45 protein-coding genes and 3 tRNA genes (2 of these 48 cut by a window edge) are annotated in these 57,671 nt (G+C 63.3%); 20 read left to right on the top strand and 28 right to left on the bottom strand.

Annotated features, from left to right (window positions below):
• On the top strand, positions 1 to 86 hold the final stretch of the coding sequence (locus tag JNB89_RS09625) for an oxidoreductase (RefSeq protein ID WP_220362113.1). Its footprint begins 811 nt before the window's first position; only the last 86 of its 897 coding nucleotides appear in the window; its start codon lies beyond the left edge, outside the window; it ends in the stop codon at positions 84 to 86.
• Between the two features lie 207 nt (positions 87 to 293).
• Here JNB89_RS09625 and JNB89_RS09630 read toward each other — a convergent pair whose 3' ends face one another.
• Positions 294 to 1,670: a DUF1214 domain-containing protein gene (locus tag JNB89_RS09630; protein WP_220362044.1), complete on the bottom strand. Its 1,377-nt coding sequence runs from the start codon at positions 1,668 to 1,670 to the stop codon at positions 294 to 296.
• A 714-nt stretch (positions 1,671 to 2,384) separates the two neighbouring features.
• Positions 2,385 to 3,071 (bottom strand): ABC transporter ATP-binding protein, encoded by a 687-nt coding sequence (locus JNB89_RS09635; protein ID WP_220362045.1) that lies wholly within the window; start codon positions 3,069 to 3,071, stop codon positions 2,385 to 2,387.
• On the opposite strand from JNB89_RS09635, the gene JNB89_RS09640 reads away from it, so the two are divergent.
• Together JNB89_RS09640 and JNB89_RS09645 are read left to right on the top strand one after the other, a co-directional pair.
• A complete protein-coding gene (locus JNB89_RS09640) occupies positions 3,070 to 3,825 on the top strand; it encodes an arylesterase (protein WP_431026585.1) in 756 nt (251 codons plus the stop codon). The two genes, JNB89_RS09635 and JNB89_RS09640, sit on opposite strands and share 2 nt — an antisense overlap.
• A 118-nt stretch (positions 3,826 to 3,943) precedes the next feature.
• Positions 3,944 to 4,285, top strand: a complete 342-nt coding sequence (locus JNB89_RS09645) for a hypothetical protein (RefSeq protein ID WP_013339201.1) — start codon at positions 3,944 to 3,946, stop codon at positions 4,283 to 4,285.
• Positions 4,286 to 4,622: 337 nt separating this feature from the next.
• Here the strand turns inward: JNB89_RS09645 and JNB89_RS09650 are convergent, their stop codons facing one another.
• The 4 genes from JNB89_RS09650 to JNB89_RS09665 all read right to left on the bottom strand — a co-directional run bounded on the left by JNB89_RS09650 (position 4,623) and on the right by JNB89_RS09665 (position 8,919).
• A complete protein-coding gene (locus JNB89_RS09650; RefSeq protein WP_220362046.1) occupies positions 4,623 to 6,563 on the bottom strand; it encodes a SurA N-terminal domain-containing protein in 1,941 nt (646 codons plus the stop codon).
• Positions 6,564 to 6,646: 83 nt separating this feature from the next.
• A tRNA-Asp gene (locus JNB89_RS09655) sits at positions 6,647 to 6,723 on the bottom strand.
• Positions 6,724 to 6,875: 152 nt separating this feature from the next.
• On the bottom strand, positions 6,876 to 8,075 hold the full coding sequence (locus tag JNB89_RS09660; protein ID WP_220362047.1) for an MFS transporter: 1,200 nt from the start codon (positions 8,073 to 8,075) through the stop codon (positions 6,876 to 6,878).
• Positions 8,076 to 8,187: 112 nt separating this feature from the next.
• The gene (locus tag JNB89_RS09665) at positions 8,188 to 8,919 is read right to left on the bottom strand and encodes an SDR family oxidoreductase (RefSeq protein WP_013339198.1); all 732 of its coding nucleotides are present in this window, start codon (positions 8,917 to 8,919) and stop codon (positions 8,188 to 8,190) included.
• A 123-nt stretch (positions 8,920 to 9,042) separates the two neighbouring features.
• Between JNB89_RS09665 and JNB89_RS09670 the strand changes: the two genes are divergently transcribed.
• Entirely contained in the window at positions 9,043 to 9,954 is a 912-nt protein-coding gene (locus tag JNB89_RS09670) for a LysR family transcriptional regulator (protein WP_220362048.1), read from the top strand.
• Between the two features lie 304 nt (positions 9,955 to 10,258).
• Here JNB89_RS09670 and JNB89_RS09675 read toward each other — a convergent pair whose 3' ends face one another.
• The 7 genes from JNB89_RS09675 to tig form a co-directional block, all read right to left on the bottom strand.
• Positions 10,259 to 11,116, bottom strand: a complete 858-nt coding sequence (locus JNB89_RS09675) for an oxidoreductase (RefSeq protein ID WP_220362049.1) — start codon at positions 11,114 to 11,116, stop codon at positions 10,259 to 10,261.
• 338 nt (positions 11,117 to 11,454) lie between these two features.
• Positions 11,455 to 11,530: transfer RNA gene (locus JNB89_RS09680), tRNA-Val, on the bottom strand.
• A gap of 76 nt (positions 11,531 to 11,606) precedes the next feature.
• A complete protein-coding gene (locus JNB89_RS09685; RefSeq protein WP_013339181.1) occupies positions 11,607 to 11,879 on the bottom strand; it encodes an HU family DNA-binding protein in 273 nt (90 codons plus the stop codon).
• 329 nt (positions 11,880 to 12,208) lie between these two features.
• Positions 12,209 to 14,632, bottom strand: coding sequence for an endopeptidase La (gene lon, locus JNB89_RS09690; protein ID WP_013339180.1), 2,424 nt, complete (start codon positions 14,630 to 14,632; stop codon positions 12,209 to 12,211).
• Between the two features lie 199 nt (positions 14,633 to 14,831).
• Entirely contained in the window at positions 14,832 to 16,103 is a 1,272-nt protein-coding gene (clpX, locus tag JNB89_RS09695) for an ATP-dependent Clp protease ATP-binding subunit ClpX (protein ID WP_220362050.1), read from the bottom strand.
• A gap of 180 nt (positions 16,104 to 16,283) precedes the next feature.
• Entirely contained in the window at positions 16,284 to 16,937 is a 654-nt protein-coding gene (gene clpP / locus JNB89_RS09700) for an ATP-dependent Clp endopeptidase proteolytic subunit ClpP (protein ID WP_006048927.1), read from the bottom strand.
• Positions 16,938 to 17,120: 183 nt separating this feature from the next.
• Entirely contained in the window at positions 17,121 to 18,467 is a 1,347-nt protein-coding gene (gene tig, locus JNB89_RS09705) for a trigger factor (RefSeq protein ID WP_013339178.1), read from the bottom strand.
• A gap of 704 nt (positions 18,468 to 19,171) precedes the next feature.
• Between tig and JNB89_RS09710 the strand changes: the two genes are divergently transcribed.
• Together JNB89_RS09710 and JNB89_RS09715 are read left to right on the top strand one after the other, a co-directional pair.
• Positions 19,172 to 20,317: a glycerate kinase gene (locus tag JNB89_RS09710; RefSeq protein ID WP_220362051.1), complete on the top strand. Its 1,146-nt coding sequence runs from the start codon at positions 19,172 to 19,174 to the stop codon at positions 20,315 to 20,317.
• A 64-nt stretch (positions 20,318 to 20,381) separates the two neighbouring features.
• Positions 20,382 to 20,834, top strand: coding sequence for a MarR family winged helix-turn-helix transcriptional regulator (locus JNB89_RS09715; protein WP_013339176.1), 453 nt, complete (start codon positions 20,382 to 20,384; stop codon positions 20,832 to 20,834).
• A gap of 65 nt (positions 20,835 to 20,899) precedes the next feature.
• Here JNB89_RS09715 and JNB89_RS09720 read toward each other — a convergent pair whose 3' ends face one another.
• On the bottom strand, positions 20,900 to 22,501 hold the full coding sequence (locus JNB89_RS09720) for a DUF3999 domain-containing protein (protein WP_220362052.1): 1,602 nt from the start codon (positions 22,499 to 22,501) through the stop codon (positions 20,900 to 20,902).
• A complete protein-coding gene (locus JNB89_RS09725; protein ID WP_220362053.1) occupies positions 22,498 to 25,464 on the bottom strand; it encodes a DUF2339 domain-containing protein in 2,967 nt (988 codons plus the stop codon). Before JNB89_RS09725 ends, JNB89_RS09720 begins: the two co-directional genes overlap by 4 nt.
• A gap of 544 nt (positions 25,465 to 26,008) precedes the next feature.
• Between JNB89_RS09725 and JNB89_RS09730 the strand changes: the two genes are divergently transcribed.
• Complete coding sequence (locus JNB89_RS09730; protein ID WP_135893609.1) at positions 26,009 to 26,293, top strand: hypothetical protein; 285 nt, start codon at positions 26,009 to 26,011, stop codon at positions 26,291 to 26,293.
• Between the two features lie 94 nt (positions 26,294 to 26,387).
• On the opposite strand, the gene JNB89_RS09735 is transcribed toward JNB89_RS09730, so the two are convergent.
• Positions 26,388 to 26,474 (bottom strand) — tRNA-Leu (locus JNB89_RS09735).
• Between the two features lie 240 nt (positions 26,475 to 26,714).
• On the opposite strand from JNB89_RS09735, the gene JNB89_RS09740 reads away from it, so the two are divergent.
• Positions 26,715 to 27,548, top strand: coding sequence for a squalene/phytoene synthase family protein (locus JNB89_RS09740; protein ID WP_220362054.1), 834 nt, complete (start codon positions 26,715 to 26,717; stop codon positions 27,546 to 27,548).
• Positions 27,549 to 27,585: 37 nt separating this feature from the next.
• On the opposite strand, the gene JNB89_RS09745 is transcribed toward JNB89_RS09740, so the two are convergent.
• Both JNB89_RS09745 and JNB89_RS31020 read right to left on the bottom strand, forming a co-directional pair.
• Entirely contained in the window at positions 27,586 to 28,866 is a 1,281-nt protein-coding gene (locus JNB89_RS09745) for a DUF1501 domain-containing protein (RefSeq protein ID WP_220362055.1), read from the bottom strand.
• A 166-nt stretch (positions 28,867 to 29,032) separates the two neighbouring features.
• Positions 29,033 to 29,359, bottom strand: a complete 327-nt coding sequence (locus JNB89_RS31020) for a hypothetical protein (RefSeq protein ID WP_013339170.1) — start codon at positions 29,357 to 29,359, stop codon at positions 29,033 to 29,035.
• A 229-nt stretch (positions 29,360 to 29,588) separates the two neighbouring features.
• Between JNB89_RS31020 and ompR the strand changes: the two genes are divergently transcribed.
• The 4 genes from ompR to JNB89_RS09765 all read left to right on the top strand — a co-directional run bounded on the left by ompR (position 29,589) and on the right by JNB89_RS09765 (position 33,078).
• Entirely contained in the window at positions 29,589 to 30,323 is a 735-nt protein-coding gene (gene ompR, locus JNB89_RS09750) for an osmolarity response regulator transcription factor OmpR (RefSeq protein ID WP_006048917.1), read from the top strand.
• A gap of 44 nt (positions 30,324 to 30,367) precedes the next feature.
• The gene (locus tag JNB89_RS09755) at positions 30,368 to 31,717 is read left to right on the top strand and encodes an ATP-binding protein (protein WP_013339169.1); all 1,350 of its coding nucleotides are present in this window, start codon (positions 30,368 to 30,370) and stop codon (positions 31,715 to 31,717) included.
• Positions 31,718 to 31,923: 206 nt separating this feature from the next.
• Entirely contained in the window at positions 31,924 to 32,472 is a 549-nt protein-coding gene (locus JNB89_RS09760) for a peroxiredoxin (RefSeq protein ID WP_006048915.1), read from the top strand.
• A 75-nt stretch (positions 32,473 to 32,547) separates the two neighbouring features.
• On the top strand, positions 32,548 to 33,078 hold the full coding sequence (locus tag JNB89_RS09765; RefSeq protein WP_135893606.1) for a carboxymuconolactone decarboxylase family protein: 531 nt from the start codon (positions 32,548 to 32,550) through the stop codon (positions 33,076 to 33,078).
• Between the two features lie 174 nt (positions 33,079 to 33,252).
• Here JNB89_RS09765 and ispF read toward each other — a convergent pair whose 3' ends face one another.
• Entirely contained in the window at positions 33,253 to 33,738 is a 486-nt protein-coding gene (gene ispF, locus JNB89_RS09770) for a 2-C-methyl-D-erythritol 2,4-cyclodiphosphate synthase (protein WP_220362056.1), read from the bottom strand.
• Positions 33,739 to 33,791: 53 nt separating this feature from the next.
• Complete coding sequence (gene ispD, locus JNB89_RS09775; protein ID WP_220362057.1) at positions 33,792 to 34,505, bottom strand: 2-C-methyl-D-erythritol 4-phosphate cytidylyltransferase; 714 nt, start codon at positions 34,503 to 34,505, stop codon at positions 33,792 to 33,794.
• A gap of 120 nt (positions 34,506 to 34,625) precedes the next feature.
• On the opposite strand from ispD, the gene mfd reads away from it, so the two are divergent.
• The 4 genes from mfd (at position 34,626) to mscL (ending at position 41,145) form a co-directional block, all read left to right on the top strand.
• Complete coding sequence (gene mfd, locus JNB89_RS09780) at positions 34,626 to 38,111, top strand: transcription-repair coupling factor (protein ID WP_220362058.1); 3,486 nt, start codon at positions 34,626 to 34,628, stop codon at positions 38,109 to 38,111.
• A gap of 144 nt (positions 38,112 to 38,255) precedes the next feature.
• The gene (gene argE, locus JNB89_RS09785; RefSeq protein ID WP_220362059.1) at positions 38,256 to 39,515 is read left to right on the top strand and encodes an acetylornithine deacetylase; all 1,260 of its coding nucleotides are present in this window, start codon (positions 38,256 to 38,258) and stop codon (positions 39,513 to 39,515) included.
• Between the two features lie 46 nt (positions 39,516 to 39,561).
• A complete protein-coding gene (locus tag JNB89_RS09790) occupies positions 39,562 to 40,596 on the top strand; it encodes a threonine/serine dehydratase (protein ID WP_135893601.1) in 1,035 nt (344 codons plus the stop codon).
• A 102-nt stretch (positions 40,597 to 40,698) separates the two neighbouring features.
• Positions 40,699 to 41,145, top strand: coding sequence for a large conductance mechanosensitive channel protein MscL (gene mscL, locus JNB89_RS09795; RefSeq protein ID WP_013339162.1), 447 nt, complete (start codon positions 40,699 to 40,701; stop codon positions 41,143 to 41,145).
• A 144-nt stretch (positions 41,146 to 41,289) separates the two neighbouring features.
• Here the strand turns inward: mscL and JNB89_RS09800 are convergent, their stop codons facing one another.
• From JNB89_RS09800 to JNB89_RS09810, 3 genes are all read right to left on the bottom strand, one after another.
• A complete protein-coding gene (locus JNB89_RS09800) occupies positions 41,290 to 43,263 on the bottom strand; it encodes a hybrid sensor histidine kinase/response regulator (RefSeq protein ID WP_135893600.1) in 1,974 nt (657 codons plus the stop codon).
• A gap of 51 nt (positions 43,264 to 43,314) precedes the next feature.
• A complete protein-coding gene (locus JNB89_RS09805; protein ID WP_135893599.1) occupies positions 43,315 to 43,800 on the bottom strand; it encodes a response regulator in 486 nt (161 codons plus the stop codon).
• Positions 43,801 to 44,054: 254 nt separating this feature from the next.
• Positions 44,055 to 45,665, bottom strand: a complete 1,611-nt coding sequence (locus tag JNB89_RS09810; RefSeq protein WP_135893598.1) for a sensor histidine kinase — start codon at positions 45,663 to 45,665, stop codon at positions 44,055 to 44,057.
• A 334-nt stretch (positions 45,666 to 45,999) separates the two neighbouring features.
• Between JNB89_RS09810 and JNB89_RS09815 the strand changes: the two genes are divergently transcribed.
• On the top strand, positions 46,000 to 46,491 hold the full coding sequence (locus JNB89_RS09815; RefSeq protein ID WP_013339158.1) for a hypothetical protein: 492 nt from the start codon (positions 46,000 to 46,002) through the stop codon (positions 46,489 to 46,491).
• Positions 46,492 to 46,833: 342 nt separating this feature from the next.
• On the opposite strand, the gene JNB89_RS09820 is transcribed toward JNB89_RS09815, so the two are convergent.
• Positions 46,834 to 49,407, bottom strand: a complete 2,574-nt coding sequence (locus JNB89_RS09820) for an AsmA family protein (protein ID WP_220362060.1) — start codon at positions 49,405 to 49,407, stop codon at positions 46,834 to 46,836.
• A 132-nt stretch (positions 49,408 to 49,539) separates the two neighbouring features.
• Here JNB89_RS09820 and JNB89_RS09825 point away from each other — a divergent pair, with 132 nt between their 5' ends.
• Both JNB89_RS09825 and JNB89_RS09830 read left to right on the top strand, forming a co-directional pair.
• The gene (locus tag JNB89_RS09825) at positions 49,540 to 50,250 is read left to right on the top strand and encodes an ABC transporter ATP-binding protein (RefSeq protein ID WP_220362061.1); all 711 of its coding nucleotides are present in this window, start codon (positions 49,540 to 49,542) and stop codon (positions 50,248 to 50,250) included.
• Positions 50,247 to 51,053, top strand: a complete 807-nt coding sequence (locus JNB89_RS09830) for an ABC transporter permease (protein ID WP_220362062.1) — start codon at positions 50,247 to 50,249, stop codon at positions 51,051 to 51,053. Before JNB89_RS09825 ends, JNB89_RS09830 begins: the two co-directional genes overlap by 4 nt.
• Positions 51,054 to 51,194: 141 nt before the next feature.
• Here the strand turns inward: JNB89_RS09830 and JNB89_RS09835 are convergent, their stop codons facing one another.
• Both JNB89_RS09835 and JNB89_RS09840 read right to left on the bottom strand, forming a co-directional pair.
• Positions 51,195 to 51,758 (bottom strand): DUF6013 family protein, encoded by a 564-nt coding sequence (locus tag JNB89_RS09835; RefSeq protein WP_220362063.1) that lies wholly within the window; start codon positions 51,756 to 51,758, stop codon positions 51,195 to 51,197.
• Positions 51,759 to 51,958: 200 nt separating this feature from the next.
• On the bottom strand, positions 51,959 to 52,975 hold the full coding sequence (locus JNB89_RS09840; RefSeq protein ID WP_135893594.1) for a zinc-binding alcohol dehydrogenase family protein: 1,017 nt from the start codon (positions 52,973 to 52,975) through the stop codon (positions 51,959 to 51,961).
• 194 nt (positions 52,976 to 53,169) lie between these two features.
• On the opposite strand from JNB89_RS09840, the gene JNB89_RS09845 reads away from it, so the two are divergent.
• Positions 53,170 to 54,132: a LysR family transcriptional regulator gene (locus JNB89_RS09845; protein WP_220362064.1), complete on the top strand. Its 963-nt coding sequence runs from the start codon at positions 53,170 to 53,172 to the stop codon at positions 54,130 to 54,132.
• Between the two features lie 174 nt (positions 54,133 to 54,306).
• Here JNB89_RS09845 and JNB89_RS09850 read toward each other — a convergent pair whose 3' ends face one another.
• Positions 54,307 to 54,609: a hypothetical protein gene (locus JNB89_RS09850; protein ID WP_041728021.1), complete on the bottom strand. Its 303-nt coding sequence runs from the start codon at positions 54,607 to 54,609 to the stop codon at positions 54,307 to 54,309.
• Positions 54,610 to 54,794: 185 nt separating this feature from the next.
• On the bottom strand, positions 54,795 to 57,671 hold the 3' portion of the coding sequence (gene ligD, locus JNB89_RS09855; RefSeq protein WP_220362065.1) for a DNA ligase D. Its footprint extends 48 nt past the window's final position; 2,877 of the gene's 2,925 nt are visible here — the last part of the coding sequence; its start codon lies off the right edge, out of view; the stop codon is at positions 54,795 to 54,797.

Consider the following 57,671-nt stretch of genomic DNA (forward strand, 5'->3'; position numbering starts at 1 on the left):
GATGCGGCCGGGCTCACGGTATTCCTACGCCGATAAGCGACCTGGTCGTGCCGCTGCTGGCCGCTGCAAGCGACGGCCCGGGTTGATACGCGTAGCTGTTGCAACGGCTGCCAGGTTCGGTCGGGCGCTTAGGGACCGGAGCGGTCGCACAAACCAGGCACGTAGGTGCGACCTCCTCTAGCAGCGCTCCGGACCTTGGAGAGAGCTTGTCTCCAGGGCTCGTCTCCAGGACACGCTTGGGCGCCGCCAATCCATCGACGGTATCGGCGGACAATCCCGCACTGGCGCCCCGTCTACTGCACCTTCATCAGCGCCGGCGGGTAGTAGGTGCCGTTTGCCACTCCCTCAAGTGGGCCATAGTAGCGGAAGGTCAACCGGTATTTGGCGCCTCGCGGTGTCGGCAGCCAATTTCCCTCCGGCGCGTTTGCGGGCTTCTCGGCAGCGAAATAGAGCGTTAGAGATCCGTCCGGCCCGTAGGTCAGGCCCGACTGTTCGTTGATCAAGTACTTTTTCAGCGGGTTGGGCAACACCCGGAAACGCGTGCTGTCCACCGCAATGACCGACCAGAAATATTTCGCAAAGCGTGCAGGCAACGCGTCTTTGGGAAACGTCAAGGTGTACACATTGTCGCCGTTGAGTTCGGCGCCGGTCGAGTCGGCGGCACCCCGATAATAGAGTACCTCCGGCTTGATATTGGCCCAGATGCCCCGGTAATTGACCAGAGTGCGCGTGAGATAGTCGATACCGTACTCGCCCACTACGCCCGGCCGAGCCCAGCCGTCCTGCACCGTTCCATGTCCGATCAGCTTGCCCGCCTCCCCAAGGTCGCGGAACGCCTTCGTGCGTATGACTTTGTCGATGCGTTCGCGCTGCGCGGGGATTTTCGCTTCGGCTGCTACGCGGCGGGCCAACGCCTGCATGGGCTCGAGGCCCGCGTTCCGGTCCGGATCACTGTCGAGTGCGAGGTTGGCTGCGTCGAATGCCTCGACTCCTGGAAACGCTTCGAGCCCGAAGATAGGCGTCCTGGGAACGGACGGCAGCCCGGGCGTTCCAGTGACTGTCAGCTTGAACTGATGCTGTAGCGCCACCGCCGCGTCCGGATCGGCACCCAGCGCAACGCGTGTTAACAGCCGTGCGTACTTGACGGGCAAATCGATCCGCATGGCACCGGCAGGCAGAGTGACCTTCGCCCCTTTCAGACAGACGGCAAAGTCGCCGGACGCCTTTTGCGGGAACACGCGTTCGTTGATGTTGGCGAGTGTCTCTCCCCACCCGCTCAATATCTGGACCGTGTAATAGCGCCCATTGATTTGCGGCACACTGACAATCGTGCAGCTGTTCTCGTCTACCGCAAGCCAGGACTCGGAGTACGCAACGTCGAGATTCGGATTCGGCCAGTCCACAGCGCCGGGCTTACGATGAACCAGTTGATTCCATTTAAATCCCTCCTGGAAATCCAGTTGCTGTTGACGTGTCACTAACAGCCGGCCAAGAAGGTAGATATACGCCTGGCTTATTTCTTCGTCGCTCAGGTGAGCCGAGGCGCTCGGCTCACCTGCCCGGTCTACGGCTACGACACCCGCAGCCTGTTGCTGGGCCGCTGCCGGACAAGCGGCGAGAATTGTCGCAGCAGTCGCGCTCGCGAACATGAATCGACAAAAGAGTTTCATGCGCCTCCTCGGCTTGTTCAATCGTTGCATTTATATGGCGACTCCCGGCTTGAATGCCCGCGGCGGAGCGCGTTGCGATGAGGAACATGCGCAGTTTTGGCAACGGGCGACACCGCGCTGCGAACGACCCGCCTCACCACTTTAAGCCATGAGTTCACGCATTGCCCCCCTCCAGGATAGGGGGTATTCGCCGTCGAGGACTCACACAGAGGCAGATTGCAAACACAGAAATGCGGGGTGTTGCTGGTCCGTCTCCGACTCCCTTCCGTCGATCGACATCAGCTCATTGGGGCCTTGCGCGAACTGTTCGGCGAAAGGTAACGGTTAATTGATGAAATGGCAATGAAACCTGCGAGCCGGCCCGACGGGGGCCGGAAATCTCCGTCGTCAGGCGCCGGAGCAAGTCGTAGCGGCGACAGTTTCTTGTAGGTTTCTCGGGGATCTGGCGTGCGATCGAATCGTCGGCAAGCCCATGATTTAGAAAGAGGCCGCGTCAATTCATTGTGCGCGGTTGCACGTGTGGCCTGTGGGTTGGGGGCTGTGCGTTGAGGGGCTGTGCGTTGGTGAGCCTGGCATTCGTCGCCTGACTGCTTTTTCGCCTGGTGTGCCGGCAGTGCACGCTGACGCTGCCCCGGCGCGTATGCTGCGCCGCAGCGCTCGCCGACCATGCCAACCATGCCGATCAGCGCCGTCTCCCCCACGCGTCAGCGTCGTTCAGGCGAGACGTCCCGCCTCGATCGTCACCGTGGTGTCGCAGCGGCGCGCCAGTTCGACGTCGTGCGTGACGAGAATCAGCGTCGCGCCGTTCGCGCGGTTCATCTCGAACATCAGGTCGATCACCGCGTGGCCCGTGGCAGCGTCAAGACTGCCGGTGGGTTCGTCGGCAAAGAGTATCGCCGGGTGAGTCACGAAGGCGCGCGCAAGCGCAACGCGTTGCTGCTCGCCGCCCGACAGCAGCTTCGGATAATGACTGGTGCGCTGCCCGAGTCCAACCTGCTCGAGCAGCCGGCGTGCGCGCGCTGCGGCTTCCCGTGTGCCGATGCCGCCTTGCAGTTCGAGCGGCAACGTAACGTTCTCGAGCGCCGTCAAATGCGGCATCAACTGGAACGACTGGAACACAAAGCCGACCGAGCCGCTGCGCAACGCCGCACGCTGGTCTTCGTTCAAGGTGGTGAGCTCGCGGCCGAGCAGACGAACGGAGCCGGAGCTTGCGCTGTCCAACCCCGCGAGCAGGCCAAGCAGCGTAGACTTGCCCGACCCGGACGCGCCCACTATCGCGACACTGCTGCCGGCTTCTATAGCCAGGTCGATGTTGTCCAGGATGGTCAGTTCGCCGGTTGCATCCTTAACCTTCTTGCACAAACCCCGCACTTCAATGACTGGATCAGTTCTGTTTAGCATGGTGAAGCGTAGGTTGAAAGTGCGCGCCATCAAGCATCGCGCCAAGGCATTCATTCGGACAACGAACCCGGCGACCGCTATCGCAATGGGCTTCATGCGCCCGGCTCTATCGGTTATATCGGCCATGCTGGCCGCGGCGCTTTTTGCGGCGAGTTTCACCGCGCAAGCCGCCAACACGCCGGATGCGGCCAAACCCGTGATCGTCGTATTGGGCGACAGTATCTCCGCCGAGTACGGCTTGCCGCGCGACACGGGCTGGGTTGCGTTACTGCGCCAGCGCCTTGCGCAAGAGCGAATCGATTATAGCGTTGCCAATGCCAGCATCAGCGGCGACACGACGAGCGGCGGACGAGCCCGCTTGCCTGCGCTCATGCAACGGCTGAAGCCGAGCATTGTGATTGTCGAACTGGGTGGGAACGACGCGTTGCGCGGCGTGCCGCTCTCCACCACGGAGGACAACCTGCGCACGATCATCGAACAGGCGCAGCAAGGTCACGCGAAGGTGGTGCTGGTTGGCATGTACGTGCCGCCTAACTACGGCCCCGAGTACACGCAAAAGTTCCACGGCATGTATGGCCAGCTTGCAAAGGAACTGCGTGTGCCGCTCGTGCCGTTTCTGCTCGCCGGCATTGCCGACAAGCCTGACATGTTCCAGGCGGATCAGATTCATCCGGCGCAGCAGGCACAGGCAGTGCTACTGGACAACGTGTGGCCTGCTGTGAAGCCACTCCTTCGCACGGGTTCGCCGCGCTGAAAGCGGCTTGTCAACCCGTTTCCGAAACATCGGAAACACGGATCGGCGAGCTTCGTCCGACGCTTGCGCAATCCCGTGTGACCGGCTCGATTTTTGAGCGACTTCTAGAGGAGATAACGTGAAATACCTACCGTTAATCGCTTTGACCGTGGCAATTTCTGCCTGCGCCGCTCAACCGCCGGCTGGCGTCCAATCCGTCGGACAGAGCCAGCAACCGCCGAAGGCCGTGGCCTCGTGCATCGCGCAAAAATGGGCAGACAGCTCGCAAAAGCAGGTCGTGTCGCAAGACACGCTGGCTAACGATCAGGCCGTCGACGTGTATGTGCCCGGCCAGCAGCCGCCGAACGGTGCGGCCGCCGTGGTGCGTCCGGCGTACTCTGGCAAGGGCTCGTGGGTCGGCTTCCGGGCCAACGGCGCAGCCGGTAGCGACGCCACCAGCGCGATCAGTTCGTGCCTGTAATCGTGTGACGCTGATCGATGCCAGTTCGATGAGCGTCCGGTCTGGAGGACGACGAGCCTCCAAAATGAAAAGCCCCGCATTTGCGGGGCTTTTTCGTTGATGCGCAGTGCGCGCTTGGCCAATCTCGCGGCGCCAGGCTGGCAGACCGGCGTCGCGCAGCTGAGCGGTCAAGCGGCCGTGGACTGCGCGGTGCGTGGCTAACAGAGCGTTGACTACCTAAAACTGAGCGTTGACTACGTGGCTGCTGAGCCTGGACTGCATCGCTCACCGCAAGCGCTTGACTGCGCGACCAGCCGAACAGCAAGCTGCGCCATTAACCGCTCTGCCGCCGTGCAGCTTACTCGCCGCCTTCCTGCGCATTCGCGCCGCTCTCGAGGGATCCATACAGCTTGACCTTCGAACGGGCGCGCAGCGCGTCGATATATGCTTGCGTTTCCGACTGCGATTGCACTTGCGCGATCTGCTGCTGGGCCGCGGCGAGCCGCTGCGGATCGACCGGCCCGCCCGCCACCACCGCATTGACGCGGTAGATCGCGTAGCCGGCGTCGCCCAGATCCACGCCTACATACGCGGGCAACTTCTGCGCATCGGCCTTGTAGATCGCGCTCAATGCAGCGGCCGGCACGCCCTGCGCATCGTTACGCGAGACCTTCAGCGGCGACGAGAAGCCGGTAGTCGCCTTCGACTTCTCGAACTCGGCCAGCTTCGCGATGCCGTCTTTATGCGCGGCTTCGTTCGACTGCGCGGCGATCACTTTCTCGCGCACGGCATCTTTGATAGCGTCGAGCGCCGGCACCGCCGCAGCCTTGTAATCAGTGACGCGCGCAGCGATCAGCGTGTTGCTGCCCACGTCGATTGCCTGCGTGTTGTTGCGTGCATTGACCGAGTCGTTGGCGAACACAGCGGCGAGGAACTTCGCGTTGTTCAGCGGGCTGTCGGGCGGCAGCTTCGGGTCGGGCTGCGGCGTGACTGTGGCCGTCTGCACTTGCAGCTTGTACTTGTCGGCAGCTGGCTGCAGGCTCTTTGCCTTCTCGTAGACGATGGACGTGAAGCCTTCGGAGTCGTCGCTAAATGCCTTGCTTGCCAGTTGCGTCTTCAAATCGCGGGCAATCTGGTCCTTCACTTCGTCAAACGGACGGGTGACGGCCGGCTTGACGTCAGTCGCCTTGATGATGTGATAACCAAAGTCCGTTTGGACGATGCCGCTCACTTCGTCTTTCTTGAGCGCGAACACGGCGTCGTCGAATGCCTGGCCGCCCGCGATCATGCCGCGCCCAAAGTAGCCGAGGTCGCCGCCCTTCGAAGCCGAGCCGGGGTCCTGCGAGTTCTGTTGCGCGATCTGAGCAAACTGATCAGGATGCGCCTTGATCTGTGCGAGCAACTCTTCGGCCTTCTGCTTCGCCTTGGCCTTGTCGGCCGCGCTCGCGTCTTTGGGCGCGGCGATCAGAATGTGGCTCGCGCGGACCTGGCCTTCGGTCCGGTAGTGTGCGATGTTCTCGTCGTAGTATTTTTTCAGGTCCGCCTCGCTCGGCTGCACGGACGCCGCGAGCGTGGCCGGCGACATGACCAGATACTGGATCGTGGCCGTGGCCGGCGTCGCGAAGTCGTTGCGATGCGCGTCGTAATACGCCTGCAACTGCGCGTCGGTCGGCTGAATTTTGGCGGCATAATCGCGCGGATGAAAGGCAATGCCTTGCACTTCACGCTGCTGCTCGGCGAGTTCGGTCAGATGCTGGGCGAGCGTTTTCGACGTGAAGGCGCTGCCCTGTATGCTGGCCGGCAATTCCTGAGTGGCGATGCTGTAGCGCACGCGCTCGTCATACTGGTCGGGCGTCATGCCCTGCATGGCGAGAAGTTGCTTGTAGCGTTCGACGTCGATCGAGCCGTCCGGCTTTTTCAGCGACGAGATGACCGGATCGTTCAGCAGCACGCGACGCACCGCGTCGTCGGACGCGGTCAGGTGCAGGCGCTGCGTTTCATCGGCCAGCACGCGCTGTTCGATCAGGCCGTCGAGCATCTGGCTGCGGCGCTCGGGCGTGTCGAACGCCTTGATGTCGAACTGTGCGCCGAGCATCTGACGGGCGCGGTCAAGCTGCTGACGCATCGCGTTGTCGTACTCTACCCGCGTGATCTTGTGACCGTTGACGCTCGCGACGTTTGCGCTTTCGTCAAAGAAGCCGCGAAAGCCCTGAATTCCCACGAAACCCAGCCCCGGCACAATGACGAGGATGAGCATGAACATCATCAGGCGTTTGTGATTGCGGAAAAAATCGAGCATGCGTAAGTGCCAAAAACAGAACGCCCGATCTTACAACAGCGGGCAATAAAAAAGGCGAACCGGAGTTCGCCTTTCGAGGATACTGGCGGAGTGGACGGGACTCGAACCCGCGACCCCCGGCGTGACAGGCCGGTATTCTAACCGACTGAACTACCACTCCTTGTGCTGCGTTGCATGTACTGCTCACTGCTTTCACTGCTTTTACTACACACCGCGGCTGCTATAAAACACACGGCGAACAGCAATTGTAGCTGATACGCGCGCGTGTCCGCAACTTTTGCCTCCCGGCCTGCCGCTCGCAGTAAAAAGGGCTCAGGTCCCACACTCGGCGACAGTGCTGCGCGTAATCCTCACCGAACGGCGCCCGGACCAGCGGTACGTCGCGACAACGGCAAGCCCCACGAGCGCCAACGCCACGCCCACGTAGACCGTCGTAACGACGCTCCCGCCTGCCAGAGCCAGCCCGCCGACGAACGAGCCGCCCGAGATTCCCAGATTGAACGCCGCCACGTTGAGCCCGGCTGCAGTACCGACGGCTTGGGGCGCCACGCGCTGTGCGACCAGAACAACGGTCGCCTGCATGATGGGAGGAACGGCGAAGGCGAACGCGCCCCACACAAACAGGTTGATCATGACCAGAACCGGCTGATGCGCGCTGCCCCATAGAGCGGCCACCGACAGGGCGAGCCCGCTCAGGGCGATGTTCATGCTGATCTTCGGCCCATAACGATCCGCAAGACGCCCGCCGCCAATGGTCCCCGCGACCGAACCCAAACCGAAGATCATCAAACCCAGCGTCACGCCTTCACTTGTCATGCCGGTAACGTTTGTCAGCAGAGCAGACAAATAGGTGAAGACGGCAAACGTAGCGCCCATGCCGAGTGCAGCCATCGCGTAAAGCGGCATCAGCGCGCTGCTCCTCAGCAAGGAAAGCTGCGAGAGGATGCTGCCTGAACCGCGTTGCGACGAAAGCGAAGGCAGCAGCCGCCAAAGTCCCACGGTTGCAACCGCGCCCATTGCCGCCACCACCAGAAACGGTAGCCGCCAGCTCATCAGATCGCCGAGCCATGTGCCGCCAGGCACGCCGGTGACCATCGCCACGGTCAGGCCGCTTACCATGATGGCGACCGCCCTGCCCGACTTCTGCGCCGGCACCAGCGACATGGCGACGGTCGTCCCCAAGCCGAAGAAGACACCGTGAGCGACGGCCATCGCGATGCGGATCGCGAGGAGCGCCCCGAACGCATCCGAGAGTCCCGCCGCCAGGTTACACAGCGTGAAGAATGTCATGAGCGCAAGAAGCAACGCCCTGCGAGGCAACCGCGCGGTCACCGCGGAAATCAGCGGCGTGCCGATCGTAATGGCGAGCGCGTAGAAACTGACCAGAAGTCCGGCCGTCGACACGGAGATGCCGAACGCTCTTCCAATGTCCGGCAACAAGCCGACGATGACGAATTCTGTCGTTCCGATCGCGAACGCGGCGAACGCTAGAGAAAACACTGCGGCAGGCATGATGATGTCCTCGTTGAAGTCATACGGGTCCGGATTGGCATTCGCGGCGGCTGACGAGCAGTTGCATCAAAGACATAACGGCCCGCCAGCCTGCCAGCGGCAGCCCTGATAGTCAGAAATCCTGAACAGTTGGACGGATCACGATCTCGTTGACGTCCACCGTGCGAGGCTGATCGATCGCGTAGGCAATCGCCTGTGCAATAGCCTCGGCGGGAATGGCCATCTTGTAGAAGTCGACGACGAAGTTGCGGCTGTCCTCGTGGCCCGAGCCGAACTTCAGTTCGGTGTCGATCGCTCCCGGCGAGATCACGGTCGTGCGGATGTTGCCGCCCACCTCGTGACGCAGGCCTTCGGAGATCGCGCGCACCGCGAACTTGGTGCCCGAATAGACTGTGCCTCCCGGACTGAAGACCTTCAGGCCAACCACTGACGCGATGTTCACGAAGTGCCCGGACTGCTGTTTTTCAAACACCGGCAACGCGGCTGCAACGCCATACAGCAGGCCCTTGATGTTGATGTCGATCATGCGGTCCCATTCGTCCGTCTTGCGCAGCGATAGCGGTGCAATGGCCATGAGGCCCGCGTTGTTGACCATCACGTCGAGGCGGCCGTGTTGCGACACGACCTCGTCTACCAGCCGGTTGACCTGGGCCTGATCGGTCACGTCCACCTGGTGGACCGACACCTTGCCGCCCTTCGCGAGAATCTCTGCGGCAACACGCTGCAGCTTGTCGAGCCTGCGCGCTGCGAGAGCAACGGTGGCGCCTTTCGAGGCAAGAAGTTGAGCAGTAGCTTCACCAATCCCACTGGAAGCACCGGTAATGACGACGACTTTGTTTGCCATGATTTCTCTCCGAGGAGTTGTTGGACTGCGTGAGAGAAGTCTCGCTCGCAACGCGACTTTTGATTAGACTGGAATATATGGAATGTCTCTTCCACATACGCAAAAATATCCCACGAGTTGAACATGACTGACGTGGCCGACCTGAACGACATCGCCGTCTTTGTCCGCGTGGCGCAATTGGAAAGCTTCAGCCGGGCGGCGCATGCGCTGGGCATGCCGGTCTCCACGGTGAGCCGCAAAGTGAGCGCGCTCGAAGAACGACTCGGCGTGACGCTTTTGCAGCGCACCACGCGCAAGCTCAGCCTCACTGCGCAGGGAAGAGCGTATTTCGATCAGTGCAGCGAGCCGCTGAGTCACCTGTACGACGCTGAGCGCGTGATCACCCAGACGCAAAAAAAGCCGGAGGGTCTGCTACGCATCTCCGGGCCTGTGATGCTCGAGCAGGAGCCGTTTTACGCATTCCTGTCGGCGTTTTTGAAGGACTATCCGCAGATTCACGTCGATCTCTACTTCACGAACGCGTTCCTCGACCTGATCGCGGAGAACGTCGATGTTGCGATCCGCTTCGGTGAGTTGCGGGATTCGAGCCTCATCGCGCAACGCGTGGGACGGAGTGTCCGGCAGCTTGTCGTATCTGCCGAATATGCGCGGACCCAGCCGCTACCCTCGCAACCCGACGAACTTAGCCAGCATCCGTGCGTGCTGATCAACGCTCGAAACAACGAGTCGGAATGGCACCTGGTCAACGGCCGAAAATCAGTGAAGGTGCATGTGACGGGGCCCGTCGCCGCGCGCGACTTCCACGTCGTCAGCGCGTTTGCGCTTCGCGGGCACGGCATCGCGCTGCTTCCGTCGAGCTATTGCGATCCGCGTATTGCAAGCGGAGAGTTGGTCCGGGTGCTGCCGGAATGGTCGTCACCGGAAATTTTCGTGCATGCGGTCTACCCGACCCGGCGCTTCATGCCCTCCAGGCTGAGAGCGTTTCTCGACGCGCTCAGAGCGTGGCAGGGCCCGCTCTGGTTACCCCTGCGATGATACGCAGCAACCTCTGCTCACGCCGGGTACGCGTAGGGGCACCGTGTCTCTGGATTCGCCTGTTCCTCAACGCGAAGGGGCGCTCCGGCTGAAGCGCCGTTGCCGCGCGTCTCCCGCTTCTTTGCATGCTTACCGATAGCCCCGGCTCTGTCGGGCTTGCTGCATGACCAGAGCACGGCCCGACTCATTGCTCCTGAACGTCGAACCGGCTGGTTATGCCTGGTTGCGCGGCGCGAATCGCCGTCGCGTTCCAGCCCGCATGCCGCTCGTCCTGTCGAGTCCGTAGCCGGGTTGCCGTGCTTTTTCAAGCCGGAAAATCGGTGGATGCGGACAGCGCCTTCCACGTTTGCGTTTCCGTCGTCACATACGCGTTCTTTTCCGCAATCGCCTTGAGGGTGTCGGTGCCGAGCGGCAAACGCAGTGGCGGCGTTTCGCTGTCGACCACCTTGATCAGCGCGGCCGCAAGTTTCACCGGATCGCCCGGCTGATTGTGGTTGATCTCGCGTGCGAGGTGACGCAGCTTGCCTGACGTCGCTTCGTAGTCGTCGATAATGTCCTTCCCCACCACAAGCGAGGACGTGTCAAGAAAGTCAGTGCGGAAGAAGCCCGGCTCGATCATGGTCGCGTGGATGCCCAACGGTTTGAGTTCCGCGTGCAGAGCTTCCGTGATGCCTTCCACGGCGAACTTCGTCGAGCTGTACACGCCGACTCCTGCCGCAGCCTGATATCCGACAATCGATGACGTGTTGATCACATGACCCGAGCGCTGTTTGCGCATCACCGGCAGCACCGCGCGGGTCACGTTCAGCAAGCCGAAGACGTTGGTTTCGTAGATGCGGCGTACGTCTGCATCGCTCGATTCCTCGACTGCAGCAAGCAGTCCGAAGCCCGCGTTGTTGACCAGCACATCGATGCCCCCGAACCTCTCGACGGCGGCCTGAACGGCCGCCTTGGCTTGCGCCTCGTCAGTTACATCGAGCGTAACGGCCAGCACGGCGGGCGACTCTCCGAGACGCTCGACGATCGTGGCGGCGTTGCGACCCGTGGCGACGACAGCGTTGCCATCGTCGATTGCGGCCTTGGCGATCAGCGCGCCCAAACCACGTGAAGCGCCCGTAATGAACCAGACGCGCTTGAACTGTTGTTTCGTGACGTTGTTCATGCTCCTTGCTCCCAAGTTCGCGGTGAAAGAAAACGAATTGCGTGGAGAGGAGTGTCGGACTGCCGAAGACTTTTGATAAGACGGGAACTAAGGGAATGTCTTTTCCGTTGATGGAAAAGTCTCAAAGGGCGAGGGTCGCTCTGCTTCGCGCGTGTGTGGACAGCTGTCGCGCAAGGACCCAAGACACGGCATGGGTTCACGCAGGGACTGCCCGACTCGCGCTTCTTGTGGCGTGAAGCGTTCCAGCCAACAAAAAACCCGCAGAGCGAATAGCTATGCGGGTTTCTGGTCACTGCAACGGCCCGGTCAGGCTGCCTTACGAGTCAATGCAGAACGAATGGTGGGTGCTGAGAGGCTCGAACTCCCGACCTACGCCTTGTAAGGGCGCCGCTCTACCAACTGAGCTAAGCACCCGTTCCGCAAACTGGACTCTTTGCCTTCCGTCTGGCCGCCTGCCGAAGCAAGCAACTTTCGTGAAGCAGCAAGCCCGTTAGTTTAACGCATCCTTCAGCGCTTTGCCAGGCCTAAATTTAGGAACCTTGGCTGCCTTGATCTTGATTGCATCGCCCGTGCGCGGATTGCGCCCGGTGCGAGCGGTACGCTTGCCCACCGCAAACGTGCCGAAGCCGACCAACGTCACGGAGCCGCCTTTTTTCAAGGTGCCCTTTACACCGCCGATGACAGCCTCCAGCGCGCGGCCAGCCGCGGCCTTTGAGATTTCCGCCTGCTGTGCGATGTGGTCGATCAATTCCGTCTTGTTCATCCCTACCCCCGAGAATGTTTTAGAACCGAAATGGCGCGTGTGCGCCTGACATCATGTGGCCGGCGGCTATGCCGGGCCGAGTCATTAGAATTGGCCGAAAGCGCGGTGTCAACAGGGGTTGAGCCTGATTTCAAGGGATTTTCGCCGGATGTTGATCGCCGGCTGCTGCGGCGTTGGATGCGCGCACAACAATTTCACCCACGGCACGTCGTTACGCGCGAAACGCGCTCCGTGTAATTGTTTTCGCGCCCAGATGAAATGCAATAAAAAACCCGCGGTGATTAAACCGCGGGTTCTTGTGCAGCAAGGATACTGTCAGGACCGAAGGCTCAGTGCTTCACGACATCTGTCGCACCTGAGTCTTTGCCGGCCTCGCCAGCCACCGGCGACGCCGGCTTGGCTTCTTCTTCCGGCAACGCCTCGGGCACACGCTCGAGTGCCAGTTCGAGCACCTTGTCGATCCAGCGGACCGGCACGATTTCGATCGCGTTCTTCACGTTGTCCGGAATCTCCGTCAAGTCCTTGACGTTTTCTTCCGGGATCAGCACGAGCTTGATGCCACCGCGGTGCGCTGCGAGCAGCTTCTCCTTCAGACCGCCGATCGGCAGCACTTCGCCGCGCAACGTGATTTCGCCCGTCATCGCAACGTCGGCACGTACCGGAATACCGGTGAGCACCGACACCAGCGCCGTGGTCATCGCGATACCGGCCGAAGGACCGTCCTTCGGCGTGGCGCCTTCCGGCACGTGAATGTGAATGTCCTGCTTCTCGAACGCTTCGTCCTTGACGCCCAGACGACGCGAACGCGAGCGGACCACCGAGCGTGCTGCCTCGACCGATTCCTTCATCACGTCGCCGAGCGAACCCGTACGGATCACGTTGCCCTTGCCCGGCATCACGGCGGCTTCAATGGTCAGCAGATCGCCGCCCACTTCCGTCCACGCAAGACCCGTGACCTGGCCAACCTGATTTTCCTTCGCGGCGAGACCGAAGTCGTACTTGCGCACGCCGAGGAACGTATCGAGATTGCTGCCGTCCACCTTCACCGCGCCTTCGGCCTTCTTCAGCAGAAGCATCTTCACGACCTTGCGGCAGATCTTCGACACTTCACGCTCGAGCGAACGCACGCCCGCTTCACGCGTGTAGTAGCGAATGATGTCGCGGATCGCCGTTTCCGTCACATCGACCTCGCCATCCTTGAGGCCGTTGTTCTTCTTCTGCTTCGGCAGCAGGTAACGTTGCGCGATGCTGACCTTTTCGTCTTCCGTGTAACCCGACAGACGGATCACTTCCATCCGGTCGAGCAGCGGCGGTGGAATGTTCAGCGAGTTCGACGTCGCCACGAACATCACGTCCGACAGATCGAAGTCCACTTCGACGTAGTGATCGGCGAACGTATGGTTCTGTTCCGGATCAAGCACTTCCAGCAATGCCGACGACGGATCGCCGCGGAAATCCTGACCCATCTTGTCGACTTCGTCGAGCAGGAAGAGCGGATTGCGCACGCCGACCTTGGTCAGGCTCTGCAGAATCTTGCCGGGCATCGAACCGATGTACGTACGACGGTGACCGCGAATCTCGGCTTCGTCACGCACGCCGCCGAGCGCCATACGCACGAACTTGCGGTTCGTTGCGCGAGCAATCGACTGGCCGAGCGACGTCTTACCAACGCCCGGAGGCCCGACCAGGCACAGGATCGGCGCCTTCACCTTGTCGACACGCTGCTGGACCGCGAGATACTCGAGAATGCGTTCCTTCACCTTTTCGAGACCGAAGTGGTCTTCGTCCAGCACGCGCTCCGCATTCGAGAGGTCGTTGTTGACCTTGCTCTTCTTGCGCCACGGCAGGCCGATTAGTGTGTCGATGTAGTTGCGCACAACCGTCGCTTCAGCCGACATCGGCGACATCAGCTTGAGCTTTTTCAGCTCGGCGTCGGCCTTCTTCCTGGCTTCCTTCGGCATGCGCGCGGCGGTAATGCGCTTCTCGAGTTCTTCGAGATCCGCACCTTCTTCGCCCTCGCCCAGTTCCTTCTGGATCGCCTTGACCTGCTCGTTCAGGTAGTACTCGCGCTGGCTCTTCTCCATCTGGCGCTTCACACGCCCACGGATGCGCTTTTCGACCTGCAGGATGTCGATCTCGGCTTCGAGTTGCGCGAGCAGATGCTCGAGACGCTCGATGACCGGGAACATTTCCAGAATATGCTGCTTCTGGTCGAGCTTGAGCGGCAGATGGGCGGCGATCGTGTCGGCCAGACGCCCGGCTTCGTCGATACCCGACAGCGAGGTGAGAATCTCCGGCGGGATCTTCTTGTTCAGCTTCACATACTGGTCGAACTGCGACACGATCGCGCGGCGCAGCGCTTCGGTTTCAGCGCTGTCGGCGTGGTCGGGTTCGAGCGGCATGACTTCGCACGAAAACTGCGTTTCCTGTTCTTCGATGGAAAGCGTCTTTGCGCGCTGCAGACCCTCGACGAGCACCTTCACTGTGCCGTCGGGCAGCTTCAACATTTGCAGGATGTTGGCAACACACCCTACTTCGTACATGTCCTTTTCGGTCGGCTCATCTTTCGCAGCCGTTTTTTGGGCGACGAGCATGATGTGCTTGCCGCCTTCCATCGCTGCTTCGAGAGCCTTGATCGACTTCGGGCGGCCTACGAAGAGCGGAATCACCATGTGCGGGAAGACGACTACGTCGCGCAGCGGGAGCAGCGGCAGCGTAATACGTTCCTGCGGGAGGAGTTGGGTTCCTGACATTTCATTTCCCCATGAGTGGAATCAGTTCGTTCGATAGGTGAGGCCAGCAGAAAATATTGCAAGCCTCCGCGTGTGGGAAAAGTTCAGTGACTCCGAAGGTTCAGTGACTCCATTGTGAAAACAACCGTTCTGACCACACGATAAACGAAAAAGCCGTTCACGTCGCCATGAACGGCTTTTTGCAGTATCCACAAGCCGATCAGTTAGAACCCGCGACTTTGGGCGCGTCTTCATAGATCAACAAGGGTTTGCCGTCGCCGTCGATCACATTATCGTCAATGATGACCTTGCTGACACCTTTCATTTGCGGCAGGTCGTACATCACGTCAAGCAATGCCTGTTCCAGGATGGAGCGCAGCCCGCGTGCCCCCGTCTTGCGACGGATCGCCTTGCGCGCCACGGCCTGCAACGCTGCCGGGCGAATTTCGAGCTCGACGCGTTCCATGTTGAAGAGCTTGTGGTATTGCTTCACGAGCGCATTCTTCGGCTCGACGAGAATCTTCATCAACGCCGCTTCGTCGAGCTTGCCGAGCGTAGCCACGACCGGCAGACGGCCGATCAGTTCAGGAATCAGGCCGAACTTGATCAGGTCTTCCGGTTCCACTTCGCGCAGCACCTCGCCGGCGTCGCGGTCCTGCTTGCTCTTCACGCTCGCGCCAAAGCCAATGCCGGTCTTTTCCGTACGATCGACGATGACTTTCTCCAGTCCGTCGAACGCGCCACCGCAAATGAACAGAATGTTCGTGGTGTCGACCTGGATGAAGTCCTGATTAGGGTGCTTGCGGCCGCCTTGGGGCGGCACCGACGCCATCGTGCCTTCAACCAGCTTCAGCAGCGCCTGCTGCACGCCCTCGCCCGACACGTCGCGGGTAATGGACGGGTTGTCCGACTTGCGGCTGATCTTGTCGATTTCGTCGATGTAGACAATGCCGCGTTGCGCCTTGTCCACTTCGTAATTGCAGTTCTGCAGCAGCTTCTGGATGATGTTCTCGACATCTTCGCCCACGTAACCCGCTTCTGTCAGCGTGGTTGCGTCCGCAATGACGAACGGAACGTTCAGAAGACGAGCCAGCGTTTGCGCGAGCAGGGTCTTGCCGGAACCGGTCGGGCCGATCAGCAGGATGTTGCTTTTGGACAGCTCGACCTCATCCTTCTTGTCGAGATGCTTCAGGCGCTTGTAGTGGTTGTACACCGCAACCGCGAGAATTTTCTTCGCGCGTTCCTGACCGATCACATACTGGTCGAGGATTTCACGGATTTCCTGCGGACCCGGCAGGTCAGACTTGGACAAGCCTGCCTCGATGCCCGCGCCTGCTGCTTCGTCGCGAATGATTTCGTTGCACAGGTCGATACATTCATCACAGATGAACACCGACGGGCCGGCAATCAGTTTTTTGACTTCATGCTGGCTCTTGCCGCAAAACGAGCAATACAACAGCTTTTCGCTGTTAGAACCTTTTTTGTCCGCCATAGATGTGTGAGCCTCCGGACACTCGATTACATGATACGCCGTTTGCCCCAGCCACGCAGTTAGGCGCGGCCGGGCTGAGCAAGATGACGGCGTTTGCCGCAGGCGCTCGGACGACTCCTGATTATTTCACAACCGATCAGCCGCCGGATTTGCCCCGATTTAGCGCAAACCCGTACCCGGTCAGGGCCGCTTGTGCGCGACCTGATCGACGAGGCCATAGGCCTGAGCGTCGTCGCCGGACATGAAGTTGTCGCGGTCGGTATCGCGCGCGATCCGCTCGACCGGTTGGCCGGTGTGGTGCGCGAGCAGATGATTCAGTCTTTCCTTCAAATACAGGATTTCGCGCGCCTGAATTTCGATGTCCGACGCCTGACCACGCGCGCCGCCAAGCGGCTGGTGGATCATCACGCGCGAGTTCGGCAGCGCGAAGCGCTTGCCCTTCGCCCCCGCGGCCAGCAGGAACGCGCCCATGCTTGCCGCAAGCCCCATGCACAGCGTGGACACGTCGGGCTTGATGAACTGCATCGTGTCGTAGATCGCCATGCCGGCCGACACCGAACCGCCCGGGCTGTTGATGTAGAAGTAGATGTCCTTGTCCGGGTTCTCGCTCTCGAGAAACAGCATTTGCGCGACAACCAGATTCGCCGTCTGATCGTTCACCTCGCCCACCAGGAACACAATACGTTCCTTCAGCAAGCGCGAGTAGATGTCATACGAGCGCTCGCCCCGGCCGCTCGTTTCCACGACGATCGGCACCAGTCCGAGCGCCTGCGCTTCGAGATCCCGGGACGACTGGGAGGTCAACGTGTCCAGCATTTGGGCGCGAAAGGTCATGCAATGGATCCTTGTCTGGAAATATTCTAAATATTAGATGCAAGACAGGTGTGGTCGACCAGCCCGTATTCAAGTGCGCACACCTGCACGGAAAAAGCGCACAGTACGGCAGCACAAAACGCAGCACAAAAAAACGGCGTGCGGGCCGTCGCTCCGACAGCCGGCACGCCGTTGCAGCGACGCTTAAGCTTGCGCCGTTGCGCTTGCCAGCTCTTCGAAGCTCACTTCCTTGTCCGTCACCTTGGCCTTGCTCAGCACGAATTCGACGACGTTTGCTTCAACGACGTACGCTTCCATTTCAGCAAGGCGTTGCTGGTTCGAATAATACCAGCGGACGACTTCCTTCGGGTCTTCGTAGCTTTTCGCGAATTCGTCGACTTCAGCGCGGATCTGTTCCGGCTTTGCCTGCAGGTTGTTTGCCTTCACGAGCTCGGCCAGCACCAGACCCAGCTTGACGCGACGCTCGGCCTGTTCCTTGAACATAGCGGCAGGAATCGGCGCATCTTTAGCGTTGGGCACGCCGCGCTGCTCCAGATCCTGACGAGCCATGGCGACGAGGCGCTCCTGATCCTGTTCGATCAGCGCGTTCGGCACGTCCAGCTCCGAGATCTTCAGGAGCGCGTCCATCACCTGGTTCTTGACGATGGATTGCGTGCGGCGCTTGGCTTCGCGCTCGAGGTTGTCCTTGATTTCGGCGCGCATCTTGGTCAGGTCGCCGTCTTCAATGCCGAGCGACTTCGCAAAGTCAGCGTCGATTTCGGGCAGATGCGGCCATTCGATCTTCTTCATCGTGATCGTGAATTGCGCCGTCTTGCCTGCCACTTCCTTGCCGTGATAGTCGGCCGGGAATGCCAGGTCGAACTCCTTCGACTCGCCGACTTTCAGGCCCGTGGCCGCCTTTTCGAACTCCGGCAGCATGCGGCCTTCGCCCAGCACGAACGCGAAGTCTTCGGCGCTGCCGCCCTGAAACGCTTCACCGTCGATCTTGCCGACGAAATCGACCGACACGCGATCGCCTTCTTTCGCTGCCGTGTCAGCACCGCCGTCGCCGTGCTCGCCGGCTTCGCCGCGAGCGTGGTAATGCACGCGCTGCTTGCGCAAGATTTCCAGCGTGCGGTCGATTTCCGCTTCGCTGATGGTGGTCGTGGTGCGCTCGATTTCGGCCGTGGCGACGTCGCCCAGCTTGACTTCGGGATAGACCTCGAAGGTGGCGTCGAACGCGTAGGCGCCTTCAGCGGCGTCGGCCTTCGGCGCGAAGCTCGGCTGGCCTGCGACGCGCAGGTTTTCGGCGCGGCTGATGTCGAAGAATTCCTTGCCGACCTTGTCGCTCAGCACTTCGGCTTCCACCTGACCCGAATACTGTTGCGTCACCATCTTGAGCGGCACCTTGCCCGGGCGGAAACCCGGCATGCGCACGTTCTTTGCGAGTTGACGGATACGCGAATCCACTTCCTTCTGCACGGCGTCCTTCGGCAGGGAAATCGTTACGCGGCGTTCGAGCTTGCCGAGGTTTTCAACAACGTTAGCCATGGCTTCAATCGTCCTAAAATAATTCGAGCGAATTCAGTTATCTTCTCCGTGCCGCTTTTGCGCGCCTGCGCCGCGGGCTTGCAGGCCGCCGGCAGCACGGTTGGGTCCAAAGAGCCGAATATTTTAGCAAACTATTTGCGCGGCAAGCCGGGATTCGGTGACGGCGCGCGTTTTTATCGGCATTTGGGCCATTGCGCAATGATTGCGGGCCGTTTTCGAGACGGTTTTGCGTTTCCCGCGGAATCGCGGTGCTTGCTGCCTGGTTGATGCTGCTGGCCGCTGCGTACGGCGTGCCGCCTTTGGCCCGGTGCCTTCTGCCTTCTGCCTTCTGCCTTCTGCCTTCTGCCTGCTGCCTGCTGCCTGCTGCCTGCTGCCTGCTGCCTGCTGCCTGCTGCCTGCTGCCTGCTGCCTGCTGCCTGCTGCCTGCTGCCTGCTGCCTGCTGCCTGCTGCCTGCTGCCTGCTGCCTGCTGCCTTCTACCCGCTACCCGCTACCCGCTACCCGCTACCGCCCCACCTTGCCAGCCACCCCGCGCCCGCCCCGTCCCAGGACGATCCGGACTATGCCGTTCGGCGTATTCAGTCGGTGTGAGCATGCTGCTAAGCTAGCGAACGCGCTCGGGGCTGCACCGCTTACGGCTTGAACCGCAGCTTCGCGAGGCGCCCCGCCCGCTGCCCGCAACGACTTCAACCACTCAGAGACACCATGCCCAATTCGCCGTCCACGCCTGTCGTCGTCATCGCCCCGGATTCTTTCAAAGGCTCGCTGAGCGCCGAACAGGTTGCGCAGGCAATAGCGACCGGCGTGCGGCGCGCGCGCCTCGACGCCGAGGTGCGCATCTGCCCGATGGCCGACGGCGGCGAAGGCACGCTCGAGGCCATGCTGACGCGCGGCGGCGAGCGCCGAACCCTAAGCGTGCGCGGTGCAGCCGGCCCGCTGCGCGAAGCGCTCACCGGCATCCTCGCCGACGGCAGCGCGGTCGTGGAAACTGCCGAGATTGTCGGCATCACGGATCCTGTGGGCATGGGTGTGCCGGTGGAGTCGCGCAGCACGCGCGGCATGGGCGAGGCGATCGGCGCGCTCCTCGACGCGGGCGTGCGGCGTTTTTTCGTCGCGCTCGGCGGCAGCAGTACCAATGATGGCGGCGCCGGCCTGCTCGCAGGTCTGGGCCTGAAACTGTTCGATGCGCAAGACAACGAACTCGAGCCCACGCCCGAACAACTCGCTCGCGTTGCTCGCGTGGACGCGTCGCACCTCGACGCGCGGCTGGCCCACACAGAGTTTGTCGGCATGTCGGATGTGGATAATCCGCTTACCGGAGAACACGGCGCCACTGCCGTCTTCGGTCCGCAAAAAGGCGTGAAGCCGGAACAGGTCGCGACGATCGACGCCGCCCTTGCCCATTACGCGGATCTTCTCGAAGCGGCGCTCGGCCGCACGGCTCGCAATCTACCCGGCGCGGGTGCCGCGGGCGGCCTGGGCTTCGCTTTGCACATGCTCGGTGCGCAGTTCGACCCCGGCGCGGAAACGGTCGCGCGTGAGGTCGGTCTCGACGCGGCGCTCGAGGGTGCAAACTGGCTGATCACAGGAGAAGGTCGGTCGGACGTGCAAACGCTGCATGGCAAAGCGCCCTTCATTGCATGCCGTCATGCGCAGTCAGCCGGTGTGCCGGCCACCCTGCTTTCAGGTGCCGTGGACTCCGCGGCATTGCCCCGCCTCGCTGAATATTTCAGCGGTTGCTTCTCGCCGGCACCCGGTCCGATCACGCTTGAATTCGCGATTCGCGACGCCGCGCGGCTCCTGGCGGATGAGGCCGAACAACTGACGCGTTTGAAGTACGGCGCGCGTTGACCGGGCGGCATGGTTGCGGCAACAATCACAGCGCCACAACCGCGCCACTCATCACGGGAAGACCATGAAGGACTCCGCCAAAGCTGGCCTGGAACAGCTCCTTACCTATCGTCTGCATGTACTGAACAAGCTTGCTGAGCGCGGGATCAGCGAGCGTTATCAGGACAAGCTGGGTGTGACATTGCCGGAAGCTCGCGTGATCGCGTCGGTGGGATCGTTCGGACCGTTCTCGATCATGGAGCTCGCGAGGCATGCCAATCTCGACAAGAGCCAGGCGAGCCGCGCCGCCGAAGGTCTGATAAGACAAGGGCTCGTGAAACGCGAAGCCAGTGCCGAAGACGGCCGCGTAGTGCTCGTGTCGCTCACGCCCGAAGGGCGTGCACTGTATCGCAGGATTATGCCGATTGCGCGCAAATGGAACGGCGATCTGTTCGATTGCCTCGACGAAAAAGAAAAGCTCGCGCTAGGCGAAGCGCTCGACAAGGTCATTGAAACGATGACCGCGCGCGACGAGTAAGGCGCGCGACGCTCGAGCAACATCGAATGCGCGCGCGTGAATTAGTTGCACGCGCATCCATCATGTCAGGCGTTGCCGTCGCGCGCGTGCCCGGCGTCTGTAGAGCTTGCCGCGCCACTGGCCGCCGGATTCACCGCGCCCTGCGACGACCCGCTCGCCGGCTGTACCGCATCCATCGCGCCGCCCGCCGTCTGCGCAACGCCACCGCCACCGCCCAGCGCGCCTGGCATAGACCCTCCCATCGCGCCCGGCATCGCACCCGGCATCGCACCCGGCACAGCACCTGGCATAGCAGCCGCGGCATCGCCCGCCGACATGCCGCGCGGCGACACGCTTCGCGCAAGCCGCCAGGCAATGGCCGCGAGCGAGCCAACGGCCAGCAGCAAGGCGCCCCATAACAGGTAGCGACGGTACGCATCAGGATTCGCCGACGCAGGCGTGTTGCCACTCTGCGCAACCGCCAGCGGCTCGCCGACTTGGGCCGTGGCAATCACCGACGACGCGCCCATCAGCAACTCGTCGCGGCTCACCGCTGTCGACACCGCAGAGGCATTGCCCACGGCAATCGAAAACGGCGCCGATCCACGTGCGACAAAGGTCAGCGTGGCCGGGCGCCATCCCGCCGCGATGGTCAACGCGCCGCTGCCAAGACCGCCATTGCGCGTATCGACGACTACGCGCCAGTGACGATCCGTATCCGGCGTCAATTGCAGCGCCGGATTGTTCTGCTCGACATCGCCGTTATGCAGGCGAAAGAGCGTCGCACTCGTCACCTCGCGCCACGCCCCGCCCAATTCGCCGCGTGAATAGACGGCGGCGGGCGCCACCGTGTTCGGCTGCGGCAAAGCGAGCCGCAAGCGATCGACGGGATACGAGCCGCCCGTCGAAAAGAAATACTCGCCGGCCTTCGGGCCCGCATGCGCGACGATGCCCTCGCGCCACTCCCGTTGCGAGTCGCCGGGTTGCGCGCGCCCGGCACCGGCCGCCTGCACTTCCGCGTCGATTGATTCGAGATAGGGCGCGCCGTCGAGCCAATGGACACGCAGATAGCGCGCATGCGCGCCGTTCAGTTCGATACGGTCCTGACTCAGCGTGCTGCCGTTGTAGCTCACCTTCAGGATTTGCGCGTCACCGGCGGCTTGCCAGTTGCGCAGATCGTCGCTCGATTCGACCGCGACGCGCCCCTGGTAATTGTCGTCGCGCAGGCGAACTACGAGCGCGCTCGCGCGGCCCTCGTGCGCCGCCTCGCCCGCATCGATCAGATCGGTATCGTGCTGCGCTCGCCCAGGCGGAGGGGCGGTTGCGCGTAACGAACCATCGGCTGCGATCGTCACGCCAAACGGCGCGCCCGCCTGGCCGGCCGAAGCGGGCCGTAGCGGGAACCATCGCACCGCCCGCAGCGAGGGCGGCGTGCGAACCGCCTCGCGCGGAGCCTCGAGCGAATACGGCACGGGTTCGCCCGCGCCGTTGAATACCCGAACGTCGCCAAGATCATTGCGCTGACTGGCTGCATAGACAGCGGCCGGTAGCCTGACGCTGTACCAGGTCGCGCCCTCTTGCAGTTGGAGCGCAAAGCGCCGAGCGAACTCTTCGGCGCAGGCTGGCGCTGCGACGCCCACGCCGACGAACGCGACACACCAGCCCGTCACTTTCAGAAGATGCTTCATTGTTCAGTTTCCCTGGCAACCAGCTTGGGCGGCAACGGCGAGAAATAGCCGATCAACAGCAACATTACGCCGATACCGATAAACGATACGATGCGCTCGATCCCGCTCACGTGCGACAGGTCGAACAGGAACAGCTTGACGACGGTCGCGCCGAGCAGCCCGCCACCGATAAACCAGACGATACGGCTCGCGCGCCGGGTCGCCCAGATCATCATCGCCAGCGCACAGAGCGTCCAGAAGACGGAGAGCGACGCCTGCACGAGCGTCGACTGCGACATCTGCGCGAACTCGTACGGCACGCCGACCCAATGATGCAGCGTACGCAGCAGCAATGCATTGAACCAGAGGAAGAAGGTAGCGAGCACTGCGTAGTCGAACGGGCGCCGGTGCCATTGCACGCCGAGTGCGCGCAGCCGGCGGAGCCACACCGCGCCGGCGACGAACACGAGTATCTGCGCAACGTCGAGAGGATTCACGAGCGGCAGCCAGAAGAGCGGCGCGGCGCTGCCGTCGCTCATCACGCTCGCGATGCTCCACATCCACAACAGGGCGGCGAGCGGCACTGCGGCCCACACCTGGTAGGCATGCGTAAAGCGCGCGACCGGCCAGCGCAAACGCTGCGCGACGCCGGCCAGCAGCAACAGCAGCGTACCAAAGCCATAGGCCCACGCGCTCCAACTCCATGCGCCCTCCGGTACGTACGCGCGCAACGTCCAGTAGCCTTGCAGCGCGACGAGTGCAGCGACGCTCCAGAACATCAGCGTGTGCAGCGGCGCGAGAATCCGCTCGCCGACCGCCCGCTGCTGACGCCACAGCAGCGCGTAGGTCGGCGCGGCGATCAGCGCGCAGGCCAGCCAGCCATAGCCGCTGACCGGCGCCGTGTTCAGCGAGAACACGCTGACTGTAAGCGCGGCGAGCACCGGGACCAGCGCAAGCGCCGGCCACTCGGCAAGCGGCCAAAGCAGCCTGCGGCGCGCGCCGTGAGCGAGCCACGCGCTAAGCGCCGCAAAGAGCCCGATGAGCGCCGCGCCGGCACGCTCACGATCGCTTGCGAGGAAGGCATACAGGTAGGTATGAATCTCGTTGAGCCCGCCCGCTACCCACCACAAGAGCCCCCAGATACTCGCGACGACACCGGTCTGCGGCATCCATGCGTGCCAGTCGCGCGCTTCGCTGCGACCATGCAAGCGCCATCCGGTGAAAACGCCCGCGAGCGCAATCAGCACACTGGCAAGATAGGCGCCGTTGAGCACCGGCAAGGCGGCCGTGTGTTCGAAATGCATGACGCCGTCCACGACGAACGCACCCGCCGCGGCCAGTTGCATCAGCAGGCCAAACCCGAACGCGACAATGCGACGTTGCCGCACCGCGAGCCACGTCACCGCAGCGCCTTCTATCGCCCACGTTGCACTCGTGGTCGGCCCGCTGAACGCGAGCGGCACGGCGAGCGTGGCGAAGATCACAGCGAGCGCGAACATCGAGTCGAACAGCAGGCCAAGGCGCGCACGGCGCGGCGCGAGCCAGCCCGATATCGCCAGATAGAAGACCGCGAGCGCTACGGCGCTCCACGCGAGCCCGAACTCCGTGCCGCGCATCAGCGCGGACTGCAGCCCCATCGCGACGAGCGGCGTGCCGAACACCAGCGTGCCGTCGACGTAATGCCTGAGCGTCAGTTCACGGCGAATCGCGTAGAGTAGCGCGATACCCACGTACATGAGGAAAAAGAGAATCAGGAACGGCTCGGTGCTCGCGAACAGTTCGGGACGATAGGCAGTCGCGCCCCACGCCGCGCCGATCGAGAACGTAAATACGAACCCGAGCAGATTCAGCGCACGCCATGCCTTGAACCACGCAATCGCAAAGATGCCCGCGTTGAGCAGCGCGTAGTAGCTAAAGAGCATCACATGGCTGCCGCCGCCGGTCGACAGCAGCAGCGGCGCGAGAAATCCGCCGGCGCTGCCCATGAACGCAAGCGAGGGCGCGTCCTGACGTATTGCGAGAAACGCGCTCAGTGCGCAGGTCGCGATCATCAGTGGAAAAGCCGCGGCGCTCGGCAACACGTGGTACAGCCGGGTTGCGGCGAACACAGTCAGATAAAGCGCGCCGACCGCGCCGCCTTGCAGCACGAGTCCGTAGGCGCCGCGGCTCTCGCCGATACGCCAGCCGAACCCGAGTAAGACCGTCGCGGCAAGAGCGACTCCGGCGAGGCGGAGCTCGACCGGCAACAGACTGTTGTCGGCCGCGTATTTGAGGAGGAAGGCAATGCCGAAGAACAGCACGACGATGCCGACGCGCACCACGGTATTGCCGCCAAAGAGCCAGTCGCGGCCCGCTTTGACGACGCGCTCGACAAGACCGGGGCCGCGCACAGGTGCGGCCGGAGTCCCGGCTGGCGGTGATCCGGCGGCCGCGGCTCGAGCAGACACGCTAGCAGGCATCGTTGCCGGAGTCTGCATCTGCCGATCGATCGATGCCGCGGCGTCCGCGGTTGCCGACGCATGCACCGCCGACGCCTGCACCGCCGACCCATTCGCTGCCGGCGTCGCGGCGTCCTGCGGAGGAATCGCAAAGGGATGGCTGGGAACGAGCGCGGCGGACGGGTCGTCCATCGTGGCGACGCTTCCCGCCTGGATTGACGGCGTGCCGGACACGTCCGGCGCGCCCTCGGCAGGAGCAAGATCCGAAGCGTCCCGCAGTTGCCGAACTTCGCTGCGCAGCGTGACAAGCTCGCGTTCCAGCCACTCGACCCGGGCGGCAAGATCACGGGGCGCACCGGAGGCGGCCGTTGCGGAGGCGCCCGGCAACGGCGGATGCGCGACACTCGCGGAATCTTTTGTGCGCAGACGTGCCAGCGCCAGACCCGCGAGCGCGCCGAACAGTGCGCCATAGCCGAGCGGAAGATCGTTCGATAACGAAGCCAGTATGCCGACCACCGCGCCCAGCACGACAAATATCACGCTCATCGCATCCTCTTTTATTGTTTATTCGGCACTGTCCGTCTGATAACAACGCGCTGTCGCAACGACTATTCGCCAATATTGCAATGGCAACCCGCGAAAATCGGCGCGCAGGATAACATGGGCAGCGGGCTTTACAAGCAGCGTTCCGCTCGAAGCTTTTGACGAGTGGAAGGCAGACCGATTGAAACCCGCTTGAAGTCGTATCCCACCCGCTGCCGGACAGCGGCCGCCGGATTGCCCTTCAGCTTTTGCAATCCATTATGCGACGTGCGCGCAGCGATTAATCGACCGCTTCGCTGCCCCAGGCAAAACTGATACGGACCGTGTATTGCGAAACCATTGCGAGATGAGCGCGGCGGCAAAGCGCACGCAACCGCGCGAACGTCGTGTTAGCGAGAGCGAGTCCACCGCTGCATTCGCGTCGGGCTGCCAACCGTGTCAAAATTCCGCAATCCGCCGCCGTCCACCCGTTATTGGTTCCTTTGGGACTCGATATACCGTGCGGTGTGCGAATCCAGTCATCCAGAACTATTTCAGGGAAGTTTCAGTGGACATCAATAAACAGGTCGCGGCGCTTACCGCTTCGGAACTGCAGACAGCCGGCGCAAGCCAGGCAACGGCGATTGCGGTCAGCGTGCTGCTGCGCCATTTGCGCTCGCCGGAACTGGCGAAGCTGTTGTCGTCGGCATTCGAAAACCATCAGGCCGTCATGCTGCAAACGCCGTGGCCCGATCAGATGCTGCAGGCGTTCGAATCGACCCGGCGCTTTCTCGAGGGCGCCGCACAGGCCGATCTGCCCGGCAGCGAAACGCCGCCCACTTCACAAGCCTGATCGCGGCGGCGGCATGCGGGCTCGCATCATGTGCGCCGCCAAAACAAAAACCCCGCCAGTGCAAGCACTTGACGGGGTTTTTGCTATTAGTACGTGGTGCGAGGGAGGGGACTCGAACCCCTACACCCTTGCGGGCGTCAGGACCTAAACCTGGTGCGTCTACCAATTTCGCCACCCTCGCAGCCGGGCAAGCGTTGTGCGCCCCGCCCGATGTCCTGCATGCTCTGCGCGGCGTCCGGATGTACGCGCCCAAAAGCGTTAAGCGCGAGATTCTAACGCATTGATTTGCACTTGTCTGCAACTGCCGCGCATCTCGCGAGGCAAGCGCCGCACAGCCGCCGTGTCCTGCCGATGCTACAATTTTCGGCTTCGCGCCCGTGCCCGGTGCGCGCTTCGCTTCCCCTTCCCCACACTCCAAGCCGTGAATTTCGACGAATATTGCCAGCAAAAAGCGGCGCCCCCCGGATCGAGCACGTACTACGCGCTTCGGCAAGCTCCCGCAGCCAGTCAGCCGCGTTTGACCGCGCTGTTCGCGCTGCGCCGCGAGTTCGAGGAAACGGTGAAGGAAGTCAGCGACCCTGCGATTGGCCGCACGAAGCTCGCGTGGTGGCAAAACGAACTGGGCGCGCTGGCTTCCGGCTCGCCCACGCACCCGGTTTCGAAAGCGCTCGCAGCCTCGCTGCCCGACGCCAAATCCGAGTACCCGGCATTACAGACATTGCTGCGCGGTTTCGAGATGGATCTCGACCAGGCCCGCTACCTCGACTATCCGAACCTGCGCCGCTATGTGCAGGCGGTGGGCGGCACGTTCGCGGCGCTAGTGGCACGCGCGGCGAGCAACGAGGCCGCGACGGCGACCGAAGCCCCGGCCTGGTCCGCGCCGCTAGGCGAGGCGCTGCTCCTCGCGCAACTCGTGGTGGAAACGGGCAACGATGCGCGCCGCGGTCGCATCTACATCCCCATTGACGAAATGCAGCGCTTCAACGTGACAGCCGCGGATCTGATCAACCGGAAATATACCGATGCGTTCACGGAGCTCATGCGCTTTGAAACGAAGCGCGCACGCGATGCCCTGCATGCCGCGCTCGCCGCAGTGCCGGGCCGCGAGCGCCGCGCGCAGCGCACGCTGCTTGCGCAAGGCGCGCTCGCGTCCGCACTGCTCGACGAAATAGAGCGTGACGGTTACCACGTGCTGCATCAGCGGATCGCGCTGACGCCGATCCGCAAGCTGTGGATCGCCTGGCGCGCGAAGTAGGCGCAGCACAGACGGGCTTCGGCGTCGCGCCCGCGTGTCAAACGCGCAGCAGAGGCAGCGGCTCGAAGTGCTGCCGCAAGATCCCGTGCGCGTCCAGGCCCCACCAGCGTCCGACCACCGTCGCGTAGAGCCGGCGAAAATCGACGCCGACCGGCAGGTTGCCGTCGCCGTCCAGCCGGCCGAACTGTGGCCGCGCACCATGCAGGCCGCCGGCGACATGTCCGCCCATCACGAAATGCGGCGCCACGCTGCCGTGATCGCTGCCGCGGCTGTCATTTTCACGCGGATGCCGCCCGAACTCGCTGTAGGTCATCAGCAGCGTGTCGTTCCAGCGTCCGAGGTCCACCAGCGCCATTCGAATTGCGGTGAGGCCTTCGGCAAGCTGCGTCAGCAGCAGGCGGTGCCGGTCCGGCTGATTACGATGCGTGTCGAAGCCGTTTAGCGTGAGATGGATAGCCGCCACGGCGCCGCTCTCGGACGCCAGTGTCGGCGGCGTCTGAAATGCGTGCGATGTCGCCGATGTCGCCGATGTCTGCGACGCGGGCGACGTGGCCGATGTCAGCGGTGTCCGCAACCTCTGCGATGCGCGCCCTGCCTGCGAATCCGCCATATGGCCGGCCGCGATCATCTGCATCGCCTTTTCTATCGATGCGCCAAACGCGCTGCATGCCAACCGCTCCGACATTGGCAACGGACTATGCACGCGCGGCGGCTGAAAAGCCCATGCTTGCGCCACGTCACTGTAGTTGCCGCGCGCCTGAACGTCGCCGACCGGTGCGCTCGTTGCGCCATCCTGCGCGAGCGGCCCCCGTTCCGCGCTGCCGATCACAACGCCGTGAGCGGCGCGATCAGCCGTCGACGGCACACTCGCAAACGCACGAGCAAGCCAACCTTCGCGCAGATACTCGTCCCGGTGCGACGCCGTGTCCCAAATCTGCGTCGAACGAAAATGCGACAGGTTTGGCTGCGCGTAGCCGACGCCCTGGACGATCGCGAGTTCTCCGCTTCGCCACACGGGCAGCAGAGGCGCCAGCGATGCATGCAGCGCAGTGCGCTCATCGAGTTGAATCACCTGCTCGCGCTTGAGCGCGATGTTCTTGCGAAGCCGGTAGTACGCCGGCTCGGCAAACGGGATCACGGTGTTGAGGCCGTCGTTGCCGCCCTTCAGTTCGACCAGGATCAGCAGCCTGCCGTTATCGCGTGCGGGCGTCGAGGCGCGAGGTGCCGTGTGCGTGGAACGACCTGCGCTGAAGACATTAGGCAGCCAGAGCGCCGTGCCGCCGGCGGCGCTCAGAGAAAGAAAGCTGCGTCGTTTCATGGCGTGCTCAGGCGGATGCGCGATTCAGTGACGAGGTGTGCCGCGCCATTGAAGAAAGGGAAGGAAAGCAGAAAAAAGCGGAAGAAAACGCGCAAGACCAAACGATGTCAAAGCTCGCAACAAGCCGCACCAATACCGGCGCGGACCACCAGCGCAGAGCAGCAGCTTACCGCTTATAAAGCTCGCGCACGGCGTCTTCGATATGCTGCCTGAGGAGGCGCCGTTCGTCCGGCGTCATATGTCCATCACGACGGCGTTGATCGAGATCGGGGGGAACTGCGGTGCGCAACATCACGTCTGACGCAGGGCGCTCGCTGTTCGAGCTGCGACGGTTGGGCTTCAAATTGCTGGACCGGGACGCGCGCTCGCTCGCCGCTCTGTCGGCAGAAGGCTGGGCATGGGCGAGCGTTGGTCCCAATGTGCCTGCGAGCGTACCGGCAACCGCCAGTGCGATCACGCTTAGGCGCACATTCGGCCAAACCCCTCCCTTCATGTTGTTCCCTTCGTGGCGCGGCAACCGGCTACCTCAAATGCGAGTGACAAACCCGGTAACGAGCCGGGCGCGTGGGTTTTAGTCGAGTGAAGTATCCACCGAACAGCCGCATTCAGTAAAGGAGTCTAACTGGCGCCGCTTTACGGCGTGCCACAGGCGGGGTAAATTTTGTAACTGACTGTAACTCGATAAATGATGCAAACGCGCACTACTTTCTAATCGCGCTAAGATGCCGACCATGGAAACCAAAAACCCTTCGAAAATCCTCGTCGTCGACGACGATCCGCGCCTGCGCGATCTGCTGCGCCGCTACCTTGGCGAACAAGGCTTTAACGTCTACGTCGCGGAGAACGCGCCGTCCATGAACAAGCTGTGGGTGCGCGAGCGCTTCGACCTGCTGGTGCTCGACCTGATGCTGCCAGGCGAAGACGGCCTGTCCATCTGCCGGCGCCTGCGCGGCAGCAACGACCGCACGCCGATCATCATGCTGACGGCAAAAGGCGAAGATGTCGACCGTATCGTCGGCCTCGAAATGGGTGCTGACGACTACCTGCCGAAGCCCTTCAATCCGCGCGAACTGGTCGCACGAATCCACGCAGTGCTGCGCCGCCAGTCGCCGTCCGAGCTGCCGGGCGCGCCGTCCGAAACCACCGAGGTGTTCGAGTTCGGCGAGTTCGCGCTCAACCTCGCAACGCGCACGCTCACCAAGGCAGGCCAGGAAATTCCGCTGACCACGGGCGAGTTCTCCGTGCTCAAGGTGTTCGCGCGCCATCCGCGCCAGCCGCTGTCGCGCGAGAAGTTGATGGAACTGGCTCGCGGCCGCGAGTACGAAGTGTTCGACCGCAGTCTCGACGTGCAGATTTCGCGTCTGCGCAAACTGATCGAACCGGACCCGGGCAGCCCGCGCTTCATTCAGACCGTCTGGGGTCTTGGCTACGTGTTCATTCCCGACGGCGCAGCCTGAGTTTGTTCACGTCTCCTGTATTTGATTTCAGATAAGAAGGGCCCATGCGGATCGACCGGCGCCTCCTGACGCTCGCGTTCGGCGGCCTTTTCTGGCGGACGTTTCTGCTGATCGCGCTGTTGATCGCAGTCAGTCTCGCCGCGTGGTTCCAAAGCTTCCGGGTGATCGAGCGCGAGCCGCGCGCGCAGCGCGTGGCCTTGCAGCTCGTCGCCATCGTCAAGCTCACGCGCACCGCACTCCTCTATTCCGATCCTGACCTGCGGCGCGCCCTGCTGCAGGACCTGGAGAGCAATGAAGGGGTGCGCGTGTATCCGCGCGAAACCACCGACAAGTACAAGCTTCAGCCCGACGAGTCGCTGAACCGGCTGATCGAACACGACATTCGCGGCCGCCTCGGCGACGACACGGTGATTGCACAAAGCGTCAACGACATTCCCGGCGTCTGGATCAGCTTCAAGATCGACGACGACGATTACTGGGTCGCCCTCGACCGCGATCAGCTCGACAATGCAACGGGCCTGCAGTGGGCCGGCTGGGGCGTGTTCGCGCTCGCGCTGTCCCTGTTCGGCGCCGCGTTCATCACGAGTCTCGTGAACCGGCCGTTCGCGCGGCTCGCCATGGCCGCGCGCAAGGTCGGCTCGGGACAGTCGCCCGAGCCGCTGCCCGAGCGCGGCATGGGCGTGGCCGCCGAAACTAACCGCAGCTTCAACCAGATGGTGCGCGACCTCGAGCAGCTGGAGGCCGACCGCGCGCTGATGCTCGCAGGCATTTCGCACGACCTGCGCACGCCGCTCGCGCGGCTGCGGCTGGAAACCGAAATGAGCCCGTCGGATCAGAGCACCAAAGACGCAATGGTCGACGACATCGAGCAGATGGACATGATCATCGGCCGCTTCCTCGACTACGCACGCCCGGTGCAACGCGTGCCGGAGCCTGTCGATCTCTCCGTGATCGCGGGCGAACTCGCCGCGCGCATGCAGAGCGAGGACAGCATGCGGCTGATCACGCGACTAGCGCCATCAGCGGTGATCGAAGCGGACGAAACGGACATGCGGCGGGTGGTCGGCAATCTGCTGGAAAATGCGCGCAAGTACGGTTTGAGCGACGGCGACGGCATTCCGCATGTGATTCTGGAAACGCGCGTGTCGCACTCGCGGGTCGAGCTTTCCGTGGTCGACGAAGGCCCCGGCATTCCGGAAGATCAACTCGCGCTCGTCACACGCCCGTTCTATCGTGTGAATTCCGCTCGCACGCAGGCGAACGGCACCGGTCTCGGCATGGCAATCGTGCAGCGGCTCGTCGGCCGCTACCGCGGCGCGCTGCGCTTGCGCAATCGCACGCCAGGCCCGGGGCTCGAGGTCACGATCGAGTTTCCGCTCGCGCGAGGCGCATAGCCCTAGCGGTCCACCGCAACGCGCCTGCAAAGCGCCCATGCACTAGCAATGCCCGCTCCGTTGAATAATAACTATCCGGGTCGTTAGAAAAAAACTATTGAGCCGATAGTTCAATAGAGCTATAGTTAAAAGCCTGACACGCGCTCGTGATGACGAGCTGGTAGCCTCAACATGCTGTTTTTTCCAACACACGAAGGAGCACTCGCATGAAAACCGTTGGCGACAAACTCGAAGCGTTCACCGTCACCGCTGCCAAGCCTGGCTTTAACAATCATGAGGAAAACGGCGTTTCGGCGTTCGAAGAGATCACGGAGCAGTCGTTCCCGGGCAAGTGGAAAATCATCTATTTCTATCCGAAGGATTTCACCTTCGTGTGCCCGACGGAAATCGTCGAATTCGGCAAGCTCGCCAAAGACTTCGAAGAACGCGACGCAGTGTTGCTAGGCGGCAGCGTCGACAATGAATTCGTCAAGCTCGCGTGGCGCCGCGAGCACAAGGACCTGAGCAAGCTCAACCACTATTCTTTCGGCGACGTGAAGGGCGAGCTGATCGACCAGCTCGGCGTGCGCGACAAGGAAGCGGGCGTCGCATTGCGCGCCACGTTCATTGTCGATCCGGACAACACAATCCAGCACGTTTCCGTGAACAACCTGAACGTCGGCCGCAATCCTGAGGAAGTGCTGCGTATTCTCGACGGTCTGCAAACGGACGAGCTGTGTCCGTGCAACCGCGCAGTCGGCGGCGCCACGCTGTAAAGCCGTGCCGATCCAGGCCCGCCACGCTTGAAAAAGCAGCGGGCTTTTTTATCGACATCCTGATAGGAGATAACAATGGAGTTCTTGTCTTCCATTAAGGCGCTCGTACCCGACTACGCGAAAGACATCCGCTTGAATCTCGACGGCACGATTGCACGCTCGTCGCTAGAAGGCAACGACGCGGTCGGCGTCGCGCTGGCCGCGGCCTTTGCCGCGAAAAGCACCGCGATCGTCAACGCGATTCGCAACGCGGGCGTGCTCTCTCCCGAAGAGACCAATGGCGCGCTCACCGCCGCCGCGCTGATGGGCATGAACAACGTCTGGTATCCGTATGTGGAGATGGCGGACAACGCGGATCTCAAATCGCAACCGGCGCAGTTACGCATGAACGCGTATGCGTCGCATGGCGGCGTGGACAAGCGGCGCTTCGAAATGTATGCACTGGCCGCTTCGATCATCGGCAAGTGTCATTTCTGCGTGAAGTCGCACTTCGATACTCTGGTAGCTGAAGGCATGAGCTCCACGCAATTGCGCGACGTGGGCCGCATTGCCGCGGTGATCAATGCGGCTGCGCAGTGCATCGCAGCGGAACAGGCCGAAGGTTAAGCTGCGAGGTCGGTCGCGGTGGTGCAGAGAAGTATGCAGTCGCCAGGCAGCGCATGCACTTGCTGACTGACGCGCCGCGACGAAAGAAGCAGGTTTGATCGAGAACGCACACGGCGGCAAACCTCCTCGCCACCGTGCGCCGCCGCCCTTTCAGGCCGTTCGAATGCCGAAGAACTACGCCTGATTCTTGATCAGCAACACCACGGCTTGTGCCTCGATACCCTCGCCCTGGCCGAGATAGCCGAGCTTCTCATTGGTCTTCGCTTTGACGTTGACCTTGTTGGTGGGCAGCCCGAGGTCGGCGGCGATGTTCGTGCGCATGCCCTCGATATGCGGCGCGAGCTTCGGCGCCTGCGCCACCACGCTGCTGTCGACGTTCGCTATCGAGAAGCCCGCGGCCTTCACGCGCGCCACGCACTCGCGCAGCAGCACACGGCTGTCGGCGCCCGCAAACTTCGCGTCGGTGTCCGAGAAATGACGGCCAATGTCGCCGAGCGCGGCCGCGCCGAACAGCGCGTCGGTGATCGCGTGCAGCAGCACGTCGGCGTCGGAATGGCCGAGCAGGCCCCGCTCGTAAGGAATCGTCACCCCGCCGATAATCAACGGACGCCCCGGCACCAGCGCATGCACGTCGTAGCCTTGCCCAATTCTGAAATCCATCTGCGTCAAATCCTCAGGTCCACAAGTCGGTTAGCTGAAAAATCGAAAACCTGTCACGCCGCCGCAGGCCGCATGAGAATCGCTTCGGCCAGATCGAAATCTTCCGGATAGGTCACCTTGAAATTGCGCAAGCTGCCTTGCACGAGCTTCGGCGCGTACCCGGCCCATTCGATCGCGCTAGCTTCGTCGGTGAGATCGTGGCCGTCGGCCTGCGCGCGCAGAATCGCGTCGCGCAACATGCCGATGCGAAACATTTGCGGCGTCTGCGCCTGCCACAGTCCATCGCGCGCTTCGGTGCGGGCGATGCGGTTCTCCGGCGACGCGCGGTCCATGCGCTTGAGCGTATCCGCCACCGGCAAGGCCATGATGCCGCCGACAGGGTCGTCCTTGAGCGCGGCCGTCAGCGTGCGGATCAGGCCCGGCGTGATGCCGGGTCGCGCCGCGTCGTGCACCAGCACCCAGTCGTCGTCGCGCGCGTTGAACTCGGCGAGCGCATGCAAACCGTTCAGCACCGACGCCTGGCGCGACGCGCCGCCGCAGCGGCGCACGGCAAAGCGCAGGCCGCCGAAGCGTCGCGCATCGAAGTGCTGGTCGTCGGGCGCGATCACAACGAGCGTTTGCGCGAATTCGCTGCAGGCGTCGAACGCGGCGAGCGAGTAATGCAGCATGTCGCGCCCGGCGACGGTGCGATACTGTTTGGGCATCGCGGCGCCGGAACGGCTGCCGGTGCCCGCGCACGGAATCAGGGCAAATAAGCGGGAAGTCACGAGTGCGGATGCCGCGAGGTGAAAGTAAAGGACGGATTTTATAATAGGTCCTTCGCATCCACGCCCCGACACGCGTAAACTTGCCTGTTCGTGTGAGCCCGAGGCCGCCTTTTCCTTTCTATGCCAGATATCGCCGCATCATCGCAGTACTCCTCGCCCGTCGCGCTCGTCAAGGCCGGCCAGCGTTTTGCCTTCGACGGCACGCACGGCTCGTCCGACGCCCTGCTCATTGCCCGCTACCATCACGCCTCGCGCGAGAAGGTGCCGTTGCTCGCGGTCGTGTGCGAAAGCGCCGTCGATGCACAGCGTCTGTCGCAGGAAATCGGCTTTTTCGCGCCCGAGGCGCGCGTGCGTCTTTTGCCCGACTGGGAGACGTTGCCTTACGACACCTTCTCGCCGCACCAGGACCTGGTGTCCGAGCGGCTCGCCACGCTGCACGATCTCGGCGAGGGACGCTGCGACATTCTGCTCGTGCCCGCCACCACGGCGCTCTACCGGATGCCGCCCGCGTCGTTCCTGGCCGCCTATACGTTCTCGTTCTCGCAAGGCGAGCGCCTCGACGAGGCGAAGCTCAAGTCGCAGTTGACGCTCGCCGGCTACGAACACGTGAGCCAGGTCGTGCGTCCCGGCGAATACTGCGTGCGCGGCTCGCTGCTCGATCTTTATCCGATGGGCTCGCCCCTGCCGTACCGGATCGATCTGTTCGACGACCAGGTGGATTCGATCCGCGCATTCGACCCGGACACGCAGCGCAGCCTCTATCCGGTCAAGGACGTGCGTCTGTTGCCCGGCCGCGAATTTCCGTTCGACGAAGCCGCTCGCACCGCATTTCGCAGCCGCTGGCGCGAAACGTTCGAAGGCGATCCGAGCCGCGCGTCGATCTATAAGGACATCGGCAACGGCGTGCCGTCGGCGGGCATCGAATATTATCTGCCGCTCTTCTTCGACGACACGGCCACCCTCTTCCACTATTTGCCGCAAGGCGCGCAACTCGCGTTCGTCGGCGATCTGGAGGCGGCTATCCGGCGCTTCACCAACGACACGAAGCAGCGCTACAACTTCCTGTCGCACGATCGCGACCGGCCCATTCTGGAGCCGCAGCGCCTCTTTCTCACGGACGAGGATTTCTTCACGCTCGCCAAGCCCTTCGCGCGGCTCGTGCTGCCCATCAACGCGGGCGGCGGTTGGGCGACACCCTTGCCGAACCTTGCCATCGACCGTCACGCAGACGACCCGGTCTCGGCCTTGCGCGCCTACCTCCAGACCACGCCGAACCGCGTGCTGTTCGCCGCCGAATCGGCGGGCCGGCGCGAAACGCTGTTGCAACTGCTTGCCGACAACCATCTGAAGCCGGAGTCGAGCGACAGCTTCCAGGACTGGCTCACCGGCGACGCGCGTTTCTCGCTGGGCGTTGCGCCGCTCGCGAACGGTTTTGCCGTGCCGGCCGACGGCATTGCGATCATCACCGAAACCGAGCTTTACGGGCCGCTCGCGCGGCGCGCGGGGCGCCGCCGTCAGGAACAGGCGAGCAACGTCGACTCGATGGTGCGCGACCTGTCCGAGCTCAAGGTGGGCGATCCGGTCGTGCATTCGCAGCACGGCATTGGCCGCTACATGGGCCTCGTCACAATGGATCTGGGCGAAGGCGAAACCGAGTTCCTGCACCTGGAATACGCGGGCGACAGCAAGCTCTACGTGCCGGTCGCACAGTTGCACGTCATCTCCCGCTACAGCGGCGCGGACCCGGAAAGCGCACCGCTGCACTCGCTCGGTTCGGGCCAGTGGGAAAAGGCCAAGCGCAAGGCCGCGCAACAGATCCGCGACACGGCTGCCGAGTTGCTCAATCTCTATGCGCGCCGCGCCGCGCGCTCGGGTCATGCGTTCGCGCTGGAGCCGAAAGACTACGTGAAGTTCGCCGAGAGCTTCGGCTTCGAGGAAACGCCGGACCAGGCCGCCGCCATCGCCGCGGTGATCGGCGACATGACGAGCGGCAAGCCGATGGACCGCCTCGTGTGCGGCGACGTAGGCTTTGGCAAGACCGAAGTCGCGTTGCGTGCGGCGTTCATCGCGGTAATGGGCGGCAAGCAGGTGGCTTTGCTTTCGCCCACCACGCTGCTCGCGGAACAGCACACGCAAACCTTCAGCGACCGCTTCTCCGACTGGCCTGTGCGCATAGCCGAACTGTCGCGCTTCAAGTCGACCAAGGAAGTGAACGCGGCGATCCAGCAGATCAACGAAGGCAGCGTGGACATCGTGATCGGCACGCACAAGCTGCTCTCTTCCGACGTGCAGTTCAAGCGGCTCGGGCTCGTGATCATCGACGAGGAACACCGCTTCGGCGTGCGCCAGAAAGAGGCGCTCAAGGCGCTGCGCGCGGAAGTGGACGTGCTCACGCTCACCGCCACGCCGATTCCTCGCACCCTCGGCATGGCGCTCGAAGGCCTGCGCGATTTCTCCGTTATCGCCACCGCGCCGCAAAAGCGCCTTGCGATCAAGACCTTCGTGCGCCGCGAGGAAGAAAGCGTGATTCGCGAAGCGATGCTGCGCGAATTGAAGCGCGGCGGCCAGGTGTACTTCCTGCACAACGAAGTCGAAACGATTGAGAACCGGCGGCAGATGCTCGAAGCGCTCGTGCCCGAAGCACGCATTGCAGTCGCGCACGGGCAGATGCACGAACGCGAGCTTGAACGCGTCATGCGCGACTTCGTCGCGCAGCGCGCCAACGTGCTGTTGTGCACGACGATTATCGAAACCGGCATCGACGTGCCGAGCGCCAACACCATTCTGATTCACCGCGCGGACAAGTTCGGTCTCGCGCAATTGCACCAGTTGCGTGGCCGTGTGGGACGCTCTCATCACCAGGCGTACTCGTATCTGCTCGTGCACGATCCGCAAGGTCTGACGAAGCAGGCGCAGCGCCGGCTCGAAGCCATCCAGCAGATGGAGGAACTCGGGTCGGGCTTCTATCTGGCCATGCACGACCTGGAGATTCGCGGCACGGGCGAGGTGCTTGGCGACAAGCAATCGGGTGAAATTCACGAGATCGGTTTCCAGCTTTACACGGACATGCTGAACGACGCCGTGAAGGCGCTAAAGGACGGCAAGGAGCCCGATCTCACGGCGCCGCTTGCCGCCACCACCGAAATCAATCTGCATGCGCCCGCGATTCTTCCGGCCGACTACTGCGGCGACGTGCAGGAACGTCTGTCGCTTTACAAACGGCTTGCCAACTGCGAGCACAACGACTCGATCGACGGCATTCAGGAAGAGTTGATCGACCGCTTCGGCAAGCTGCCGCCGCAGGCGCTCGCACTCGTGGAAACCCACCGTCTGAGGCTCGCGGCCAAGCCGTTGGGTATCTCGAAGATCGACGCGGGCGAAGCGGTGATCGGCTTGCAGTTCATTCCGAATCCGCCAATCGACGCCATGCGGATCATCGAGATGGTGCAGAAGCACAAGCACATCAAACTGGCCGGCCAGGACAAGCTGCGCATCGAGACCCGCAGTCCGGACCTTGCAGTGCGTATCGCGACGGTGAAGGAAACCTTGCGCGCACTCGGTTCGCCGAGCCGCGGCACAGCGGCCGCGGCCAGCGCGGCGCGCTGAACCGCCCGGCCCGCATGCGGGTGCACCCGGCGCTAGCACTTTTCCGCAATGCTGCGGCGCGCAACGCGCGCGTCGCAGCGTGCGGGCGGATATGCGCAGCGTTTTTTCGGTATGATCGAAAGACTCAAATGCCGGAGTCTTGTCATGTCTCATGTCGCTGATACAGCGCAGTCCTCGCAAACGTCCGCTGCTTCATCCTCTGCTGCATCTGGTTCTTCATCCGGCCTCACGCCTGTCTCGCTTCCCTGGGTCACCCGTTTGGTGTCGATGGACACCGTGAGCCGCAACCCCAATCTCGGCCTGATAGAAACCGTGCGCGACGAATTGCGCGGCGCCGGCATCGAAGCCACGCTCACGCACGACGCGACCGGCAAATGGGTCAACCTGTTCGCGACCATTCCCGCGCACGACGGCGAAACGAACGGCGGCGTCGTGCTGTCGGGCCATACCGACGTGGTGCCGGTGGATGGACAACAATGGGACAGCGATCCGTTCAAGCCTGAAATTCGCGGCGACAAGCTGTATGGCCGCGGCACCTGCGATATGAAGGGCTTCATTGGCGCGGCGCTCGCACTCGTGCCGGACATGCAGCGCACGAAGCTCGCCAAACCGATCCACCTGGCCTTCTCGTTCGACGAAGAAGTGGGCTGCGCCGGCGCCCCGCTCATGATCGCCGACCTGATGAAGCGCGGCGTGAAGCCGGATGGCTGCATTGTGGGCGAGCCGACCAGCATGCGGCCCATCGTGGCGCACAAGGGCATCAACGCTTACCAATGCTGCGTGCGCGGGCAGGCGGCGCACTCGTCGCTCACTCCAAAGGGCTTGAACGCGATCGAGTATGCGGCGCGCCTCATCTGCTATATCCGCGACATGGCCGATCAGTTCCGCGAGCAAGGCCCGTTCGACGAACTCTACGACGTGCCCTTCACCACCGCGCAGACCAGCACGATTGTCGGCGGCAATGCAATCAATACGGTGCCCGCGGAATGCAAATTCCAGTTCGAATTCCGTAATCTGCCCACGCTCGATCCGGAGCCGATCTTCGCGCGCATCGACCAATACGCGCGCGAAACGCTGCTGCCGAAAATGTTGCGCGAGCATCCATCTGCTGCGATAGAGATCACGAAGATCGCCGCGGCGCCCGGGCTCGACGCATCCGAACAGGCTGCCATCACGCAACTCGTGCGCGCGCTCACCGCTGACCAGGACAAGCGCAAGGTCGCCTACGGCACAGAAGCCGGACTGTTTTCGCTGGCGGGCATTCCGAGCATCGTGTGCGGTCCCGGCGACATCCAGCAGGCGCACAAGGCCAATGAGTTCGTCGCGCTCGACCAGCTCGTGGAATGCGAACGCTTCCTGCACAAGTTCATCCACAGCATGTCGGTGGACGCGCACGCGCGCTAACTCCCCTGCTCACGCGTTCTCCATCAACCCATTGTCGCTCCACGCCATGTCAACCGCCACGCCGCAGCACACCGACCATACGATCGACGGCGAGCCGATCCCCACGCTCGACGACATCGCCGCGCAGCATTTCGCGCTGACGCCGTGGGTGGCGCGTACGCCTGTGTTCGACAGGCTCGACTTCGCGTCGCTCGAAGGCACGGTGGTGAACTTCAAGTTCGAGTTGCTGCAAGCAGGCGGCAGCTTCAAGGCGCGCGGCGCCTTCACGAATCTGCTGGCTCTGGATGAAGCGCAGCGCAGCGCGGGCGTTACCTGCGTGTCGGGCGGCAATCATGCGGTGGCGGTTGCATACGCGGCAATGCGCCTTGGCATTAGCGCGAAGGTCGTCCTGTTTCGCGCGGCGAATCCGGCGCGAGTCGCGCTGTGCAGGCAGTATCGCGCGGAAATCGTGTTCGCCGAAGATCTTGCGGAAGCCTTCGAACTCGTGCGCCGCATCGAAGCCGAAGAAGGCCGCTACTTCGTGCATCCGTTCAACGGCTATCGCACGGTGCTCGGCTCGGCCACGCTCGGCTATGAATGGACCACCCAGACGCCGGACCTCGAAGCCGTGATCGTGCCGATTGGCGGCGGCGGTCTCGCGGCCGGCGTCGCCACGGCGATGCGGCTCGCGAATCCGCAGGTGCATGTGTTCGGCGTCGAGCCCGAAGGTGCCGACGCAATGGGCAAAAGCTTCGCCGCGAATCACACGGTCAAGATGGGCCATATGCACAGCATCGCGGATTCGCTCATGGCCCCGCATACCGAGGAATACAGCTATGAGCTGTGCCGCCGCCATATCGACGAGCTCGTCACCGTCTCCGACGACCAGTTGCGCTCGGCCATGCTGAGCTTGTTCGGACAACTGAAGCTCGCGGTCGAGCCAGCGTGCGCGGCGGCCACCGCGGCGCTGCTCGGACCGCTGCGCGAAAAACTGCACGGCAAGCGCGTGGGTGTTCTGCTGTGCGGCACCAACACCGACCCGGTCACATTTGCCGCGCATCTCGAACGCGCACGCCATAGCGCGTCACAGTTTCCTGAGTAACTGCTGCAGTAACAGATTGTGCATCGCCTTTCGCGGCTGAGGGGCTGGTCTATCCGTCTCAGATTGGTATGATTAAGTCATCGATATTCGGGAGGAAACCCTATGAGCATGGTCAAGGAATTCAAGGAATTTGCCCTCAAAGGCAATGTGATGGATCTCGCGGTCGGTGTGATTATCGGCGGCGCGTTCTCCACCATAGTCAACTCGGTGGTGAAAGACCTGATCATGCCGGTTGTCGGCCTTGCCACGGGCGGCCTCGATTTCTCGAACAAGTTCTTTCGCCTCGGCCCCATTCCAGCGAGCTTCAAAGGCAGTCCCGAATCGTATAAAGACCTGCAGACGGCGGGCGTTGCCGTATTCGGTTACGGCTCGTTCATTACGGTGCTGATCAACTTCCTCATTCTTGCGTTCATCATTTTCCTGATGGTGAAGTTCATCAACAATCTGCGCAAGCCGGCCGACGCCGCGCCGTCCGAACCGCCGCCGCCGCCCGAAGACGTGCTGCTGTTGCGTGAAATCCGCGACTCGCTGAAGAACTCGCCGCGCTAGCCGGTCACAGCCGAAGCCGCCATCGCGCACCGGACCCGCGATAGATTGCGTCCGCGAAAAAGGCCTGTTGCGACGCAGTCGCGCCAGGCCTTTCTCTTTCTGCTCGACGCACCCGCGGGCACGCCCGCAGAACACCATCGCGCGCTAGGCTTTTTTCTGCGCCTTCAAGGTGATCGCGTTCTCGATCATCGTTTCCAGTTGTGAGAAGTTGACCGGCTTCGTCAAATGCGATGTGAAGCCGGCAGCAAGACAACGCCGCACGTCTTCGTCGGTACCGAAACCGGTCAGCGCAACCGCCGGCGCGTTCGAATGCTCGCGATACGCTTTGATGAAGTCGAGACCGGTTCCGTCCGGCAAGCCGACGTCGCTCACGACCAGATCGAACGTCTGCAACTGCGTGGCCGCGAGCGCGTCGTCCACGCGGCCCACTGTCGTGACGTCGTGGCCGAGCGTGCGGATCAGTTGCCCCATTACCTCCGCGGTATCCACGTGGTCCTCGATCAGCAAAATGTTAAGTACACCGGCCGGATGCACCGGATCCGGCAACACCGCCTGCGAGGTGCTCGCGGGCGCAGCCGCGGTGGGCAGCGTGATGGTGAACGTGGCGCCGCAATGCGCGCCCGGGCTTTGCGCAGTGACAGTGCCGCCATGCACGTCGGTGAGCGCCTTGGTGATCGCAAGACCGAGGCCGAGGCCGCCAAACTGCCGTGTCATTTTCTGGTCGCCCTGCTCGAAAGCGTTAAACAACTTGCCGATCTGATCGGGTTCGATGCCGATTCCCGTGTCTTCCACCGAGATCTGCACGTGCATGCGTTCGTCGCGCGTTCGCACGTAGATATGGCCGCCGTCAGGCGTGAACTTCGCGGCGTTGCGAATCAGGTTCCACAGCATCTGCTGCAGGCGCGCGCGGTCGGCGAGCACGTAGTGGTGCGTCGCCTCCTTGTACACATGCACGTCCTGCTGCTTGACCTGAATCTCGCTGCGAAAGAGCTCAAGCACGCTGTCGATCACCTCGTGCACGTCGACCGTTTCCAGCGACAGGCGCAGCTTGCCGTTGGCCACCCGCGTGAGGTCGAGCAGATCGTCGATCAGCCGCGCTTCGAGTTCGACGTTGCGGCGAATCATTCGCACACTCGCACGCGCCTGGTCCGGCAGATCGGGAATCATCTCGAGCACGCTCGCACCGGCCAGCACCGGCGTGAGCGGCGTGCGCAATTCATGCGACAGCATGGCGAGAAAGCGGTCTTTCGCGCGGTTGGCTTCTTCGGCAATCTGCCGCGCCGCCTGTTCGGAGGCGAGCAGCCGTTCGCGCTCCTGCATTGCCTCGCGCTCGGAATGGATATCCGTGCAGCTGCCAAACCATTTGCTGACATTGCCTTCGTTGTCGCGCGTGGCAACCATGCGTGCGTCGAACCAGCGGTATTCGCCGTCATGACGGCGTATGCGCAATTCATGCCGATAGGTGCCCGCATGGCCGGCCACGGCTTTGAGCCAGCTGCGGCGCACCTCGTCGCGATCGTCGGGATGCACTGCGTCGAGCCAGGCAAGCCCATGCGAGCTGTTTTCCGCGAGGCCCGTGTAGTCGTACCACTGCTTCGACAGAAAATCGCAGTCGCCGGCGGCATTGCAGGTCAGCACGAGGTGCGGCAGCGCTTCGGACAGGTTGCGGTAATGCTGCTCGCGATCGCGCAACAGCAGCGCTTCGTCGGACGCGCGCTGCAAACGCACTTGCGAGAGCACGCGCTCCACGGCTTCGGGCAGGTAATCGAGGTAATCGCCCGATTTGGGCACCACGTCGGACACGCCTGCGCGCAGCGCTTCGATCACGCGCGATTCGTCCGTAAAACCGGTCACGAGGATGGCCGGAATGCGCACGCCTTCGGCGCGCAGGCGGCGGAAGAAGTCGAGCCCGGTTTCCGGCCCGCTCAACTGGTAATCGAGCACGAGCAGGTCGAGGCCGCCAGCCGCGAGCCGTGCGCGCGCCGCCTCCACGCTCGCGCAGACCGCGACCCGGCAACCGGCGCGTTCGAGCGACTTGCGTGCAAGCCGCAAGATACCCTCGTCGTCGTCGACGACGAGAATCGAGGCGGCGGGCTGCAAAGACACGTCTTCGGTCATGCGCGATCTTCGTGTGTTAGGTCTATAGAGTATGTGAACAATCGGCGCGCGTCACGAAGGTGGCGCGAAGCGATGCCCCGACGGCAGCTTGACCACCTGCAGGAAGAATCCGAGCCGACGCACCGCCTCTATGAATGCATCGTACTCGACCGGCTTGGTAATGTAGACATTGCAGCCGAGTTCGTAGCAGCGCGCGACCTCGCGCGGATCGTCGGTGGTGGTCAGCACGATCACGGGCACCGGCGCGGTTTGCGGCGACTCCTTAAGGCGCCGCAACACCTCGAAGCCGTCCACGCGCGGCATCTTCAGATCGAGGAGCACCACGGAATTCCTCAGATCTTCCGGTTGCGGGTGCACACCGGGCGTGCTCCCGCCCTGCGCGTCCGTGCCGAAGAAGTAGTCGAGAGCCTGCTGGCCATCGCGAAAGCGCACAAAACCATTCGAAATACCGGCACGGCGCAGATTGCGCTCGACGAGCGTGGCATGACCGTCGTCGTCTTCGATCAGGACAATGCTGACCGTTTCCCCGTGACTCATATGCCCTCCGTTGTCCCAGTCCGTGCGCGGGTTGATGCCTGGTTGATGCCTGGATAATGCTTAGTGGAAACCTGGTTGATGCCTGCTTGATGCCTGGCTGATGCCTGGTTGAAGCCCTGACTTGCGCCGAATCCGTATCCTGCTCGTTGCCGCCCTGTGCCACGTTCCGTTGCGCGTTGCGGCGATGCCGCGCTCACCGTTATGCCGGATGAGTCACCACGCGTTGCGGCGATTATTCATTGTGCCCTGCAAAGTCAGAGCCGTGCCGGCTGTTCCGGTAGCACGACAAAAAACGTCGAGCCTGCGCCTTCGGCGGACTCCACCCACACGCGACCGCCATGCCGCTCCACCGTGCGCCGCACCACCGCCAGACCGACCCCGTCGCCGCCCGCCACCTCCACGTGCAACCGCTGAAACGCGCGGAACACCTTCGACATATAGGCGGCCGGAATGCCGAGGCCGTTGTCGCGCACATAGTAAGTGCGCATGCGGATCGCGCGCGGGTCGTTCGCCTCGACGGGTTCCGGCTCCAGTGCACCGATTTCTATGCGCCCACTGCGCGCCGGGTCGAGATAAGTCAACGCATTGCCGATCAGGTTGCTGAAGATCTGTTCGAGCGCGGCCGGGTCGCCCCATGCGGGCGGCAAATCGCGCACTGTGACGGTCGCGCCGCGCTCCTGAATCACGCCTTGCAGATTCTCGACGACGCGCATCACCACACGCGCGACGCTCACCCGTTGCCACTGGTATTCGAGCCGGCCAGCACGCGAAATGCGCAGCAGCGCCTCGATGATCGCCGCCGCCTGCGTGACCGCACCCCGCAAGTATTGCAGGGATTCGCGCACGTCGCCGTCGAGAATATCCGCCATGCGTTTGTGCTCCGCTGCCGGCAGGCGGGCTTGCACGACGATCCGGTCCAACTCGTCGCATGAAACCTGCAACTCCTTCGAGAACCCTTGCAGGTTCACGAGCGGCGAGCGCAGATCATGCGATACGCTGTAAATGAACATCTCATTGTCTTGCGTCTCCTGGCGCAGCTCCTCATTGACGCCGGCAAGTTCATGCGCCCGCGCTTCAAGACGTTGCTTGAGCGATGCCTGCTCGGCTTCCGCCTCGCGCAGGCGGGCGCCGGTCTGATGCAGCACAGCGTCGAGCGCGGCGATTTCGTCCGTGCCCGACAGGCGCGCCGCGAGCGGGCGCCCCTTGCCGAGACGCTCCGCGTTATCGGTCAACACCTCGAAACGCCGCCCGATGCTGCGCGCGAACACAACTGCGGTGCCCGCCCAGATCAGCATGGACCCGATGACTGCTGCGATCAACGCATATTGCTGACGCGCGCGGCGCCGCGCGAGCGCCACCGAGCGCTCTGCATCCAGACGCGATGCCTCTTCGCCAAATGCCGCGAGTTCGTCGCGAAACACCACGATGGGCTGCGGCAGCGCACCACTTTCCAGTGCGGCGAGCGAGCCGCCGCTGCGGCCGTCGTGCAATGCCTGTGCAACGGTCACGGTCTGCGCGCGATAGGCGTCGATCGCGCGTCTCATCTTATGGACACGCTCTGCCTGCTGCGGCGTGTCGGCAACCAGCGCGTCGAGCTTCGACAGACGGTCGCTCATGTCGATCCACACCGTATGCCGCTCGAGTAGCGATGCGTCGCCGATCACCATGCCGGTCCGCACGCGGGCGGCCTGACGCAGCAGCGGATCGGCAAGCGCCGACGACTGATAAAGAATCTGCTTGCTGGTGGTAACCCATTGCGCGGCCTGCGCTGTCTGTTCCTGCGTGTCGAACACGACGCCGAGAAGCGCCAGTTCGACGAGGCTCGGCACGGCGATCAGCAGCAGACCCTTGGTGACTAATTTCATGTTCGCCCGAAGGTCGTTCAAGCCGCGGCGGCTCACGGGAACCTGCCAGCCGGACGGGCCATTATCGACGTGAATCGGCAAGATTTCAACGTGAGGCCGGATTGCACCGTCCCACATAAAAATGACTTTTTTATTGGTGCAAGATGTTTTTTCCGCGCGTCGTGCGTCTATGATGGAGTCAGATGTGCTGGAATGCGAAAGCGCGCGGCGAGGCGGTTCGGCATGATTCGTGCGGGAAGCGGTGAGACGGCGGGATAGTCGAATCATCGTGAATCCGGCCTTGTCGTATGCTATAAAAGATCGACGTGCGGCGCGCGAAGCCGGGAGTTGTCGCATGAGGACGCTGCGTTTCTTGCAATTCTTTTTCAGGCGAATTTTTATGTCCTTCCCGAAAAAGCGTAGACGCGCGAAGGTGGACGGCGATGAGTCGTTCCTCGCGGTACTGCGGCATTTCAAGCCCTTCGGTCAACTCGACACCAAGATCGCGCGAGCTCGGGCCCAAGACGAGCCGGTTCTTTATGCGCACGTGTTGCCCGGACTCGACGTGCTTCTGTGCAGCGTGCGCGGCGCGCATCCGCCCTATCCGGCTGCGGCGGAATTGCGGCGGCGCTGCATCGAATCCATTACCAATGCACTGGAACAACCGCTCGACGGGCTCGAGAACGGCGGTTACTGGTATGAAGCCGACGGCTTCGGCTTTCTTGTCTTCGCAAGCCGCGCTCGCGGCAGGATTCTGACCGAATTCGGTGCGACACGTGTGGGCGCACGTCGCGGGGTTCGGCGGCAGGACGCAGCGGGCGACGCCACACCGCGCTCGTTACGATAGGCGTGCGGGTTTTCAACGGAAACGCGGCGCATGTAGGCGCCGCGTTTTTCGTTTCCCTACGCCTTCATCACGCCGGAATCCAATCGCCCCAGGCGGGTTCCGCCTGGTTCACGCTCCGCCTCGTTTGAGCGTTTGAGTTTCGCCTCGTTTGCGTTCCGCCTGGTGCGCGTCCCGCCGCGCTGACACCACGCGGCGATCCCCCCGCGATACCCTCGCTACGCCAGCGGCCCGCCTGCTTTCCCAGCCGCGGTCAGGTTGAAGGCACGCTGATCAGCCATAGAAAGACAAAGGAAAGGCCGCCGCCAAACATCCAGCTTAACGAGTCTGCGCTGAACAAGTGCATCAGCTTCCCTTGTATTCAGCTGCGCTCGCCGGCGACGCAGGGACTGCCTTGCGACCGGCCGGTGCGGATGCGGACGCGGGCGCCGAAGCCGCGGCTCCCGCCGAGGAGCGCTTGTTGACCGGCGCGCCCTCGAGGGAAATGGCGGGCTTGGGCGGCTGTTTGGTGCCAGGCGGCGGCGCCTTCGGCGCCTGACGCACCTGCGACAGCAACTGGGCACACGGCAACGGCTTGTTGTTGCTCGGCGCGAGCAAGGGCAGCAGCGCGGCAAACGGATTGACCAGACCGAGGCCCACTGCCGCGCCGCCGCGCAATGCGAGTGCGGCGGCATTCACACCGACATGCGGATTCTTGAACGTGCCCTTCGCGTACAGCGGCGAGCGCAGCGAAAACACGCGGAAGCCCTTCGTGTGCGGATGAACGCCGAGGTCCATCGTTTCGTCGCGCATGTTGACGTGGCCGTCGATGTCGATCACCGCGTCGTCCGTGTCGAGCGCGAACACCCGCGACTCGAGTACGCCGTCGGTCGCGACGAAGTCGGCGGCCGCGCAGTTGATCTTCACGTCGCGATTGCCGAACAGCTTCTCGTAGACCACGTTGGCCACGTTCAGACCGGCGGCTTCCATCAGAAGACGGCTCACGGTGCCTTCCGTGACGAGCGCCTTCACCTCGCCGTTGGAGGTCGCGGCGAGCGCGGCCGGCGAATTGCCCGTTGCGGTGAGCGCGGCGTCGCCGTTGATTTCGCCGAGCGCGTCCTGCATCGTCTTGAAGTTGGGGAACAGCTGCTTCAGCTTCAGATGCCGCGCCGAGGTCGCAAAGCGCGCCTTGAGCGGCGCGCCGCTGCCGTCCAGATGAATGTTGGAAGCGAGCGTGCCGCCGGCCACGCCGAACTTCAGCGGCTCGAGCGACAGCACGCCGTTGGTCATCACAATGTGCGTATACAGATCGGTGATCGGCAGATCGGCGTTCTTGACGATGCGCCGGCCGGTGAACTTCACGTCCGCGTCGATCGCCTTCCAACGGTCGGTGCGGAATTCCTCGACCGGCAATGCCTTGTTCGACGGCTGCATCGTTCCATCGCCACGCTTGGCCTTGCTCGCGTTGGAGTCGGCGCCTATCACAGGCGCGAGGTCGGAGAACTGCAGCAGACGAGACTCGAGTTCGCCTTGCAGCAGCGGGCGCGGCTGACGCGCGGTGTAGATGAGCGAGCCGTTCAGGTCGCTGCCGCCTACACGGCCTGTAAAGTTTTCATACTTGAACACGTTGCCGGTCGTCTTGAACTGGCCGACGAAGCGTCCTTCGGTGGCGTAAGGCGGCGTGTCGGGCAAGGTCACGCCCGTCAGCGAATAAAGCTTTGCCATGCTGCTGCCCTGCACCCACAGGCGCAGGTCGACGGCGGCCAGATGCGCCGGGTCGGTGATCGTGCCCACGAGCCCCACATGCAGATCGCCCGCCTTGACGTCCGCCTGCACGGGAAACGGCCGGTTCGCGTCCTGCAGCGCGAGCACGCCGCCCACCTTGCCGCTGCCCGAGACCGGCGTCTTGTTGTACGTGCCTTTGAGGGTCCAGCCAATCGCGTAAGGCGGGATGTCGCGCGGGCGGCCGTTGGCCGCCGTGGTGGCGCTCGCTCCGCTCGTTCCGCTGGTTCCGCTTGCGTCGCTGGTCCCGCCGACCACGCCGGCTGCGCTCGCGCCCGGTGCGCCCGACGCCGATGCGAGCGCCGCGCCGCTTGCGCCTGTCACTGCGCTTGCGCCCTTCGAGCCGCCTGCGACGAGCCCGCCCGAAGCGCCCGTGGCCGCCGTGGTGCCGGACGCATGAATGTCCGTCGACGACGCCCCGGAGGCCGCGGCCGCCGCAGCAGCCGAGGCCGCCGACGCCGCCTGCGCATCCGCCTGCGCGCTGAGCTTCTTCGCGCCTTCCTTGCCGACCGCCTCGGCCGATGCCTTGCGCGATGCCTGTTCCTGCTGCTTCAACGCCTCGCCGATCGGTATTGGCTGGCCGAGCGTGTCGACCACGATTTGCGCGTCGACTTTCTTCTGTTCGTCGGAAAGCGCAATGTTGCCCTTCGCGAACACGATGTCATGCAACTGCAGCTTCCATTGCGACGGCGTCTTCGACTTCGGAAGCTCGAACGTCCAGTTGTTGCGGCCATCCATCATACGTTCGAGATCGACCGAGGGATTCACGAGGTTGATCGCCGGAATCACGATGTCGTGCGCGAGCAGCGGCAGCACCTTCACCTGGAAGTCGATTTCGTCGAGGGTCGCGAATTGCGGGCGCTTCGCCCAGTCCGGGTTGGCAATGGTGATATTCGCCGCCGAAAAGCGCGGCCACGGCACCCAGCTTTTCCAGCCCGTTTCGCCGACCGGATGACGCAAGCCGACCCGCAGGTCGCCGTTGATCGTGAACTGGCGGCCGATGGCCTGCGTGACCTTGTCGTTGACGTAAGGGCGGGCGCGGTTCCAGTCGAAGGTCAGGATGAATACCGTGAGCGCAATCACGAGAATCACGATAATCGCCACGATCCATGCGACGATTTTGCCGATCCGTCTTCCGATTGTGCTCGACCCTGCCATCAAACGCTCCCGCGAGTTTTTCTTGGTTGTGGGTCGTTCAGCAGATCTTGTGCCCGCTGGCCGGATGCGCGGCTACGCTGTTGCCCCTATCATGCTGCATCGCTCATCCCCTTGCGCGCCTCCTTCGTTTTCATGACTCAGCCTCCCCTTGTTCTTGCCGACGGCATCGTCCGGCGCGACGCCTTACGCGGCCAGACGCTGTTGCAGTCCACCCGCTTCGCGCTCAATGCGGGCGAGCGCGTGGCCATCACCGGACCGTCGGGTTCCGGCAAAAGCGTGTTCCTGCGCGCGCTGGCGCTGCTCGATCCGCTCGATGCCGGCGCCATCCTGTGGCGTGGAGCGCCCGTGAGCCGGGCTGCGATTCCGGCGTACAGGCGCAATGTCGCGTATATCCGGCAGCGTCCCGCGCTGCTCGACGGCACCGTTGAAGACAACCTGCGTTATCCGTTCGAGTTGCGTGCCTATCGCGACGTGCGCTTCGATCGCGCCCACGCCGCGAGCCTTATCGCCCAGGCGGGCCGCGGCGGCGACTTCCTCGACAAGCAGGCAAGCGAACTCTCTGGTGGCGAAGCGCAGATCACCGCGCTCATTCGCGTATTGCAACTCGCGCCGCCGGTGCTGCTGCTCGACGAGCCCACCGCTTCGCTCGATCCCGAATCGTCGCACGCCATCGAGGCTCTCGTGCGCGCCTGGTTCGACGCCGCACGCGGCGCTCGCGCATCGATCTGGGTGTCGCACGATCCTGCGCAAGCCGCACGCATGAGCGAGCGGCATCTGAGCATGCGCGCGGGCACGCTCGATGAACCCGCCCTCGTCTCCACCCGCAGAGAGTCCGGCCGATGACATTGCAAAACCTGAGTCTGTGGGATGTCGCGATTGCGGCGCTGCTGATCGTCGTGAACGGCGCGGTGTCGGTCGCATTGAAGCTCGATCTGGAACGCAAGCTCGCATGGGCCGCGGTGCGTACCGTCGTGCAGTTGCTCGCCATCGGCTATGTGCTCGGCTGGGTGTTTCGCTACGACCACTGGTTCGTCGTGCTGCCGTTGATGATCGTGATGACGCTGATCGCCGGCTTCGCGGGCGCGCAACGCGGCAGCCGCACCTACCGGGGACAACGTGCGGACAGCGTACTGTCCATCTGGGTCAGTTCGTGGCTCGTGGCCGCGGTCGGCCTCTTTGTCGTGATCCGTATACATCCGTGGTACGAGCCGCAGTATGCGATTCCGATACTCGGCATGATTCTGGGCAACACGCTGACGGGCGTATCGCTCGGCATCGAGCGCATGACCGAGGAACTGACTGCGCGGCGCGACCGCGTGGATATGGCGCTCGCGCTCGGCGCGACCCGCTGGGAAGCCGCGCAGGCACCGGCGCGTCAGGCCGTGCGCGCGGGCATGATGCCGACGCTGAACCAGATGGCGGTGGTCGGCGTGGTGAGCCTGCCGGGCATGATGACCGGCCAGGTGCTGGCCGGTCAGTCGCCGCTGCAGGCGGTGCGCTACCAGATCGTGATCATGTTCCTGATTGCGGCTGCGTCGGCGCTCGGAACGGTGGGCGCGGTGCTGCTCACTTATCGGCGGCTCTTTTCGGCGGAGCACCGGTTTCTGTCCGCGCGGCTTGTCGAACGCTCCGCCGCGCGGCGCTGAGCCGCGCGGGGAAGCAAGCCGGGGAAGTGGACGATTGGGCCGGTTGTGCGGTTCTGCGGTTCTGCGGTTCTGCGCTGCCACGCTGCCACGCTTCCGCGCTTGCGCCATTCCGCAGCAGCTCAGCAGCCCATCAGTTCCGCCTCACCTTTTCGCGCTGATCGCCACAGTCGTACCGTCGCTGAGCGTCAACGTTTTCGTGCTGCCGTTCACCGGCATCGTGAAGCGCAGCACCTGGCTCAGGCTGACATCGTTCGGACACTTGAGCGATTTTCCATTGACCGTGACGTTCTTCGTGCCGTCCGGCTTGTGCGCCTGGAAGCTCAGTTGCACGGTCGCCGTACCGTCCTCGCCGACCACCGGCGCAAGACGTATCTGCGTCTGCCGGATCATCGCGCCGTTGGCGTCGAGCGGCAGCGACGCATAGTTCGGGCATGCATCGGTTACGGGAACGGCGCCGCCAGGCGGCACGGTCTTCCAGGTGAAGTCGTCGGACTGGCCCGAGCGGATCGTGCGGGTTTCCTGCGAATTGCCGAACTGTTTCGACGTGACGCGAACGGTGTAGCGAATCGGACCGTCAAGCGCCGATTGCGACGTCACGGTAATGGGCGTGGCCGCCTGCGCGGCCGGCGCGAGCATGCCGCAAGACAGCGCGCAAGCGAGAGAAGCGACAACCGGAACGGCGGAGAGTTTGAAGCTGGAGCTCATACTGTCACCTCGTTGTTGTGCCGCTGCATGCCCGCACGAGCCGCCCCGCGCACAGGTTCACGCGTCGAGCCTGCGGCAGCCGGCAGCGGACGCGAGACACGCAACCGCTTTGGCATGATGCGCCACCAGTCTACCGCCAAGCGATGCCGCGCGCGCCTGCGCGGCATCGGGTGTTACCCCGCTTGCGCTGCCGGCTTTTATCAGAAGCCGGTCAACACGAGCTTGCCGATCGCGCGCCCTTCCTCCAGCAGGCGATGCGCGCGGCGCAAGTTCGCGGCATTGATCGCGCCGAGATTCTGCCCGACCGTCGTGCGCAAGATGCCGCCGTCCACGAGCCGCGCCACCTCGGTCAGCAGCTTGTGCTGCTCGATCATGTCGGGCGTGCCGAACATAGAACGCGTGAACATGAACTCCCAGTGGAACGCGGCGCTCTTTGCCTTCAGCAGTTCGACGGGCACCGGCTTGCTGTTCTCGACGATCGTGCAGATGCCGCCCTGCGGCTTCACCACTTCGGCCGCGGCCGGGAAGTTGTTGTCCGTGTCGTTGAAAATCAGCACGTAGTCGACCTGACCAATGCCGAGTTTCTTCAGTTGCGCCGGCATGTCGCCGAAATGATCGACGATATGATCCGCGCCCAGCTCGGTCGCCCATTTCGCCGACTCCGGGCGCGACGCGGTGGCTATCACCTTGAGCTTTGCGAGCTGTTTGGCCAGTTGAATGCCGATGGAGCCGACGCCGCCCGCCCCGCCCACGATCAGCACCGTGCGGCCTTCATGCGCGCCTTGCGGCGAGACGCCGAGGCGGTCGAACAACGCTTCCCACGCGGTGATCGCGGTCAACGGCAAGGCCGCCGCGTGCGTGAAATCGAGCGAGGCCGGCTTGCGTCCGACAATGCGCTCGTCGACCAGGTGGAATTCGCTATTCGCGCCCGGCCGCGTGATGCTGCCCGCATAGAAGACGGGGTCGCCGACCTTGAAGAGCGTGACCTCCGGGCCCACCGCGACCACCGTGCCGGCGGCGTCCCAACCCAGCACGCGCGGCTCGCTTTCGACGGTGTCTTTGGGCGCGCGCACCTTGGTGTCGACCGGATTCACGGAGATGGCTTCCACCTTCACCAGCAGATCGCGGCCGGTGGCTTCGGGTTGCGGAATGTCCACGTCGATCAGCGCTTCTTCGTTGTCGATAGGCAAATAGCGATAGAGGCCGACTGCTTTCATTTTTCAGGCTCCTTGGTCTGTTCAGGTTCGGGTATCGGTTCGATCCGGCGACCGGCGGCATGGGCCCGGGCTTTCGCCCAGGCCCTGCGTGCCGTATCTGGCAGCTTTGCCGGTCGGTTGAAGTGATGGTAAGCCGTCTCTTATTACGATAAAACCGGCATAATCTCTGAAACATATTTTTGATTTCCAGAAGAATGGACCCTGGCTCCTCAACACCGCGCGATGCGCGTTCGGCCGCCGGCGAGCGCGAGCGCCTCGACCTGCTCGACGTCGCCCTGTTCGTGCGGGCCGCGCTGCTTGCGAACGTGTCGGCGGCGGGACGGGAGTTCGGCTTGTCGGCGGCGGTCGCGAGTTCGCGCATCGCGCAACTGGAGAAGCTGCTTGGCGCGCGCCTGCTTCATCGCACCACGCGCCGCATCAGTCTCACGCAGGACGGCGAAGTGTTCATGACGCGCGCCGAAGCGCTGCTCGATGCAGCCGCCGCAGCGCGTGCCTCGGTGGGCCGGGGGCAAGCGGAGCCGCAGGGTCGCTTGAGGGTGTCGATGCCGTCGTCGTTCGGGCGGCAGCACGTGTCGCCTGTCATCAGCGAATTCTTGCGCCGCTATCCCGGCGTGAGCGTCGATTTGCGGCTGACCGATCAGGTTATTGATCTCGTCGACGCCGGTATCGACGTCGCAATCCGCATCGGCGTATTGAAGGATTCGTCGCTAGTCGCGCGACGGCTTGCGTTGAACCGGCGCGTGCTGTGCGCGGCCCCTTCGTATCTGGCGGAGCGCGGCACGCCGCATCATCCGTCGGACCTCGCGCAGCACGAATGCATGATTCTGTCGGACCAGCGCGACTGGGCGTTCGAGACGCCCGCCGGCACGCTGGATGTGCGCGTGAGCGGGCGCCTCGTCACCGACAACGGCGAAGTGATCCGCGATGCGCTGCTCGCGGGCTTTGGCATAGCGCTCAAATCGACATGGGACGTGGCGCCGTTTCTGCGCAGCGGCGAACTGGTCAGCGTGCTCGACAGCTATCCGCTTGCGGAGAAAGTGGCGATCTGGGCGGTGTATCCCAGCCGCGCGTTCGTGCCGCCGAAGACGCTCGCCTTCATTGACTTTCTCGCCGGGCATTTCGGCGACCCGCCTTATTGGGACGCCGACCCGGCTTGAGTGTCGCGCAACGGTCGGTGTGCATCGCGATGCCGCTCGCCTGGGTCGGGGATTTGGCGACGCCGTGCGGCGGCCAGCGGGTTCGGGACTTTGCTGCCGCCATGCGGCGCCGTTGAGTACCGGGCTACGGGCGCCGCCGTTCGCAAGAGCCAAGAGCCGAATAGGCGGCGCGAATCAGCCCTCCTCACTCTTCGAACCGGACGCTTTCCCGTCCGAATTGATGTCGGCGTGCGCATCGTTCTGCGTTTTTTCCTGGTATTCCCCACCGCCGCGGCGGTCCGTGTCCTTGAGTCCGCGTTCGACGTCGCTGTGCGCCTGTTTGCCGATGCGCCGTGGATCTTCGTCGTCCTGCGACACCGGGTTCTGGTCGTTCTCGTGCGGCAGCGGCGCGGCTGTTTCCTGCAACGAGTGCGGGTCTTTCGGTGCATGCGGATCAGCGCTCTTGTCGCCGTCCGACGATTGCGGTGTGCTCTTCATAGTCATAGCGTGCTCCTGGTTTGCCTGAAGTTGTCCGGCAGATGTGTGCCGCCACGGGGGTCGATGGGCCGTCGCGCTCATCTGTGTCCTCTGCGGCCTCTGTGCCGTCTGCGACCTATGTGCGTGCACGTACCCTGCGTATCGCTCAGTACATTTTCGTGCCTCAGTGGGCGCTTGATGCGCCGCTATTCGCCGCTCAGGCGCTTTCTCATGGCCGCCGTAATGCGCTGACGCGTCTTCGGATACTCGGCCCACGGGTCGCTCTTCAATTGGGCGAGGCGCTCGTGCAGGTTCCTGATGTTCCACTGATCGCCGCCCGTGGTCTGCGCGACTTCGTCCCACGCGAGCGGCACCGAAACGCCGAGCCCCGGCCGCGCCCGCACCGAAAACGCCGCGACCGTGCTCGAGCCGCGGTTATTGCGCAGATAGTCGACGAAGATCTTCTGCTTGCGATTCTGCGCGCCCATCTTCGCGCTGAAGTATTTAGGCAACGTGCTTGCCATGTGCTGCGCGACGGCCTGCGAGAACCCCTTCACTTCGTCCCAGCCCGCGTGTTTCGCGAGCGGCACGACGACGTGCAGGCCCTTGCCGCCGCTCGTCTTGCAGAACGACGTGAGCCCGAGTTCCTCGAGCAGCGTGCGTGTCAGCAGCGCGGCCTCGATCATTCGCTCCCAGCCAAGCGACGGGTCCGGGTCCAGATCGAATACGACGCGATCGGGCTTTTCGATATTCGACGCCACGCCGTTCCACGTGTGAAATTCGATGGTGCCCATCTGCGCCGCACCGACCAGCGCCTTGACGCTATCCACCGTGATGAGCGGAGGATGCCCCGGATCGAGCCCGGGATGCTGCGTGATGTTGGGGATCGAAAGTTTCTGTGTGTGCTTCTGGAAAAACAGTTCGCCGCCGATATCCTCGGGCGCACGCACGAGCGACACTGGCCGGTCGGCGAGATGAGGCAACATCCATTGCGCAACTGATTCGTAGTACTGCACGAGGTCGATCTTGCGCGCGCCGGTGCTCTTGTCGATCACGCGGTCCGGATGCGATATGCGAACCCCGGCGACTTCCGCAGGCGACGCCGATTTTCTGGACCGCGACGCGGGGGACTGCGCGTGGGTGTCGTTCTCAGTGTCGTTCTCAGTGTCGCTCGCGGCGGTCTGCTTCGCCGCTGCGCCGGATTTCGCCGCTGCTTTCGCCGCGGGTTTAGCCGCGGATTTAGCCGCGGGTTTAACTGGCTTCCTAACGTTTTTTTCAGCGGTTCCTTCCGCGAGTTCGTCAGCTGTCGCGGCTGCCGTTTTGCCTGTCCCCTTGCTGCGCGCCGCAGGTTTCTTCGGCGCGGTGTCGGCTTCGATATCGGTTTGCTGTTGCACGTCGTCCCCTTTTCGTGGTGCTTCCTTGACGATCTGGCGCGCCGGCTTGTCCTTGCGCAGACTCACGAACGACGCCTGGCGCACGATGCCGTCGCTCGTCCATTCGGCAAAATTACATTCGGCGACCAGCACCGGCTCCACCCAATGCACCGGCGTGCGGCTGCGCTCACGCGGCGGGCTCGCGAACGGCATGCGCTTCGTCTCATGCGCGTCGAGTTCCTTCTTCACCGAGCGCAGCAACGCAGCGTCGAATCCTGTGCCGACGCGCCCTGCATACTGCAGCTTGCCTTTGCTGTCATGCACGCCCAATAGCAGCGCGCCGAACGCCGCGCGGCTGCCCGACGGTTCCGAATAGCCGCCAATCACGAACTCCTGACGGCGGCGGCACTTCAGCTTGATCCACGTCGCCGAGCGGCCGGACACATAGCCGCTGTCGCGCCGCTTGCCGATGATGCCTTCGAGCGCCATGTCGCACGCGCTTTTCAGCAGGTCGTCGGCGCTGAATTCGAAATCGTTCGAAAATCTCAGCACGCTGTCGTCGACCGGCTCGAGAAGCGCGCGCAGAATCGCGCGGCGCTGTTGCAGCGGCACGCCGCGCAAGTCGTAGCCGTTCAGAAACGGCACGTCGAACAGATACACGACAATGTCCTGCGGCCGGTTGGAGTCGAACGCGTTCTGCAGCGCCTGGAAGCTCGGCACGCCGTTCTCGTCGAGCACCACGGCTTCGCCGTCGAGCCACGCGCTCTCCAGTCCCAGTTGCCCGAACGCTTTCACCTGCCGGCTGAACCTGGCGGTCCAGTCGTTGCCCGCACGCGTGAACACCTGCACGCCGTGGCCTTTCGCACTCGCGTCGATGCGGGCCAGCACGCGATAGCCGTCGAACTTGATCTCGTACGCCCAGTCGTCGCCGGGCGGCGTGGCGTCGACGAGCGTCGCCAGTTGCGGCTTGAGCGCGGCAGGCAGGCGCGCTTTCACCGCCCCCTCTATAGCCGGCGATGCGGCGAGTTCGCGCAGCGACTCGTTGCTGCGCGTTGCCACGATGTCGGGGCGCTTCGGGTCGCCACGCACCGAAGCCATCTGGCTTTTTCCGGTTGCGGCGCGGCTGCCGCCCTTGGCCTTCCCCTTCGCCTTGGCAGGCGCGGACTCGCCGCCCAGCACGCTGCCGGGCCGTTCAGCGAGAATGTCGTATTCGCTTTCGTCGCGCGCCTCGTCGTCGCGTTCCTTGATCAGGAGCCACTGCTCCTTGTCCGCGTTGCCGCGCATGTGGCTGCGCACGAGTGTCCAGCCGCCGTGCAGCTTCTCGCCATGCAAATGAAACTTGAGCTTGCCGGCGCGATAGGCGCGCGCCGCCTCGGCTGGTCCGCCGAGCGGCTCCCAGGTGCCGCGGTCCCATACGATTACTGTGCCCGCGCCGTAATTGCCAGGCGGAATCTCGCCTTCGAAGCTGCCGTATTCGACCGGATGGTCTTCCACATGCACCGCAAGGCGCTTGACCGACGGATCGAGACACGGGCCCTTCGGCACCGCCCACGAGAGCAGCGCGCCGTTCAGTTCGAGCCGGAAGTCGTAATGCAGACGCCGCGCGTGGTGCTCCTGGATCACGTACGAGAGTCCCTCAGCCGCCTCGGGGTGCGCCGCGCCACGGCCGCCGCGTTTCTTCGCCGGGCGGGTGCCCGCGGGCTCCGGCGT

This window comes from Paraburkholderia phenoliruptrix (assembly GCF_019511605.1).
In the GTDB taxonomy this organism is placed as follows: domain Bacteria; phylum Pseudomonadota; class Gammaproteobacteria; order Burkholderiales; family Burkholderiaceae; genus Paraburkholderia; species Paraburkholderia phenoliruptrix_A.

Bases quoted from the DNA above. Each gene is read 5' to 3' on its own strand.
- JNB89_RS09630 (WP_220362044.1), bottom strand. From the start codon at position 1,670: ATGAAACTCTTTTGTCGATTCATGTTCGCGAGCGCGACTGCTGCGACA.
- JNB89_RS09640 (WP_431026585.1), top strand. From the start codon at position 3,070: ATGGTGAAGCGTAGGTTGAAAGTGCGCGCCATCAAGCATCGCGCCAAG.
- JNB89_RS09635 (WP_220362045.1), bottom strand. From the start codon at position 3,071: ATGCTAAACAGAACTGATCCAGTCATTGAAGTGCGGGGTTTGTGCAAG.
- JNB89_RS09650 (WP_220362046.1), bottom strand. From the start codon at position 6,563: ATGCTCGATTTTTTCCGCAATCACAAACGCCTGATGATGTTCATGCTC.
- JNB89_RS09660 (WP_220362047.1), bottom strand. From the start codon at position 8,075: ATGCCTGCCGCAGTGTTTTCTCTAGCGTTCGCCGCGTTCGCGATCGGA.
- JNB89_RS09665 (WP_013339198.1), bottom strand. From the start codon at position 8,919: ATGGCAAACAAAGTCGTCGTCATTACCGGTGCTTCCAGTGGGATTGGT.
- JNB89_RS09670 (WP_220362048.1), top strand. From the start codon at position 9,043: ATGACTGACGTGGCCGACCTGAACGACATCGCCGTCTTTGTCCGCGTG.
- JNB89_RS09675 (WP_220362049.1), bottom strand. From the start codon at position 11,116: ATGAACAACGTCACGAAACAACAGTTCAAGCGCGTCTGGTTCATTACG.
- JNB89_RS09685 (WP_013339181.1), bottom strand. From the start codon at position 11,879: ATGAACAAGACGGAATTGATCGACCACATCGCACAGCAGGCGGAAATC.
- lon (WP_013339180.1), bottom strand. From the start codon at position 14,632: ATGTCAGGAACCCAACTCCTCCCGCAGGAACGTATTACGCTGCCGCTG.
- clpX (WP_220362050.1), bottom strand. From the start codon at position 16,103: ATGGCGGACAAAAAAGGTTCTAACAGCGAAAAGCTGTTGTATTGCTCG.
- clpP (WP_006048927.1), bottom strand. From the start codon at position 16,937: ATGACCTTTCGCGCCCAAATGCTGGACACGTTGACCTCCCAGTCGTCC.
- tig (WP_013339178.1), bottom strand. From the start codon at position 18,467: ATGGCTAACGTTGTTGAAAACCTCGGCAAGCTCGAACGCCGCGTAACG.
- JNB89_RS09710 (WP_220362051.1), top strand. From the start codon at position 19,172: ATGCCCAATTCGCCGTCCACGCCTGTCGTCGTCATCGCCCCGGATTCT.
- JNB89_RS09715 (WP_013339176.1), top strand. From the start codon at position 20,382: ATGAAGGACTCCGCCAAAGCTGGCCTGGAACAGCTCCTTACCTATCGT.
- JNB89_RS09720 (WP_220362052.1), bottom strand. From the start codon at position 22,501: ATGAAGCATCTTCTGAAAGTGACGGGCTGGTGTGTCGCGTTCGTCGGC.
- JNB89_RS09725 (WP_220362053.1), bottom strand. From the start codon at position 25,464: ATGAGCGTGATATTTGTCGTGCTGGGCGCGGTGGTCGGCATACTGGCT.
- JNB89_RS09745 (WP_220362055.1), bottom strand. From the start codon at position 28,866: ATGAAACGACGCAGCTTTCTTTCTCTGAGCGCCGCCGGCGGCACGGCG.
- JNB89_RS31020 (WP_013339170.1), bottom strand. From the start codon at position 29,359: ATGAAGGGAGGGGTTTGGCCGAATGTGCGCCTAAGCGTGATCGCACTG.
- ompR (WP_006048917.1), top strand. From the start codon at position 29,589: ATGCCGACCATGGAAACCAAAAACCCTTCGAAAATCCTCGTCGTCGAC.
- JNB89_RS09755 (WP_013339169.1), top strand. From the start codon at position 30,368: ATGCGGATCGACCGGCGCCTCCTGACGCTCGCGTTCGGCGGCCTTTTC.
- JNB89_RS09760 (WP_006048915.1), top strand. From the start codon at position 31,924: ATGAAAACCGTTGGCGACAAACTCGAAGCGTTCACCGTCACCGCTGCC.
- JNB89_RS09765 (WP_135893606.1), top strand. From the start codon at position 32,548: ATGGAGTTCTTGTCTTCCATTAAGGCGCTCGTACCCGACTACGCGAAA.
- ispF (WP_220362056.1), bottom strand. From the start codon at position 33,738: ATGGATTTCAGAATTGGGCAAGGCTACGACGTGCATGCGCTGGTGCCG.
- mfd (WP_220362058.1), top strand. From the start codon at position 34,626: ATGCCAGATATCGCCGCATCATCGCAGTACTCCTCGCCCGTCGCGCTC.
- argE (WP_220362059.1), top strand. From the start codon at position 38,256: ATGTCTCATGTCGCTGATACAGCGCAGTCCTCGCAAACGTCCGCTGCT.
- JNB89_RS09790 (WP_135893601.1), top strand. From the start codon at position 39,562: ATGTCAACCGCCACGCCGCAGCACACCGACCATACGATCGACGGCGAG.
- mscL (WP_013339162.1), top strand. From the start codon at position 40,699: ATGAGCATGGTCAAGGAATTCAAGGAATTTGCCCTCAAAGGCAATGTG.
- JNB89_RS09800 (WP_135893600.1), bottom strand. From the start codon at position 43,263: ATGACCGAAGACGTGTCTTTGCAGCCCGCCGCCTCGATTCTCGTCGTC.
- JNB89_RS09805 (WP_135893599.1), bottom strand. From the start codon at position 43,800: ATGAGTCACGGGGAAACGGTCAGCATTGTCCTGATCGAAGACGACGAC.
- JNB89_RS09810 (WP_135893598.1), bottom strand. From the start codon at position 45,665: ATGAAATTAGTCACCAAGGGTCTGCTGCTGATCGCCGTGCCGAGCCTC.
- JNB89_RS09815 (WP_013339158.1), top strand. From the start codon at position 46,000: ATGAGGACGCTGCGTTTCTTGCAATTCTTTTTCAGGCGAATTTTTATG.
- JNB89_RS09820 (WP_220362060.1), bottom strand. From the start codon at position 49,407: ATGGCAGGGTCGAGCACAATCGGAAGACGGATCGGCAAAATCGTCGCA.
- JNB89_RS09825 (WP_220362061.1), top strand. From the start codon at position 49,540: ATGACTCAGCCTCCCCTTGTTCTTGCCGACGGCATCGTCCGGCGCGAC.
- JNB89_RS09830 (WP_220362062.1), top strand. From the start codon at position 50,247: ATGACATTGCAAAACCTGAGTCTGTGGGATGTCGCGATTGCGGCGCTG.
- JNB89_RS09835 (WP_220362063.1), bottom strand. From the start codon at position 51,758: ATGAGCTCCAGCTTCAAACTCTCCGCCGTTCCGGTTGTCGCTTCTCTC.
- JNB89_RS09840 (WP_135893594.1), bottom strand. From the start codon at position 52,975: ATGAAAGCAGTCGGCCTCTATCGCTATTTGCCTATCGACAACGAAGAA.
- JNB89_RS09845 (WP_220362064.1), top strand. From the start codon at position 53,170: ATGGACCCTGGCTCCTCAACACCGCGCGATGCGCGTTCGGCCGCCGGC.
- JNB89_RS09850 (WP_041728021.1), bottom strand. From the start codon at position 54,609: ATGAAGAGCACACCGCAATCGTCGGACGGCGACAAGAGCGCTGATCCG.